Source organism: Cryobacterium algoritolerans (assembly GCF_004402785.1).
Classification (GTDB): Bacteria; Actinomycetota; Actinomycetes; order Actinomycetales; family Microbacteriaceae; genus Cryobacterium; species Cryobacterium algoritolerans.
Map to the genome: position 1 here is coordinate 1 of NZ_SOFP01000062.1, position 43,259 is coordinate 43,259.

The 43,259-nt window shown below is 67.6% G+C and carries 39 protein-coding genes and 2 tRNA genes; 19 read left to right on the forward strand and 22 right to left on the reverse strand.

Annotated features, from left to right (window positions below; all coding sequences use genetic code 11):
• Positions 1-712 precede the first annotated feature (712 nt).
• Positions 713-1,699, reverse strand: a complete 987-nt coding sequence (locus E3O19_RS13055) for an aldo/keto reductase (RefSeq protein WP_134568265.1) — start codon at positions 1,697-1,699, stop codon at positions 713-715.
• Between the two features lie 35 nt (positions 1,700-1,734).
• On the reverse strand, positions 1,735-2,628 hold the full coding sequence (locus E3O19_RS13060; RefSeq protein WP_134568267.1) for an alpha/beta fold hydrolase: 894 nt from the start codon (positions 2,626-2,628) through the stop codon (positions 1,735-1,737).
• A 114-nt stretch (positions 2,629-2,742) separates the two neighbouring features.
• Between E3O19_RS13060 and E3O19_RS13065 the strand changes: the two genes are divergently transcribed.
• Genes E3O19_RS13065 through E3O19_RS13075 form a run of 3 tightly spaced genes read left to right on the forward strand, consistent with a single transcriptional unit; the run spans position 2,743 to position 6,131 of the window.
• Positions 2,743-3,615, forward strand: coding sequence for a DUF4349 domain-containing protein (locus E3O19_RS13065; RefSeq protein WP_134568269.1), 873 nt, complete (start codon positions 2,743-2,745; stop codon positions 3,613-3,615).
• A 10-nt stretch (positions 3,616-3,625) separates the two neighbouring features.
• A complete protein-coding gene (locus E3O19_RS13070; RefSeq protein ID WP_174776940.1) occupies positions 3,626-4,792 on the forward strand; it encodes an acyl-CoA dehydrogenase family protein in 1,167 nt (388 codons plus the stop codon).
• Positions 4,785-6,131, forward strand: coding sequence for a threonine/serine exporter family protein (locus tag E3O19_RS13075; protein WP_134568273.1), 1,347 nt, complete (start codon positions 4,785-4,787; stop codon positions 6,129-6,131). The genes E3O19_RS13070 and E3O19_RS13075 overlap by 8 nt, the downstream gene beginning before the upstream one ends.
• Before the next feature lie 55 nt (positions 6,132-6,186).
• Here E3O19_RS13075 and E3O19_RS13080 read toward each other — a convergent pair whose 3' ends face one another.
• Positions 6,187-6,429: a hypothetical protein gene (locus E3O19_RS13080; protein WP_134568275.1), complete on the reverse strand. Its 243-nt coding sequence runs from the start codon at positions 6,427-6,429 to the stop codon at positions 6,187-6,189.
• 189 nt (positions 6,430-6,618) lie between these two features.
• Between E3O19_RS13080 and E3O19_RS18620 the strand changes: the two genes are divergently transcribed.
• Both E3O19_RS18620 and E3O19_RS13085 read left to right on the forward strand, forming a co-directional pair.
• A complete protein-coding gene (locus tag E3O19_RS18620) occupies positions 6,619-6,741 on the forward strand; it encodes a hypothetical protein (protein WP_255453709.1) in 123 nt (40 codons plus the stop codon).
• Between the two features lie 117 nt (positions 6,742-6,858).
• Positions 6,859-7,728 (forward strand): alanyl-tRNA editing protein, encoded by an 870-nt coding sequence (locus E3O19_RS13085; protein WP_134568277.1) that lies wholly within the window; start codon positions 6,859-6,861, stop codon positions 7,726-7,728.
• Positions 7,729-7,768: 40 nt separating this feature from the next.
• Here the strand turns inward: E3O19_RS13085 and E3O19_RS13090 are convergent, their stop codons facing one another.
• The 3 genes from E3O19_RS13090 to E3O19_RS13100 form a co-directional block, all read right to left on the reverse strand.
• A complete protein-coding gene (locus tag E3O19_RS13090) occupies positions 7,769-8,962 on the reverse strand; it encodes an acetyl-CoA acetyltransferase (RefSeq protein WP_134568279.1) in 1,194 nt (397 codons plus the stop codon).
• On the reverse strand, positions 8,959-9,612 hold the full coding sequence (locus E3O19_RS13095) for a CoA transferase subunit B (RefSeq protein WP_134568280.1): 654 nt from the start codon (positions 9,610-9,612) through the stop codon (positions 8,959-8,961). Before E3O19_RS13095 ends, E3O19_RS13090 begins: the two co-directional genes overlap by 4 nt.
• 77 nt (positions 9,613-9,689) lie before the next feature.
• A complete protein-coding gene (locus E3O19_RS13100) occupies positions 9,690-10,406 on the reverse strand; it encodes a CoA transferase subunit A (RefSeq protein ID WP_134568282.1) in 717 nt (238 codons plus the stop codon).
• A gap of 177 nt (positions 10,407-10,583) precedes the next feature.
• Between E3O19_RS13100 and E3O19_RS13105 the strand changes: the two genes are divergently transcribed.
• Positions 10,584-11,387 (forward strand): IclR family transcriptional regulator, encoded by an 804-nt coding sequence (locus tag E3O19_RS13105; protein ID WP_241981366.1) that lies wholly within the window; start codon positions 10,584-10,586, stop codon positions 11,385-11,387.
• A gap of 29 nt (positions 11,388-11,416) precedes the next feature.
• Here the strand turns inward: E3O19_RS13105 and E3O19_RS13110 are convergent, their stop codons facing one another.
• The 5 genes from E3O19_RS13110 to galU form a co-directional block, all read right to left on the reverse strand.
• A complete protein-coding gene (locus E3O19_RS13110) occupies positions 11,417-12,022 on the reverse strand; it encodes a TetR/AcrR family transcriptional regulator (protein ID WP_194087921.1) in 606 nt (201 codons plus the stop codon).
• 494 nt (positions 12,023-12,516) lie between these two features.
• Positions 12,517-12,589 (reverse strand) — tRNA-Ala (locus E3O19_RS13115).
• Positions 12,590-12,810: 221 nt separating this feature from the next.
• Positions 12,811-13,839, reverse strand: a complete 1,029-nt coding sequence (locus E3O19_RS13120) for a hypothetical protein (protein ID WP_134568286.1) — start codon at positions 13,837-13,839, stop codon at positions 12,811-12,813.
• A 72-nt stretch (positions 13,840-13,911) separates the two neighbouring features.
• The gene (locus E3O19_RS13125) at positions 13,912-14,571 is read right to left on the reverse strand and encodes a GNAT family N-acetyltransferase (protein WP_134568288.1); all 660 of its coding nucleotides are present in this window, start codon (positions 14,569-14,571) and stop codon (positions 13,912-13,914) included.
• 68 nt (positions 14,572-14,639) lie between these two features.
• Positions 14,640-15,533 carry a UTP--glucose-1-phosphate uridylyltransferase GalU gene (galU, locus tag E3O19_RS13130; RefSeq protein WP_134568290.1) on the reverse strand — a complete coding sequence of 298 codons (894 nt, stop codon included), beginning with the start codon at positions 15,531-15,533 and terminating at the stop codon, positions 14,640-14,642.
• A 34-nt stretch (positions 15,534-15,567) separates the two neighbouring features.
• On the opposite strand from galU, the gene E3O19_RS13135 reads away from it, so the two are divergent.
• The 3 genes from E3O19_RS13135 to mscL all read left to right on the forward strand — a co-directional run bounded on the left by E3O19_RS13135 (position 15,568) and on the right by mscL (position 17,068).
• A complete protein-coding gene (locus E3O19_RS13135) occupies positions 15,568-16,146 on the forward strand; it encodes a 5-formyltetrahydrofolate cyclo-ligase (RefSeq protein WP_134568292.1) in 579 nt (192 codons plus the stop codon).
• 71 nt (positions 16,147-16,217) lie between these two features.
• A complete protein-coding gene (locus E3O19_RS13140) occupies positions 16,218-16,580 on the forward strand; it encodes an FmdB family zinc ribbon protein (protein WP_134568294.1) in 363 nt (120 codons plus the stop codon).
• Between the two features lie 50 nt (positions 16,581-16,630).
• The gene (gene mscL / locus E3O19_RS13145; protein ID WP_134568296.1) at positions 16,631-17,068 is read left to right on the forward strand and encodes a large conductance mechanosensitive channel protein MscL; all 438 of its coding nucleotides are present in this window, start codon (positions 16,631-16,633) and stop codon (positions 17,066-17,068) included.
• A gap of 365 nt (positions 17,069-17,433) precedes the next feature.
• Here mscL and E3O19_RS13150 read toward each other — a convergent pair whose 3' ends face one another.
• The gene (locus E3O19_RS13150; protein ID WP_420898617.1) at positions 17,434-21,162 is read right to left on the reverse strand and encodes an AAA family ATPase; all 3,729 of its coding nucleotides are present in this window, start codon (positions 21,160-21,162) and stop codon (positions 17,434-17,436) included.
• Positions 21,163-21,300: 138 nt separating this feature from the next.
• Here E3O19_RS13150 and E3O19_RS13155 point away from each other — a divergent pair, with 138 nt between their 5' ends.
• A complete protein-coding gene (locus E3O19_RS13155) occupies positions 21,301-22,293 on the forward strand; it encodes an adenosine deaminase (RefSeq protein WP_134568298.1) in 993 nt (330 codons plus the stop codon).
• Positions 22,294-22,318: 25 nt separating this feature from the next.
• Here the strand turns inward: E3O19_RS13155 and E3O19_RS13160 are convergent, their stop codons facing one another.
• The gene (locus E3O19_RS13160) at positions 22,319-23,335 is read right to left on the reverse strand and encodes a magnesium and cobalt transport protein CorA (protein ID WP_134568300.1); all 1,017 of its coding nucleotides are present in this window, start codon (positions 23,333-23,335) and stop codon (positions 22,319-22,321) included.
• An 86-nt stretch (positions 23,336-23,421) separates the two neighbouring features.
• On the opposite strand from E3O19_RS13160, the gene E3O19_RS13165 reads away from it, so the two are divergent.
• On the forward strand, positions 23,422-24,171 hold the full coding sequence (locus tag E3O19_RS13165; RefSeq protein ID WP_134568302.1) for a 4'-phosphopantetheinyl transferase family protein: 750 nt from the start codon (positions 23,422-23,424) through the stop codon (positions 24,169-24,171).
• 18 nt (positions 24,172-24,189) lie between these two features.
• Here E3O19_RS13165 and E3O19_RS13170 read toward each other — a convergent pair whose 3' ends face one another.
• Positions 24,190-25,518, reverse strand: a complete 1,329-nt coding sequence (locus tag E3O19_RS13170; RefSeq protein WP_134568304.1) for a M1 family metallopeptidase — start codon at positions 25,516-25,518, stop codon at positions 24,190-24,192.
• Positions 25,519-25,526: 8 nt separating this feature from the next.
• Positions 25,527-29,456, reverse strand: a complete 3,930-nt coding sequence (locus E3O19_RS13175; RefSeq protein WP_241981367.1) for a Pls/PosA family non-ribosomal peptide synthetase — start codon at positions 29,454-29,456, stop codon at positions 25,527-25,529.
• Positions 29,457-29,734: 278 nt separating this feature from the next.
• Here E3O19_RS13175 and E3O19_RS13180 point away from each other — a divergent pair, with 278 nt between their 5' ends.
• The 3 genes from E3O19_RS13180 to E3O19_RS13190 all read left to right on the forward strand — a co-directional run bounded on the left by E3O19_RS13180 (position 29,735) and on the right by E3O19_RS13190 (position 33,198).
• Entirely contained in the window at positions 29,735-32,191 is a 2,457-nt protein-coding gene (locus E3O19_RS13180; protein WP_134568306.1) for a winged helix-turn-helix domain-containing protein, read from the forward strand.
• Positions 32,192-32,257: 66 nt separating this feature from the next.
• Positions 32,258-32,509, forward strand: coding sequence for a hypothetical protein (locus tag E3O19_RS13185; protein WP_198413909.1), 252 nt, complete (start codon positions 32,258-32,260; stop codon positions 32,507-32,509).
• Positions 32,506-33,198 carry a DUF2306 domain-containing protein gene (locus tag E3O19_RS13190; RefSeq protein ID WP_134568307.1) on the forward strand — a complete coding sequence of 231 codons (693 nt, stop codon included), beginning with the start codon at positions 32,506-32,508 and terminating at the stop codon, positions 33,196-33,198. Before E3O19_RS13185 ends, E3O19_RS13190 begins: the two co-directional genes overlap by 4 nt.
• Before the next feature lie 299 nt (positions 33,199-33,497).
• On the opposite strand, the gene E3O19_RS13195 is transcribed toward E3O19_RS13190, so the two are convergent.
• Positions 33,498-34,172 carry a TetR/AcrR family transcriptional regulator gene (locus tag E3O19_RS13195; RefSeq protein ID WP_134568309.1) on the reverse strand — a complete coding sequence of 225 codons (675 nt, stop codon included), beginning with the start codon at positions 34,170-34,172 and terminating at the stop codon, positions 33,498-33,500.
• 61 nt (positions 34,173-34,233) lie between these two features.
• On the opposite strand from E3O19_RS13195, the gene E3O19_RS13200 reads away from it, so the two are divergent.
• Complete coding sequence (locus E3O19_RS13200; protein WP_134568311.1) at positions 34,234-34,680, forward strand: nuclear transport factor 2 family protein; 447 nt, start codon at positions 34,234-34,236, stop codon at positions 34,678-34,680.
• Complete coding sequence (locus tag E3O19_RS13205; RefSeq protein WP_166804570.1) at positions 34,677-35,534, forward strand: SDR family oxidoreductase; 858 nt, start codon at positions 34,677-34,679, stop codon at positions 35,532-35,534. Before E3O19_RS13200 ends, E3O19_RS13205 begins: the two co-directional genes overlap by 4 nt.
• Before the next feature lie 195 nt (positions 35,535-35,729).
• Here the strand turns inward: E3O19_RS13205 and E3O19_RS13210 are convergent, their stop codons facing one another.
• Complete coding sequence (locus E3O19_RS13210) at positions 35,730-37,397, reverse strand: alkaline phosphatase family protein (protein ID WP_134568315.1); 1,668 nt, start codon at positions 37,395-37,397, stop codon at positions 35,730-35,732.
• 288 nt (positions 37,398-37,685) lie between these two features.
• Positions 37,686-38,543, reverse strand: a complete 858-nt coding sequence (locus E3O19_RS13215) for a Cof-type HAD-IIB family hydrolase (protein WP_134568316.1) — start codon at positions 38,541-38,543, stop codon at positions 37,686-37,688.
• A gap of 234 nt (positions 38,544-38,777) precedes the next feature.
• Between E3O19_RS13215 and E3O19_RS13220 the strand changes: the two genes are divergently transcribed.
• The 3 genes from E3O19_RS13220 (at position 38,778) to E3O19_RS13235 (ending at position 41,280) form a co-directional block, all read left to right on the forward strand.
• Entirely contained in the window at positions 38,778-39,563 is a 786-nt protein-coding gene (locus E3O19_RS13220) for an acetoin reductase (protein WP_134568318.1), read from the forward strand.
• A 273-nt stretch (positions 39,564-39,836) separates the two neighbouring features.
• Complete coding sequence (locus tag E3O19_RS18435; protein WP_241981368.1) at positions 39,837-40,019, forward strand: hypothetical protein; 183 nt, start codon at positions 39,837-39,839, stop codon at positions 40,017-40,019.
• 637 nt (positions 40,020-40,656) lie between these two features.
• A complete protein-coding gene (locus tag E3O19_RS13235) occupies positions 40,657-41,280 on the forward strand; it encodes a homocysteine S-methyltransferase family protein (RefSeq protein WP_241981369.1) in 624 nt (207 codons plus the stop codon).
• Between the two features lie 107 nt (positions 41,281-41,387).
• Here the strand turns inward: E3O19_RS13235 and E3O19_RS13240 are convergent, their stop codons facing one another.
• The 4 genes from E3O19_RS13240 to E3O19_RS13255 all read right to left on the reverse strand — a co-directional run.
• Positions 41,388-41,591 carry a hypothetical protein gene (locus E3O19_RS13240; RefSeq protein ID WP_134568320.1) on the reverse strand — a complete coding sequence of 68 codons (204 nt, stop codon included), beginning with the start codon at positions 41,589-41,591 and terminating at the stop codon, positions 41,388-41,390.
• Positions 41,592-41,837: 246 nt separating this feature from the next.
• Positions 41,838-42,026 carry a hypothetical protein gene (locus tag E3O19_RS13245; RefSeq protein WP_134568322.1) on the reverse strand — a complete coding sequence of 63 codons (189 nt, stop codon included), beginning with the start codon at positions 42,024-42,026 and terminating at the stop codon, positions 41,838-41,840.
• 291 nt (positions 42,027-42,317) lie between these two features.
• Positions 42,318-42,392, reverse strand: a tRNA-Arg gene (locus E3O19_RS13250).
• 34 nt (positions 42,393-42,426) lie between these two features.
• Positions 42,427-43,259: CHAP domain-containing protein (locus E3O19_RS13255; protein WP_134568324.1), on the reverse strand; the 833-nt coding region annotated here is incomplete at its 5' end.

A 43,259-nucleotide genomic window follows, 5' to 3' on the forward strand; every position in this document is an offset into this window, starting at 1 on the left:
TCCCGCCCCGATCTCCCTCGCCACCATCGAACGACAACTCCGCGACACCGCGCGCGGGATCCTCTCCAACGACACCGGACAAGCACTCGACGTCGGACGAGAACAACGACTCTTCACCGAAAAACAACGCACCACCATGGGCGCACGTGACGGCGGCTGCCTCTGGCCCGACTGCGACCGACTGCGACCGACTGCGACCGACTGCGACCGACTGCGACCGACTGCGACCGACCACCATCCTGGACCAAAGCCCACCACCTCAAAAAATGGCTACTCGAACACGGACTCACCGACCTCGCCGACGGAATCTGCCTCTGCCACCCCCACCACCTACTCCTCCACAACACACACTGGGAAATCCTCCGCAACGCCAACACCTACCGCCTCAAACCACCCACGACACTCGACCCGGAACAAACCCTCATCCCACTCCCCAGCAAGACCCACCTCAAGCTCCGCCAGAACAAGCCAGCCGTAAAGCGCGGGGCGAGTCAGCAACCACCCGACTGAGCCAGGTCTCCACTGGCTCAACCACCGCGGTGGGCCGAAAACTCGACGTGACCGGCTGGGCGGCTCGACCGCCGCGGGTGAGCCAGGTTTCGGCGAGCTCGACCGCCGCGGGTGAGCCAGGTTTCGGCGAGCTCGACCGCCGCGGGTGAGCCAGGTTTCGGCGAGCTCGACCGCCGCGGGTGAGCCTGGGCGCTGTGGGCGGCTACCAGCGCGGGTGGATCTGGCCGCGCAGCATCCGGTCGTAGATGTCCTGCACGCCTTCATTGAACTCGAGACTGAGCTGCGGGAGGGAGCCGGCCGCGGCGTTGCCCTCGGTCTGGCCCACCGACCGGGCGCCGGGGATGACCGAGCTCACGCCGTCGATCTGAGCGGCCCAGGCCAGTGCCGCTTGGGCAGGGGTGAGGCCGTCCGGCACGATGGCCGCGAATTCCGCCGCGGCCTTGAGCCCGGTCTCGTAGTCGACTCCGGAGAAGGTCTCCCCCACGTCGAAGGCGCTGCCGTCACGGTTGTAGTTGCGGTGGTCGTTCGCCGCGAATGACGTGTCGCGCGTGTACTTGCCGGTCAGCAGTCCGCTCGCGAGCGGAACCCGGGCAATGATGCCGACGCCGGCGGCGCGTGCGGACGGCAGCACTTCTTCGAGCGGCTTGAGCCGGAACGCGTTGAGGATGATCTGCACGGTGGCAAGGCCCGGCCGCGTGATCGCGGTGAGGGCCTGGTCGCAAGTCTCCACGCTGACGCCGTAGCTGGCGATCGCGCCTTCGGCCACCAGAGTGTCGAGCGCGTCGTAGACCTCATCCGACTCGACGACTGCGCTGGGCGGGCAGTGCAGCTGCACGAGGTGCAGGGTATCCATGCCGAGGTTGGTGCGCGACCGTTCGGTCCAGGCCCGGAAGTTCGCGAGCACGTAGTTCTCGGCGAGCTGGTCAACCCGGCGGCCCATCTTCGTTGCCACGGTGATGCCGTCGCCGGCCGGGTTGCCCGCGAGGAAACGGCCAATGATCTGCTCGCTGCGGCCATCACCATAGACGTCGGCGGTGTCGAAGAAGGTGACTCCGGCGTCGACGGATGCCGCGAGCACGGTCGTCGCCTCAGCCTCCGTCACGTCGCCCCAGTCCGCTCCGAGCTGCCAGGTGCCGAGGCCGATCACGGAAACGGTGCGGCCGGTCTTGCCCAGTGTGCGAGTGTCCATGCTTCCAGCCTAACCACCGCTGGCCGATCGCAAGGTCAGCGGTCCACGGCCTGCTCCCCGCTCGCTTCCCCGGCCGGCACTGCGGCCGTCGATGCCGAGGTCTCCGCCGTGGTGTGCGCGTCGATGACTCCCACGAGCGCCCTCGCCAGGCGCGGTCGGATCAGGTGGTCGTTGGCATCGACCCGATGCATGGTGACGTGGCGCATCCGTTCGATCACCGTCATGCTGCCCAGCGCGATGAACGCGTCAAGGGTGCCGTAGACCACGTCGACCGGTACCGTGAGGCTGGCAATGTCGCTTACCACCGTCTGGGACTCGATGCAGTGCTCGAGGGACTTCACGAACGGGGTCCAGTTGCGCTCGGATATCTCGAAGATCCCCTTGGGCAGAAGCCGGGAGATGATGGCCGCGTTGCTGATCGTGAAGTCCTTGTTCAGGCGCAGGAAATCGTAGGCGCGCAGGTAGGCGCTCACTCTCGCCCGCACCCAGCGGTCGCCGATGTCGGAGGGAGAGAGATAGACCGGCGGCCCGACCAGCACCACCCGGGAGACCTCGTTGCGCCTGGACATCCAGGTGCGCGGCAGTGACGCGAACCTGGCCACGATCAGACTGCCGAGCGAGTGACCGACCAGAATGATCGGTTCCCGCAGTTTCAGGGACCGGATCGTGGCGTCGAGCGAATCGACATGGTCTTCAAGTCGGTATTCGCAGCCCTCGGGAGCCGGCGACTCGCCGAAGCCGAGGATGTCCACCGCGATCACCCGGTGCCCAGGCACGAGCAGGGGCACGACCTCTCGGAAGGTCACCGACGACGACGCAATCCCGTGGACCAGGATCACGACCGGCCCGGTGCCCTCGTCCGTGGCGATATGCAGGAGGGGTGGGCGTCGCCGACGGAGCCGTTCGATCAGAACCGTCCACCAGGTCATGGTTCCAGTATCCCCGCCCGGGCCGGTTCCGTTCAGGCGACCGAGACGCGATTGTGATTCGACTCCCAGAGAGCATCCAGACAGTGACATCCGCCCTGACCCTAAGGTGAGGCCATGAAGCGAATACCCATTGCCGCATTGGCCGTCGCCGTTCTGCTTCTGGCCGGTTGCTCCGCGCAGGGTTCGTCGACGTCGGGGTCCAATCCCGGCGGCACCACGGGTTCCGACTCGTCCGGCGGCGTCGTCGGCGCCCCCCAGCCTGGCGCTCCCGACTCTGCCGTCAAAGACGGCACCACGGGAGAGGTCAAGTCCTCCAACCGCGACGTGATCACGACCGGTTCGGTGTCGATCACCGTCGCTGACCCGATCCGGTCCGCCCAGGATGCCGTCACGATCACCGAGCAAGCAGGCGGACGAATCGACAGCCGCACCGAGAACCCCGCCACCCCGAACCAGCCGGCGAGCGCCAACCTGACCCTGCGCATTCCCTCCAACGAACTAGATCGCACCATCGCCGAGCTGAAGAAACTCGGCACCGTTAATTTCGTTTCACTCAACGCATCGGATATCACCCAGCAGACCACCGACCTCGACGCCCGGATCACGTCGTTGAAAACTTCGGTCGACCGTCTGCTCACCCTGATGCGGCAGGCAGGCAACACCACCGACCTGATCGCCATCGAAAGCGCGCTGTCCGCCAGGCAGAGCGAGCTCGAAGGGCTCCAGTCCCAGCGCAATTATCTTTCCGATCAGGTTGATTTCTCAACGATCAGACTCGACCTCTACTCCACTGGCACGGTCGCTCCCGGCTCCCCCGACAGCTTCTGGACCGGAATCGTCGCCGGTTGGAACGCTCTCGTCGCGGCCCTGGGCGGCGCGCTGATCGGAATCGGGTTCGTTCTGCCCTGGCTGCTCTCGCTCGGCGCGGTCACGGCAATCGTGCTGCTGATCGTCTGGCTGTCGACGAGGAAGCGCAAGGCTGCCTAGGCTGGAGTCTGTGACGACGTCCGACAGCCTCTCCCCACTCGGCGACGACCTGCTCGAACGGATCCGCTCGCGTGCCCCCGGCCACGACCAGGCCAATACCTTCCCGGCGGCGGACCTCTCCGATCTCGCCGCCTGCGGTTACCTCCGCGCCCTCGTGCCGGTCCAGTTCGGCGGCCTCGGCCGGAGCCTCTGCGACGTCGCCCGCGACCAGGTGCGCCTCGCCGCCCACGCCCCGGCAACGGCCCTCGCGGTCAACATGCACCTGGTCTGGACCGGTGTCGCCCGCACCCTGCAGGACCGCGGCGACACGTCGCTTTCCTTCCTCCTGCACGAGGCCGGCACCGGCGAGATCTTCGGTTTCGGCGTGAGCGAGCCGGGCAACGACCTGGTCCTGACCGGTTCGAACACGGATGCCCGCCCGCTGCCCGACGGCGGCTATCGGCTCACCGGCACCAAGATCTTCACCACCCTCTCTCCCGCCTGGACCAGGCTCGGCACCATGGGGCTGGACACGACCTCTCCGGACGCGCCGAAGATCGTCTGGACGTTCCTCGACCGCAGCGACCCCGGCATCAGCTGCACGGACGACTGGGACACCCTCGGCATGCGCGCCAGCCAGAGCCAGACCACCGTGCTCGAGGGCGCCCGCGCCCGGGCCGACCGGGTGTTCCGAAGGCTCGACCCCGGGCCCAGCCGCGATCCCCTGATCTTCGCGATCTTCGCCAACTTCGAGATCCTCCTCGCCGCCGTATACACCGGGATCGGCCGCCGCGCCGTGGAGCTCGCCGTCGACGCAGCCGAACGACGCACCTCCCTGCGGCACGAGGGCCGCAGCCTCGCCCAAGACCCGGACATCCGCTGGCGCGTCGCGGAGGCCGCCATTCTGATGGACGGCATCTACCCGCAGATCGACGCCCTCGCCGCCGATGTCGACACCCTCGTCGACCATGGTCCCCAGTGGTTCGCCCTACTCTCCGGGCTCAAGCACCGTGCGACCGAGACCGCGAGGCTCGCCGTGGACCAGGCAATTCGCGTGACCGGGGGAAGCAGCTATCACGCAGGCAACGAGCTCGGACGGCTCTACCGAGACGTGCTCGCCGGCCTGTTCCACCCGTCCGACGCCGCATCCGCACACGCCACGGTCGCGGCAGCCTGGCTGGGACCGCTCGATGTCTGATCCGACGACCAGCATCGGCGTCTTCGACAACGCCGCCTACACTCGCTCGGTGCTCGACCTCACGATGCGCCTGGCCGAGGTCATCTTCGCCGCCGGCGCCGGCGCCGAGGACGCGACGGCCGCGATGGAGGCCATCACCCGGGCCTACGGGCTGAAGGGCACCGAGGCCAACATCACCCACACGATCATCACGCTCACCCACGAAGACCCTGCCACGCACGAGTCGATCACCCGCAGCCGCAACGTGAAATACCGTTCGCTCAACTACGGCAAGCTGACCGCCACCTCCGAGTTGATCGTGGACCTGCTCGACCAGCCGATGGATGTCTCGGACGCCCGCAAGGCGCTGGCCACCATCGTGAGCTCAAAGCCCCAGGTCCCGGCGCTCTACCGTCGCCTGGGCTGGAGCCTCGTCGGGGCCGGGGCCGCCGTGCTCATCGGCGGCGGGCCGATCGTGCTCGCGGCGGCGTTCGTCGCCACCTTCTTCATCGACATGATCACGACCGCCCTCGACCGGCGCCAGGCCCCCCTGTTCTACCAGAACGTCGTCGGCGGGGCGATCGGTCCGATCGTGGCCGCGATCGTGGCGCTGATCGATCCGACGGCCAACCCTTCCCTCGTCGTCATCGCGACCATCATCATGCTCCTCGCCGGGGTGACCACCTTCGGTGCGGTACACGACACCCTCTCCGGGTTCTACCTGACCGGCACGGCGCGGCTGATGGAGGCGCTGTTGATCACCGGCGGGCTGGTCACCGGCGTCGCCGGTGCGTCTTTACTGCTCGCCCGGTTCGGCCTCCAGCTGCGGGTGGACGCCAACCTGACACCGACCCTGGCCAACCTGCCGGCGCTGCTGCTGGCAGCCGTGGTCATCGTGATCGGTTTCGGTCTGGCCGTGCAGGTACCCTGGCGCGCGTTCTGGGTGGTCTGCATGCTCGGCGCCGTCGCCGAGTTCCTCTACCTGGCGGCGGCCTCCGCCGGGTTCGGGCTGGTCTGGTCCTCTGGCGCAAGCGCGATCGGCGTCGGCCTGGCCGCGGCAGTCGCTGCCCGAATTGTGCGCACTCCCCCACTGGTCATCGTCGTCACCTCGCTCGTGCCGCTCGTGCCTGGCCTGATCCTGTTCCGCGGACTGCTGCAACTCTCCGACGGCGACATCAACGGTCTGCTCAGCCTGCTGACGGCGGGCGCGGTGGCGGTCGCCCTCGCGGCCGGGGCCATCCTCTCCCAATACGTCGTTCAGTTCGTCTGGGGCCCGGCCAGGCGCCTGCAGCGTCGGTTCGTCGGCCCACTGATGGCCCTGCCGGTGCGGCTCAGCCGCAGCCCGGGCAAGCGGATCTAGCAGTCCGGGCCTCGTCCGGGATTGCCGACCGCCGACGCTCTCCTGCCGACACGCCCTAGTTGGGCACGTCCGCTTCGCCCGCGGTGTCATGCAGATCTTCGACGTAGCGGTAGGAGATCGGTTCCTCGGTCACATGCCCGATCTTGAATACGCGGCGGAGGATGGCATCGCCCTCTGTCACCTCGAGCGTAACGGTCTGCTGGTAGCCGCCGTCGACGTATTCCAGATCCCGCTCTGTGCCGGCCGCGATCGGGTTGGCGCCGTAGAAGATTGCTCGGTAGGTGGTCTTCTCGTTCATGATCTCCCAATCTGTGTCGGTCAGGTTGTGCCGGTCAAAATCGCTCTGCCACGGTTCTTCGGCTCGCTGCAGACAGACTACGACGGAGACGCACTGTTGCACAGGGCGAAACCGGAAGATGCCGATTCCTGCGAACCCGCGTAGGGTCAAAGGCACGGTGCCGCTGGGGCTCGGATCGAAGGAGTACACATGGCTGACAAATCGCCCAAAAAAGACGCAACCAAGAAGGTCGCGGGAAAGTCCTTGAAGGAAAAGCGCGCCGACAAGCACGCCAAGTCCAACGAAACGGCTGAAAAGGCTCGCAAGGCCTAGCGCCTCCATCATCATTACCGAGGGTGCCGCCACGTGTATGCGCGACGGCACTCTTCTTGGTTTCCGCTCCGCTGCGTCCGCGCCGGCCGTGAGCGGCCCGTTCGAAAGGATCCGCTCGTGACCTTGCCCCTCGAGGACACCCTGGTCGGGTACCCCTCCGGTGAGACCGTGAACTCCGCCACCGTCCTGCACTCCGAGCACCTGCCCGACGGTCGCCTCGCAGTGCTCCTTGAACGCACCTGCGTGCACCCTGTCGACGCCGGCTGGCCCGACCAGGGTGCCGACCGTGCTGTGTTCCGCGTTGCCGGAGCCGAACTGTCCGTACTGGACTGCATCGTCGGGGCGACGGATGGGCGCACGCTGCACCTCGGCCGGGAGATCCCGGTCGGCAAGGGCACGGAGGGCTGGGCGTTCGTCGTCGTGCACGTCCTGGCCGGCGCGGCCGTCATCGCCGAAGGCGACCGGGCGGAAGTGACCGTCGATCCCGGTCACCGCGCCCGGACCTCCGCGGGACACACCGGATGCCACCTGGCCTCGCTCGCGCTGAACCGCGCTCTCGCTGACCGGTGGAAGAAGGACACCCGGCCCGACGGCCTCGGCAACCCCGACTTCGATGGCGTAGCCATCGATGTGTCCCTGATCGGCGAGAACACATCGACCGACACCTACCGGCTCGGCAAGTCCCTGCGTCGGAAGGGCTTCATGACCGACGGCGTCACCGACGGCCTCGCCGAGGTGGAGGACCAGGTCAACGCAAGCCTGGCCGACTGGGTGGCCTCGGGCGCGGCCGTGCGCATCGACCGAGACGGCGACCGCCTCACCGACCGCCGGTACTGGGTACTCGAGCTGCCCGGGCGCACCGTACGGATTCCGTGTGGTGGCACGCATGCGTCGTCGCTTGCCGACCTCGGATCGGTGAGGGTCGAGCTGTCCACCGCCGACGTCGGCGGCACTATCGTGCTGACCATGGGCACGTTCATCGGCTGACCGCCGGGAACTCCGGAAAAACCGCCGTCAGGGGCTGCTCTCAGAGCGCCTCGAGCACGCTGACGTAGTTCGCGACGCCGACGCCGCCCATGTTCTGCACGACCGCGCGGCGCGGTGCCGGCAACTGCATGTCGCCGGCCGTGCCGGTGAGCTGCATGGCGGAGACCACATGCTGGGAGACGCCGGTCGCTCCGACCGGGTGGCCCTTGGCCTTGAGCCCGCCGGAGACGTTGACCGGTAGCTTGCCGTCTCGGTAGACCCAGCCCTCCTCGACCGCCCGGCGCCCCTCACCGGGGGCGGTCAGCCCCATCACCTCGTACATGATCAACTCGGCGATGGTGAAGCAGTCGTGCACCTCCGCAAAGTCGAGGTCGTCGAGCCCGACCCCCGCCATCCGCAGGGCACGTTCGAAGGAGACCCGGGTGGCCGCGAACTCCGTCGGGTCGCGGCGCGCGGCCGGCAGGAAGTCGTTGGCGTGGCCGAACCCGGCCAGGCGCACCGGGTCGGTGGCGGCGCCGGCGGAGCGGGCCGTATCCGTCGAGAGCACGAGCGCCGCGGCCCCGTCGGAGACCGGGGAGCAGTCGGTGCGGCGGAGCATTCCGGCCACGATCGGGTTCTTGTCCGAGACGGTGCGGCAGAAATCCTCGCCGAGGTCCCGCCGCAACTGGGCGAACGGGTTGTCGACCCCGTTCCGGTGATTCTTCGCGGCGATCGAGCCGAGCACATCGCCGATGGCGCCGTACCGGTCCTCGTAGGCGCCGGCCACGACGGCGAAGAGCCCGGCGAAGCCCGAGGTGGACGGTTGCCCGGCCAGGTCGTAGTCCGCGCCGAGGAGGGCCGCACCGACCAGCTCCGGCGACGCATCCGTCATTTTCTCCGCGCCGATCACCAGGACGGTGCGTGCGGTTCCGGCGAGGATCGCCTTCACGCCCTGCTGGAACGCGGCCGAGCCGGACGCGCAGGCGTTCTCGACCCGGGTGGCCGGCACGTTGGCGAGCGCCGGGTCGGTCTGCAGCGCCAGAGACGACGGGAATCCAAGCGGAACCAGTCCTGAATTGAACTGGCCCAGGTAGATCTCATCGATCTGGGCGGCATCGACGCCGGAATTCCCGATCGCCTCAGCGGCCACTCGCACGATCAGCGATTCGAGGGTGTCGTCGGTGAGCTTGCCGAACCGGCTGTGGCCCCAGCCGGTGAGGAGCACGTCCGTGCCGAATTGTTCCTTGAGACTCATTCGCCCACCACTTCCAATAATGCGACGCTGAACGCCGACTCGGTCTTGTTGCGGATCTCTTCGACGGACACGCCGGGCGCCAGGCGGCGCAGCACGAGGCCGACCTCGGTGACGTCGAACACGGCCAGGTCGGAGATGATCCGGTCCACCACGCCGACCCCGGTCAGAGGCAGAGTGCAGTTCTCGACAATCTTCGGGGAGCCGTCCCTGGCCACGTGTTCGGTCAGCACGACGACCCGAGGTGTCCCCGCGACCAGGTCCATCGCCCCTCCCATGCCTTTGACCATCTTCCCGGGGATGGTCCAGTTCGCGAGGTCGCCGGTGCCGGAGACCTGCATGGCGCCGAGGATGGCGACCTTCACGTGCCCGCCGCGGATCATGCCGAATGAGGTTGCGGAGTCGAAGATCGATGCCCCAGGCAGCACGGTCACGGTCTGCTTGCCGGCGTTGATCAGGTCGGCGTCCTCGTCCCCGTCATAGGGGAAGGGCCCCATGCCCAGGAGGCCATTCTCGCTCTGCAGCGTGACGCGAATGCCGGACGGCAGGTTGTTGGCCACGAGGGTCGGGATGCCGATGCCCAGGTTGACGTAGTCGCCGTCGCTCAATTCTTCGGCCGCGATCGCGGCCATCTCGTCTCTGGTCCAGGTCATGCTCGTGTGCTCCTTGGTCGAGGTGGGACAGGATTCCGGTGGGACGGGGATCCCGATGGGTCCGAGATGTGGGCCGGTCAGGCCGGTAAGGCGACGGGCCGGGGCCGCACGGTGCGCTGCTCGATATCCTTCGTGCGCGCGATCGCCTTCACCAGGCGCTGCACATAGACACCGGGGGTCACGACGTGGTTCGGGTCGATGTCACCCGGCTCCACGATGTGCTCGGCCTCGGCGACGGTGATACGGCCGGCCGTAGCCACGATCGGGTTGAAGTTGCGGGCCGTGTAGCGGTAGACGAGGTTACCCTCGGTGTCGGCGAGATGCGCGTGCACGAGCGCGACGTCCGCGACGATCGCGCGTTCCTGCAAGTAGGTGACGCCATCGAATTCGGCGAGAGGCTTGCCCTCGGCGATCAGGGTACCGACCCCGGTCTTCGTATAGAACGCCGGGATGCCGGCACCGCCCGCTCGCAGGCGCTCCGCGAGCGTCCCCTGGGGGCTGAACTCCACCTCGAGCTGCCCGGCGAGCAGCTGCTCGGCGAAGAGCTTGTTCTCGCCCACGTAGGAGGCGATCACCTTCCGCACCTGGCCGGTCTCGAGCAGGCGGCCGAGACCGATACCGTCGACGCCCATGTTGTTGGAGACGATGGTCAGACCGGTCACCCCGGATGCCCGGACCGCGTCGATCAGGTCGGCCGGGATCCCGCTGAGTCCGAATCCGCCGACGGCCAGCACCATCCCGTCACGCAACACATCATCGAGAGCGGCGGCGGCGCTTCCCAAAACCTTGGACATGGAATTCTCCTCATCGAGCAATTCTGCGTATCCACTTTGTGGACACGTCGTCTGACGGCCATGCTAGGCGGCGAAATGGGACCCTGTCAATTCATCTCAATTGAATCATTTAGCAACCATCCACCCCGTGAACAGTAGGCTTTGTCGTATCCACATTATGGACACATTGGAGAAATTGTGACCGAGAACCAGGGAATTCCAGTACGGGGCGCGCAGGTGGTGGGCCGGTTGGCTCTCCTCCTCAGACTGGTAGGACGCCACCCCGCCGGCACTCCTCTCGCCGAGATCGTCCGTGACTCAGGCCTGACCAGACCCACCGTGCACCGCCTGCTCAGTTCGCTGGCGGCAGAAGGCATCCTCGACCACGACCCCGCCACCCACACCTGGCACTACGGGCCGGAGATCTTCGTGATGGGGGCTGTCGCCGCCCAGCGCTTTCCGATCGAGGAAGTGGCCCGGCCCAGCCTCCAACACCTGGCCGAGGAAACCGGGGAGAGCGCCTTCCTCTCCATCCGGCGCGGCGCTGAGACCGTCTGCCTCCTGCGGGAAGAGGGTAGCTTCCCGATCCGCTCCTTCGTGCTGCACGAGGGCGTACGGTTCCCCCTCGGCGTCGCGTCGGCCGGGATTGCCATCCTGGCCTTCCTCCCCGAGGCGGAGGCCGAGCAAGTCCTCGTGCAGGACGAGGCCTTCGTCGCCCGGTGGGGCGAGCAACATTCGCCCGGGGCCATCCGGGCCAACCTCGCCCGGACCAGGGTGACCGGGTATTCGGTGAACCCCGGACTCATCTTCGAGGGCAGTTGGGGCATGGGCGCCGCGATCTTCGACCGTGCCAACCGGCCGGCCTGGGCGCTCTCCCTCACCGGGATCGAGCCGCGGTTCCGGCCTGAGAGGCAGCGCGCGCTCGGCCAACTGCTGCTCGACGAGGCCAACCGGATCACCCGGCTCCTACAGAAACCGGGGCTCCCCGGGCCTCAAGTCTGACTCGACCGCGCCACGCTCAGCTCGAGGCCTCAGAGATACCGTTCCGGCGTGGTGGCCCCCAGCGTCACGAGGGCGCGGGCCAACATCTCTTCAATTCGCTCAGGGAGGTCTTCGCGTGCGGCGAGGCGATTGGAGATCTCTTGAACGCCGTAGAAATAACCCACGAGGTGCCAGGCCTCCCGCTCCGAATCGAGCCCCTGGCGAATCTCTCCGGCAGCCTCGGCCTCCCGCAGCAGCGCGCCGATGCGCGCAATCCACCCCACGTAGGGCGTCGGCAGGGTTGCGGGAATCAGGTGATACTCCCGCATGAGCCGGACTGCGGCCCGCACCCGCACATTGTCGCGGAACGCGTCCGCGACACTACGGATCGACGCGACCACTGCCTCGAGCCCGTGAACCGAATCGACGCCGAGCACATTGGCGAATGGTGCCTGGGAGAATGCGGAACCTACAATCGCCAGCGCGATGTCGGATTTCGCCTTGAAATGGTACTGGACCAGCCCCTTCCCGGTCGCCGACTTCTCGGCGATGAGAGCAATCGACGTGCCGGCGTAGCCGCGGTCGGCGAACTCGATTGCGGCAGCGGCGAGGATTCGCTCGCGGCTTTCCGCGGAGCGAGCATCGCTTGGAACCACCTGAACCTCCCGAGAATCGTCACAACCGCAAGCAGCGCGCGCGGGGCGAACAGCCTGTCTCGAAGCCTCTCCCCGGGGGGGGGGGGGATGCGTCAGACAGTCTCCACCAGGGTCGGTGCGCTCCAAGCGTAGCCATCATGGCCGTGGACCGTGACGCAGACATGTTGTACGATCGTACTAGTTCCGTGGTGAGATTCGATACTCGAATGACCGTGGGGGATACAGGGGCCCGGGACGAGGCCACCCCGGTCAGGCTCCGGCCTGGCTGGGGCAGCCGTCCTCCCCTTCTCCCGATCACCAGCCGGGCCCGCGCGCCGTGGGCCCCGCACCGTCCGTCGCCGCGTCTGCACGCTCCGGATCGCGATGCTCGGCCAGCCGACCAGCCGGGCGGAGAAATCTGCACGCGGCCGGCGCGCAACCCCGCGTGTCGCGAGCCCGAGAGCCCGAGATGAAGAAAGCCCCCGGTCTCCCGGGGGCTTTCGCGCTGTACTCGGTGGAGCTAAGGAGATTCGAACTCCTGACCTTCTCATTGCGAACGAGACGCGCTACCAACTGCGCCATAGCCCCTTACCGCATATGCAGAATATCACGGGCAGGGACCCCGTTTGAGCAAAACCGGCCCGGACGGCGCGAATCCGGCGGCCCCGGGTCCGGAAGTGCCGTCCGCTTCGCGTGCCTCGGGCACTCGAGCGGCAACGGACCGGCGAACGAAACGCCCGGCCGGGCGACTGATCGGGCGGGCGAAACGCCCGGCGGGGCAAGTGATCAGGCGGGCGAACGGGTGAGGGTCAGCCGACGGCGCGGCGGCGGCGCAGCACGGCGTCGAGGTCGGTCATCCCCGGTGCGGTCTCCCCGACCACGCCCATCGACGCGAACCGGTTCGATGCGGCAGAGACCGCGGGGGCGCCGTTCGGCACGGCAGCCGGCGCTCCCGGGCGCCCTCCGGTTTCGCGCCTCAGCGGCGTCACAGCCATCGCGAGCTGGGCGGCACGCCTGGCCACCTCCGCCTCCGCGGCCGCCTTACGGAGTCCGGCTGCGGCATCCGCCGATGCCATGGCCGTCTGGGCGATCGTGCCAGGGGCCAGGTGAAGGGGAAGCGGGAGCGCCTGGGGCGTCCAGGTCGGCGTGGCCACGGTGACCTCGTCGAACTGCACGGGTTCGAACCGCTGCCCGGTCCTGATCGGCGCGGCCGCGCGTTCGCTGCCGGAGCGGCCGCTCCGGAGCAGAGCACTGTGCCGGGCCGTGCGGGCCAGCCGTGAGAGGGAACCGAACGCGAGGGCAGCCGTGGCCGCGCCGAGCGCGGCCAGTGTCCAGGGGCCGCCTGCCACGATGGACAGGGCACCGCTGACCAGCAGCACGACACCGACCAGCAGGACCAGCGTTGACAGCGCCCGAACGCGACGAAGTCGCCGGGAGCGCAGGAGGTGAGCTGAAATGGGAGGTCCTCGCCTTTCCGAGCGTGTGGCTGCGGCCAGTGCCGCGGTGGTGCGACGCTCGGCGGCTACGGCATCCGCCACCGCACGTCGCTCGGCCGTCGCGGCGCCCGCCACGGCGCGCGCTTCCGCCCTGGCGTCGTCTTCGGCCTGGGCCAGCAGTTTGCGCTGGGTGACCACGGTGCGGGCGTTCGCTTCGAGGCGGACCTGCTGGGGCACCTCCGAGGTCTCGGCCAGAATGCGCAGCGTCTGTTGCAGCCGCACGGCGTTTCTCTCGGTGCTGACATACTGCCGTCGCCTGGCCCAGGTGGGCATGAGATAGGTGACCCAGAGGGCAGCGGCGACGGCCACCATCACTCCCCCACCCAGGACCTCGCTACTCATGCTGTCTACGCTAGGAGCGCAGCACCCATCCGGAGCTGATTACCGGGGGTGTGTCACCGAGATTGACCGAATTCATCGGTCGCTGATCGACAACGGATGTGCCGCCGCGGCCCGGTCCAGCACACTCACCATGGCGGCTTCCGGGGAGACGGCGCCCTCGCGCCAGCGTCGCAGCACTCCCTGCCGAACCTCTTCGGCGACGAGGGCGAAGCAGTAGTGGTCTCGCCAGTCACCGTTGATGTGGATGTACCGGCGTCGCAGGCCCTCGTACCGGAAGCCGAGCTTCTCGACCACCCGCAGCGACGGGGCGTTTTCCGGCCGAATGCAGATCTCCATCCGGTGCAGGCCGAGCTGCCCGAAACAATAGTCAGTGGCCAGGGCAACGGCGATCGGCGTGATTGCTTTGCCGGCAAACCGTTCTCCCACCCAATAGCCGATGGTCGCCGACGACAGGGAACCCCAGGTGATCGATGACACGTTCAGCTGGCCGGCGAGTTCGCCCTGGTATTCGATCAGGAACGGCAGGCCCTGCCCGCTACGCGAGTGCGAGAGCAGGCTGCGGATGCTGGACCTCGTGTCGAAGGACATCGGCGCGTACGGGCTGGTGGCCTCCCACTTTCGCAGCCAGCTGCGGTTCTCCATCAGCGCCTGCTCGAGCGCCTTGTCGTCGCGCAGCCGCACGGGGCGCAACGTCACTTCACCTTCGTGAAGCGTCGGAATCGCGATCGCCACTGCCTGCCCGTCTCCTCATGCCCCATGGTGTGTCACAAATGTAGCCGCCCCGCCGGGCCGGTCGCGCCTCAGCCGAGGGTGGCGACGAAGTCGTGCAGCCAGGGCCGGAGGTCGGGGCCGAGGTCGTCGCGGTCCACGGCAAGTTGCACGATGGCCTTGATGTAGTCGAGGCGGTCGCCGGTATCGTACCGTCGGCCGCGGAAGATGACGCCGTAGACGCCGCCGGTGGCCTCCGGGGTGCCGGCCATCTCCTGCAGGGCGTCGGTGAGCTGGATCTCGTTGCCCTTGCCCGGCTGGGTGTGCTCGAGCACCGCGAACACCTCGGGGCGGAGCACGTACCGGCCGATGATGGCCAGGTTCGACGGGGCATCCGCCGCGGCGGGCTTCTCGACCAGGCCCGTCACCCGGACCACGTCGGGGTCGTCGGTCGGCTCGACCGCGGCCGCACCGTAGAGGTGGATCTGCGATGGGTCGACCTCCATCAGCGCCACGATGCTCGCGTTCCGCTTGCCCTGTTCGGTGAGCATCTTGGACAGCAACGGGTCGCGGGCGTCGATGATGTCGTCGCCGAGCAGCACCGCGAACGGCTGGTCGCCGACGTGCATTTTGGCTCGGAGCACCGCATGGCCCAGGCCCAGCGGGTCACCCTGGCGCACGTAATGCATGTCAGCGAGGGTCGTGGCGTGGTTGACCTTCTCCAGGCGGCTCTGGTCGCCCTTCTTCTCCAGGATCGCCTCGAGTTCGGTCATCCGGTCGAAGTGGTTCTCCAGGGCGTTCTTGTTGCGCCCGGTGATCATCAAGACGTCGTGGAGGCCCGCGGCGACGGCCTCCTCGACCACGTACTGGATCGCCGGTTTGTCGACGACGGGGAGCATCTCCTTCGGCATCGCCTTGGTCGCCGGCAGGAACCGGGTGCCGAGTCCTGCAGCGGGAATGACGGCCTTCGTGATTGGTGTACCCATGGCCCCTACGTTATCGGCATCTAGGATGACCTGTATGGACTCCGACATCGCTCACCGAAAGCGGGCGCTCCGCGCCGAGTTGCGGGAGCGCCGCCAGAATATGACGTCCGCGGAACGGGATGCCGCCACCGCCGGGTTCACGGAGAACCTGCAGAACACCGTTCTCGATCTCTCCGCGCGGTCGATATCCTGCTACCTCTCGGCCCGCAACGAGCCAAACACCCGCCCGTTTGTGAACTGGGCCGAGGCCCAGGGCATCAAGGTACTGTTTCCGGTCTCCCGTGATGACGGACTGCTCGACTGGACTGTCGGGGAGGACGAGACCGAGGTCGAGGGCCTCGCCGGCGTTCCGGAAGCGGCCGGCGAGCTGCTGGGGCCGATCGCGATCAACGACGTCGACCTCATCATCGTGCCGGCGGCCGCCGTCGACCGCACCGGACTACGGATGGGCTGGGGCCGCGGCTACTACGACAAGACCCTCGGGTCGATGGAGAAGTGCCCCCCGGTCTACGCCGTCGTCTTCGATGGCGAGTACCTCGACGAGGTGCCCCGCGAAGTGCACGACCAGCCCGTCGACGGCCTGGTCACCCCCACGCGAATCATCGCGTTCTAACCCTCGAACCATTCTCATAATCGGAGACCACGGTCCGCGTTCGCGGCCCGGGTCCCACAGCCGGAGTTACAGTGCCTACCTATTCCTACCGTTGCACCGAGTGCGACACCGCGTTCGACATCCAGCAAGCCTTCACCGATGACACGCTGACCGACTGCCCCAGCTGCGGCGGCAAGCTCCGCAAGGTGTTCTCATCGATCGGCGTGACCTTCAGCGGGTCCGGTTTCTACAGCAATGACGCCCGGTCGGATGCGAAGCGTTCTCTTGAGCGCTCGGCGAAGACCACCGATAACAAGTCCGAGACGAAATCGGGCGAGAAATCCGACACGAAGTCGGCCGAGAAATCGTCGCCGGCCCCTGCCATGGCGAGCGCAGCCCCCGCGAAGATTTCGGGCGGCACGAGCGCGACCGCCCCCGCGGCGAAGTCCTCCTAGTTCACCCCACCAGCCGCCTCCCGGGCGCCGAAATCACAGCGGAGTAAAACATGATCAACGGTTTCAAAGAATTCATCATGCGCGGCAACGTCATCGACCTCGCGGTCGCTGTGGTCATTGGCGCCGCGTTCACCGCGGTCGTCAACGCGATCGTCACGGGCATCTTCAACCCGATGATCGCCGCGATCTTCAGTTCGAAAAGCCTCGCGAAAGCGATGGTGATCGGACTTCCTGGCGGCGCGGAACTGTCCTTCGGACTCGTCCTGGCGGCCATCATCAATTTCCTGTTGGTCGCATCCGTGGTGTACTTCGTCTTCGTTGTGCCGCTCAACCACCTCAAGCAGGCGCAGGAGCGCCGCCGTGCCGCCGGGGCTCCCGCCGCGACCGCTGCCGCCGCGCCCACCACCGAACTCGACCTCCTGACGGAGATCCGCGATCTGCTGGCCGCCGACGCGACGCTCGACCAAAACCAGAAACGCCGCCTTTAGGGAACGCGCTGTCGACACCGACCGGCCGCCTGTTCGCGTGGTCAGCCGCGGCTTTCGCTACCAGTGTGGCGGACGGTCCTGACGGAGCCGGGCATCATTCTCGCTCCGGGCTCCCCGGGCGTCCCCGCTCGTCGGCGCGACACCGCCCTCTTCCCGGAGCACGGGCGGGTGCGGGTTGGGATCGGTGTCCGGCGCGGGCATCAGCTTCGCGCGCCGCGACCGTCCCGGCTGCCTGACGATGGCCTGCCGCGGCGTACCGGCGGCCGAACCAGCCCGTTCACCGGTACCTGTGCCGGCACCGGGATCGGCGTCGACTACCGCGCCCGTCTCGGCGCCTGCCTCGGCACGGCCCGGAACGTCCCCGTTCACTGGGTCGGGGATCGCTTGACCCCGGCCAGGGCGGCCACCCGCGCGGCGACCGCATCGGGATTGCTGAACAGTTCGAAGCTGTGCACACGCAGATAGTGCCAACCCAGACGCCGCAGCACCTCGGGGCGAAGCCTCAGAGATTCGCGAAGGCTCGACCGGCCGACCACGGCATCCGTCTCGACGACGACGGCACGGCCGGAGTGCGAACCGGCCAGGGCCAGCTTCCCGCGGTGGCCCAGGGAGACGGTCAGGCCGAGGCGTTCGAGGCGGCGGGCCAGGTCCACGAGCATGGTCTCGCTCGCGTCGGGAACCTGCGCCTCGCCTCGGCGGGACTCGGTTTCGCTGAGCACCTGAGACAGGGCGAGGATGCCGTGGCGCTGGCGGTCTTCGTCGATGTCGGCCGGACGGAAGCACGAGACGATGTCCATCGCCCGCCTCGCCCGGGTCATCCCGATCGCCAGTAGCCGCTCGCCGCCCGGTTCACCGAGCGAGCCGAAGTTGGTGAGCAGGCGCCCGTGCGGGGTGCGGCCATAGCCGATCGAGAAGATGACCCGGTCGCGGCTCTGGGCCACAGCCTGCTCGAGGGTGAGCACGGTGAACGGCTCGGCGCGGTCTTTCAGGATGAAGTCGGACAGGTCGGTTCGCTTGGAGAACGCGGAGAGCACTGCCTGGTGGACCCGAACCGAGTGGCGGGCGCTGGCCGTGATGACCATGAGCGATTCCCTGGGCCGCTTGACGGCGTGGTCCATGACCAGTTCGACGACCTTGGCCACCTCGGCATCTACACTCTCGACGGCCCCGCTGTCGGCGTCCGGCATGCCATGCCCGCCGGCAACATAGTTGAGGGTGAGGCTGCCGTGGCCGAGGAAGCTGCCGGCCCAGGGCAGGGAGTCGATCCGGCCGCCGTAGAACCGGTGGTTGACGAGCTCGGCGAGGTCCTCGCCGCCGGCCCGGTAGCTGCGCGTGAGCGTGAGGGTGGGCAGCAGTTCGCCGAGGCGGGCGAGGGCGGAGTCGGCGTGAAGGGCGTCGACGTTGGTGTCCTCCCCTGACCTGTCGTCGCCTGACTCGCTGATCCCGGTCTCGAACGCGGACGGGGTTTGGGTCACCGGGTCGCCGAAGGCGACGATCTGCCTGCCGCGGCGGATGGCGCCCACGTTCTCGGCGAAGGTGGTCGCCCCCGCATCCACGAGCAGCACGGTGTCGAAGCCCATCACATCGTCGAGGGCGGCAACCTCGTAGGGCGAGGCGAGCCAGACCGGCGCGAGGACCCGGCCCAGGTGCGGCGCCGCCTTGTGCAGCCGGGACGGTGTCGCCCGGTCGGCACGGAGCAGGCGACGGAGGTTGTCGGCTTCCTCAGGCCAGTCGACGACGCCGATCTTCCAGGTCTCGGCGAGCAGCCAGGCCAGCAACTGGCCGGTTGCTGAGGCGTGGGCCTCGTCGACGAGTTTGAAATCGGCCTCGAGACGGTCGAGCACCTGGGTGTTCGCGTTCAAGAGGGCCTTGTCAGCGCTGAGCATGGTTTCGAGCACGGACTGCCACCAGGCGAGTTCGAGTTCGCCGGCGACGTCCTTCTCTGAAACGTGGCGTTGGGACAGGTCGGTCATCAGGGGGTCGAGGTTGTGTTCGCGCAGGGTCGCGAGCAGCGCCGTGCGTTCGTGCAGGTTGGCGAGCACCTCGCTCTCCGCGGCCAGCCCGGAGATCGTGTAGATGAGCTCCTTGATCGGCCGGGCGGACAACTGGCGGGTGGTGCCGGCGGTGCCGAGCGGGATGTCGAGGCTCGCCAGGTCTTCGGAGACGCGCTGGAAGGCGACGTGGACATCCGAGATCCCGACCGGGACCTCGGGGGTGACCCCGGCGACGACATAGCGCTGCCAGAGGGTGCGCTGCTGCTGGATTCGCCGCAGGCTCTCGTTCATGTCGCTGACGTGCACGCCGGGGCGGAGGTATTCCTCGGCGAGCTTACGCAGTCGGCGACGGCTCGACGAGGGCATCTCCGGGGATTCCCGACGTGACCCGGTCGCGGCGATCAGCTCGGTCAGCGGCCGGTCGAAGACGGCAGGCTGGAACTTGTCGAGGGTCTCCCGGATGTCCAGGAGCAGCCGCAGGTAGATCCCGAGCTCGGCGATCGTCTCGAACGGACGCAACCGCGTCTGGCCGACGAGGCCGGCCGCGCGCTCGAGCAGGCGCGGCAACTCGACCTGGTTGACCCGTTTGGCCAGCTGATGCGCCGCTGACGCGTCCGCGGTCGAGATGAATGACGCACCGTACCAGGGCGAATCCCCTGGCCCGTATCGAAACTCGCCGAGCGCGGCGGCCTTGATCAGCGTTGCTGCGGCGGCGGCTCGACCCTGGGCCAGGCGTTCGAGGGCGCGGCGGTCGAGGCGGGCGGTCGTCGAGGGCGGCGAGGGCAGCTGGGCGAGACGAGCCAGCTCACCGAGGGCGTCGAGCACCGAGACCCCGAGGGTGCTGTCCCGGCGGGTGAGGGCCGAGCGGTAGTCGAGGAGTACCTTGCGCAGGCGCACGAGGGCGTCGTCCACGTCGCCGACCATCGGCTGGGCGGCCTTCTCGTTGCGGGTGATCGACATGATCAGGTCGCGGCGCAGGGTCCGAGGCGTGACGGCGACGCCGGGCAGCCCCACCTGCACGAGGCGGTGGGCGATCCCGTCGAGGCTGGACCGCCTGGCGCTGACCACGAGCACGCGCTTGTGCTGGGAGATGAGCGAGCCGATCGCGTTCACGATGGTCTGCGTGCCGCCGGTGCCAGGCAGGGTCTTCACGACGAGGGAGTTGCCGGCCGCGATCTGAGCGACGACGTTCTCCTGCTCGGAGTCCGCGTCGAGAAGGAGGGTGTCGGTGGCCGGCGGGCGGGAGTCCTGGCCGATCGGCACAACCGGGTTGTATGCGGTCTCGATCGCGCGGCGCGCGTTCTGGTTGCCCGCGACGGCGTCCAGCAGCGGATGCTCGAGCCGGGCTGCGTCGGCGGCCAGTGCCCGCCCGACGTCGGCGAACGATGAGGCAACGAGGCGTGGGACCACATTGAACCAGGGCAGGTGCGAGGTGAGGCCGCGAAGCCGGTCAATCACGGGTTGCGGTTTGAAGGCGCCATTGGTGACCGCGAGTGCGACGAACGCGTCGGCATCCAGTGTGATCTGGAACTGGTCCTGCAGGGCGCGGGCCAGCTCGGGGTTGAGGTACGGCGCCCCCTTGAGTTTGAGTTCGAAGTCGCGGCCGTAGCGACGGATCGCGAGCGGGCGCAGCAGAACGGGGGCGGTGTAGTCGACATCCCCGTGGCGCCATTCGGCCAGGCCGATCGCGAGGTGCACCGACTCGATGCCGCGCATCGAGCGCAGTTCGATCCCCTTCTGGGTGATCTCCCCGGCCGCGAGTCGCGCGTTTCGGAGCGCGAGTTCGTCGCGGATCAGATTGGAGAGCAGGGTGGTCTTGCCGGTGATGAACTGCGGCAGCCCACCCGGGTGGGTGGCGCTGAGCTCGATCCGGGTGCGTGGCCCGTCGCTGAAGTGCAGCAGCGGCGAACGACCGCCGACCTCGGCGAGTTCGTCACGCCAGCGCTGCCAGACCGGGTCTGCCACATTGCCCACCGAGAGTGCCGGGTCGCCGAGGCTGACCGCGTGCGCCGAGGCAAGATTGTGCGGGTCGGCGGGGGAAGCATCCTGAATTTCCGACAGGATGCCGTCATCATCTAATTTTCTATCGGGACGCCACACATCGACACCCTAAGTCAGACTCGCCCGATTCCCGGTGAGGCGGCCCGGGTTTCGCAGGATTCCGCGGAAAATCGGCCCGAGAGCGCCACCGGGCGAGGGTGGGCGGCATCGGGCCCATCCGCTTGCGAGAATGGGGCAATGAAACTCCCTCTGGTCGAACTTCACCTGCACATCGAGGGCACCCTCGAACCCGAACTCATTTTCGACCTGGCCGCACGCAACCGTGTCACCCTGCCCTGGGCGTCCCTGCCCGAACTGCGCGGGCAGTACGAGTTCGACGACCTGCAGTCTTTCCTGAACCTGTACTACCGCAACCTCGACGTGCTGCGCGAGCGGGTCGACTACGGCGACCTGACCCGCGCCTACCTGGAACGGGCACGGACGGCCGGGGTGCGCCACGCGGAGATCTTCTTCGACCCGCAGGCCCACACCAGCCGGGGCATCCCGCTGCTCACCGCCCTCGGCGGGGTGCGCGACGCCCTGGACACGTCGGAGGCGGACTGGGGCATCAGCACGAAACTGATCGTGACCTTCCTCCGTGACCGGTCGGCCGCCGAGGCGCTGGCCATGCTCGAGGAGATCCTGGCGAGTGAGTTCCGGATAGACGGGATCGGGATCGACTCCGCAGAGGTCGGCTACCCGCCCGAGCTGTTCACCGAGGTCTTCGAACTGGCCCGCGCGAACGGGTTGCACCTCGTGGCGCACGCAGGCGAGGAGGGCCCACCCTCCTACGTCTGGCAGGCCCTGGACCTCCTCGGCGTTGAACGGATCGACCACGGCATCCGCAGCCTGGAGGACGAGGCGCTCCTGGACCGGCTGGTGACGGACCGGATTCCGCTGACCGTCTGCCCGTTTTCGAACGTGCGCCTGCGGGTCATCGACACGCTCGCCGACCACCCGATCGTGCGGATGCTCGACCGCGGGCTGCTCGCCTGCGTCAATTCCGACGACCCGGCCTACTTCGGCGGTTACATCGACGACAACCTGGCCGCGCTCGACCGTGAGTTCGGACTCGGCCCTGACCGGCTGGCCCTGCTCGCCCACAACGGGGTCGAGGCGTCGTTCCTGGACGCGGCCGAAAAGGCGTCGCTGAGCGCAGAGGTCGACGCCTGGCGAGCGGCGCAGGCGTAAGGCGGGCAAGCGGGCGCCGGCCCGCCTAGAGCCAGCCCTTCTTCTTGAACACCCCGTAGAGACCGAACCCCATGGCCACCATGAGCCCGAGCGCGAACGGATAGCCGAAGACCCATTTCAGCTCGGGCATATGGGTGAAGTTCATACCGTAGATCGTGCCGACCAGGGTGGGCGCGAACAGGATGGCCGCCCAGCTGGAGATCTTCTTGACCTCTTCGCTCTGGGCCAGGCTGGTCTCGGAGAGCCGCCGGGTCTCGTCATTTTGCCGCTGGGTGACGAGGGTGCTGTGCACGATCAGGGCGTTGTCGAGGAGCTGCCGGAACGCGTCGCCTCGCTCGGCGACGCGCAGGGTGTGGTCGAGCACATCCCGCAGGTGGTGGTGCAGTTCGACGTCGACGCTGTACTTGTCGAAGCCACGCTGGAGGGCTTCGAGCACGCCGACGAGCGGCTGGGTGGCGCGCTGGAACTCGATCACCTCGCGCGAGAGAGCGTAGATGCGCCGGGAAACCTCCTGGTCCCCGTCGAAAAGCTGGTCCTCGATCTCGTCGATGTCGTTTTCGAGGCCCGCGACGACGGGACCGTACTCGTCGACGACCTGGTCGAGGATGGCGTAGAGCACCGCCTCCGGGCCGAACGCCAGCAGCTCGGGGGTCGATTCCATCCGCGTGCGCACCTTCGCCAGGTTCGGGGATTCGGCGTGGCGGATGGTAACGACGAAGTCCGGTCCGACGAACACGTGCAACTCGCCGAATTCGACGCGTTCCTCGTCGTCGATGTAGCGGGCGGGACGCAGCACCACGAACAGGATGTCGTCGAAGCGCTCGAGCTTGGCGCGCTGGTGGCCCTTGAGTGCGTCCTCGACGGCCAGGTGGTGCAGGCTGAACTCCGCCGCGACGGAGCGCACCTCCCGCTCCAACGGCCGGTACATGCCGATCCAGGCGAAGCCGTTGTTCGCCTTCATGACCTCGTAGGTCTCGTCCAGCGTCTTCGGGGTGGCTGCCCGGCGGCCGTCCACGTAGATCGCATTGTCGATCAGTGCCATCGGTTCTCCTCGTGCGCAGGTTCCAGTGTCGCACCGGGGCGAACAGCAACCTGCAGGACACGACCCGGCTCCGCTAGCGTGGTGCCGTGACTGACGAGCGAACACCCGACGTCGTCGTCGTCCTGGGGCCGCGCGGCGAGACGGATGCCGCCGACCGTGCCTTCCTGCTGGCCGCCGCCGGTTGGGCCCTCGGTTCGGTCCCCGGGTCGCTGTCGCTCGGTCGGCACTGCCCGACCTGCGGCGGCGCCGACCACGGCAGGCCAATTCTTGGCCGGGCCGGTGGGGTGGCCGGCTCCGGAAACCGGCTCGACGTCAGCCTCAGCCGGGCCGGTTCCTCGGTCGCGGTCGCGCTCTCCTTCTCCGGGCCCGTCGGGATCGACATCGAGAGCGTCGACGCGGTGGTTCGCGCCGGATTCGACGACGTGGCCTTCAACCCGGTCGAGCTGGCCGCACTGGCCGAGTTGTCGGTGGTCGATGCCGGCCGGGCACGGACGGCGATCTGGACCGGCAAGGAGGCCGCCCTCAAGGCGATCGGGGTTGGCCTGCGAGCCGACCCGCGAACGCTCACCGTCCGCCTTCCGCGGCCGGGCGAGGACACCGACCCGGCGCTCAACGCGGAACCTCAAAACGCGCTCCCCCACCTCCTCCTCCCCCACCTTCTCCCGTGCCTCCTCCCCTGCCTCCTCCCCCGGCTCGCCGCCTTCGACGCCGGGCCCGGTCTGGTCGGCACAATCGCTGTGTTCACGGCCGCTGCGCCGGCCGTGCAGGTGCTCCCGGCCGGGAGCATCCGTGGCCTGCCGGTGCCCGTGACCGAGGTCACCGACCTGCCGCACTGATTGGCGGCCATGAACGGCTCAGAGCTTCGGCAGGGCGGTCCGGAACAGCCAGCGGTCGATGATGTGGTGAACCTCACCGCTGCCCGTGTGTACGGTGAAGAACTCGACGAAGTCGCCGGTCGACACCGAGCCATTCCGGCGTTCCCTGGTGTATGCCCGCACCGCTCCGAAGAAGGCGTCGTTGCCGAGCGAACGTCGCAGGGCGTGCAGGGCCAGGGCGCCGCGCTTGTAGACCCGGTCATCGAACATGTCGTGCGGTCCCGGGTCGCCGACGACGATGTCGCGCGGCAGCGCATCGACCTTGGCCCGGTGCCAGGCGGCGCTCTCGTCGGCCGTGCGTCCGCCACTGGCCTCGGCCCACAGCCACTCTGCGTAGCAGGCGAACCCCTCGTGCAGCCAGATGTCCTTCCACAGTGCCACGGTGAGGCTGTTGCCGAACCACTGGTGGGCCAGTTCGTGTGCGATCAGCCTGTCGCTCCCGTGCAGCCCGTCGACGTGGTTACGGCCGAAGACGGCGAGACCATGGGCCTCGAGCGGAATCTCGAGCTCGTCGTCCGTGACGACGACCGAGTACGCGTCGAACGGGTATGGACCGAACAAGCCGCTGAACAGGGAAATCATCTCGCTCAGCCGACCGAAGTCGATACCGACCTCGTGGGCGAGGTTGGCCGGGAAGAAGATCCGCTGGGCGACCGGGGCGGCGGACACATCGGTGCGGCGGTACCGGCCGATCAGCACGGAGGCCAGGTAGGTGGCCATCGGTTCCGCCACCACGAACGTCCACGAGGTACGCCCTGACCTGGACGACCGCGCAACCAGGTTGCCGTTGGCGACGACCGTGTACGGGTCCTCGCAGGCAACCCGGATCCGGAAGGACGCCTTGTTGCTCGGGTGGTCGTTGCAGGGGAACCAGGAGGCCGCGCCAGTGGGCTGGCCGGCCACGAGCACGCCATCGTCCAGTTCTTCCCAGCCGACCTCACCCCAGATGCTGCGCAGCGGATGCGGCGCCCCCCGGTACCGCACGGTCACCTCGAACCTCTGGCCGGCCTCGATCGTCGTCGCCGCCGTGATCGTGAGCTTCCGCGCCGACTGGGAGACTTTCCGCGGCCTGACACCGTCGACGGTGACCCGGTCGACGCTGAGCCCGTCGAAATCAAGGCTGAACCGGTCGAGCCGCATCGACGCCACGGCGATGATGGTCGCGATTCCCCGCAACTGGTTCGTGGCCACCCGGTAGTCGAGGTCGAGGTCATAGTGCACGGCAAGGTAGCCGCCGTTCCCGTTCGAGGGAAGGTAGGCGTCCCCGGCGGACGCCGAGCCGCAGGTCTGGCGCGGGGTTTGAGGCATGGTGGGAGTCAAGTCTGCCACGGCGGCCGGTGCCACGGCGAAATGGGGTTCCCCGCCCAGAGCGACCCGGCCGGCACGCGTTCGCCGCGCATCACCAGCGAGGCCGGCCCGACGGTGGCTCCCTGGTCCACTGCGGCGGCCGGAAGGATGACGCTGTGCGGGCCCAGCGTCGACCCGACATCGAGATGCACCCGGTCGAGCTGCATGATCCGGTCGTGGAAGAGATGGGTCTGCACCACGCAGCCCCGGTTGACGCTGACCCCATCACCGATGGTGACGAGGTCGGCCTCGGGCAGCCAGTAGGTTTCGCACCACACCCCGTGGCCGATCCGGGCGCCGAGGCTGCGCAGCCAGACTGACAGCACCGGGGTGCCGGCGGCCTTGGCCGCGAACCAGGGCCGAGCCACCATCTCCACGAAGCAGTCCGAGACCTCGTTGCGCCAGATGAACGACGACCAGAGCGGATGCTCGGTCGCGTCGATCCGTCCGACCAGGCTCCACTTGGCCACGGTCGTGATCCCGGCAGCGACCGCGCCCGCGGCGAGCATGACGATCCCCGACAGCGCGACCGTCCAGCCGAGACCGAGACCGATCCACAACCAGTCGAGAGCGGCCAGTACGCCAAGCCCGATCAGGGCCGTGACGATCACGGGCACGATCCGCAACACCTCCCAGAGGGCACGGGCGGTGCGCAGCCGGACGGGCGGCAGGAACGTGCGGGCCTCGTCGACGTCCGTCACCGTGCGACGCAGCCGCTCGGGCGGGTTGCCGAGCCAGGACGAGCCGCGCTTGGCCCTGCGGGGCGTGGAGGAGAGCACGGCGACGAGCCCATTGCGGGGAACGGTGCGCCCCGGGCCGGCGATGCCGCTGTTGCCGAGGAACGCCCGCCGCCCGACCTTCGCCCGGCCGATGCGCAACCAGCCGCCGCCGAGCTCATAGCAGGCCACCATGGTATCGTCCGCGAGGAAGGCGGCCGGGGCGATGGTGGTCAGCGACGGGATCAGCAGCACGGTCGAGGCCTCGACTCCGGCGCCCACTTTCGCTCCGAGCAGGCGCAGCCAGACCGGGGTGAGCAGGCTCGCATAGAGGGGAAAAAGTAGGGTGCGGGCGCCGTCGAGGATGCGTTCGGTCATCCAGACCTGCCAGCCGATTCGGCTGCGCACCGGATAATACCCCTCCCGCAGGCCCACCCCGACCAGCCGGACGGCGACGATGACCAGCGTCGCGTACACCAGGCCGGCAACCACGACGGCGAGCGGCGTGGCCAGTGCCGCCCGCCGGAGCGCGTCGGCGAGAGTGGCGGCGTCGCCGACTGCCGCGCCGACCACGAGCAGGCCCAGCGTCGCGGCCGCGGCGGGGATAGCGGTCATGCCGACCGCTCCCGTCGCGAACGCGATCAGCCAGCGGCGGGCCCGCGGCGGGCGCTCAGCCGGCCACGACCCACGGGCAGCCCCCACCCGGATGGCCGGCGATCCGGCCCACCGCTCGCCGTCCGGGACCTCGCTGGAGACGGCGGCCCCCGCTTCGATCACGGCGCCAGCACCGATCCTGGCGCCGCCGAGCAGGGTGCTGCGCGCACCGATTGTTGCCTCGGCGCCGATCTCCACCCGCCCGAGCCGGAGCACGTCTCCGTCGATCCAGTAGCCGGCCAGGTCGGTCTCCGGCTCGATCGCCGCACGGGCCCCGATGGTCAGCATCCCCGTCACCGGCGGGAGAGCATGGAGGTCGACGTCCTCGCCGACCCGCGCGCCGAGAGCCCGGGCGTAGTAGCTGATCCACGGCGCCCCCGCCAGGCTCGCCGCGTCGACGAGCAACGCCACCTGCTCGGCCAGCCACAGGCGCAGGTGAACGGATCCGCCTCGCGGGTAGTCCCCCGGTGTCACCCCGCGCAGCAGCAGTCTGGCGGCGAGGACGGAGATGGTCATCTTCCCCGGCGGGGTGACGAAGAGCACGAAACCAAGCCCGACCCACCACCAGGAGATCGTCGGTGCGAAGGTCGCCCCACCCCAGGTCGACAGAAGGTTGTTCGCCACCGAGAGGAAGACGAGCCAGCGCGCGCCGACGAGCACGTGCAGGGGGATGCCAAGCAGCGTCTGGGCGATCCGGCTGCGCGCGGGCACCGGGAGGACCTCCCGCACGATCGTCGGTGCCGGGGGCACGCGCGCGTCGAGCTCCTCGGCGAGCGCGCCGATCCGCGGATGGTCGTAAACGTCGGAGACGCGAGTGTCGGGGTAGCGCTCCCGGATCGCAGAGACGAATTGGGCGGCGGAGAGCGAGCCCCCGCCGTGGCCGAAGAAGTCCGCGTCTGGCCCGTCGACCGGCACGCCGAGGATCGAGGCCCAGTGCCTGGCCAGCCAGGCTGCGGTCGGCGTCAGTGTTGCCGCCTCCCGGTCGGCCGTGGCGGCGAGCGGCCAGGGCAGCGCAGCCTTGTCGACCTTGCCGGAGGTGCGCGTCGGCAGCTCGTCGACGAGGGCGAGCAGGGGCACCAGCGCGGCCGGGAGCTCCACGCGCAGCCGCTCGTTGGCCGCGGCACGGTCGAAGGCCGCTGCCCCGTCGTCGAGGGCGAGGTAGCCGACGAGAACCTGGTTGCCGGCCGGGGTCTTCCGCACGACCGCGGCCGCGCCGGCCACCTGGGGCAGCGAGCGCAGCGCCGCCTCGATCTCGCCCAGTTCGATCCGCCGGCCGCCGAGCTTCACCTGGTCGTCGGAACGCCCGACGAAGACCAGACCCTCCCGCTCAAACCGCACGAGGTCGCCGCTCCGGTACGCGCGGTCCCAGCCGAGCCCGGTGTGCGGGGCATACTTCTCCATATCCTTGGCCGGGTCGAGGTAGCGGGCCAGCCCGACGCCGCCGATGATGAGTTCGCCGGTGTCGCCGGGCGCCACCCGGGTGCCCGCGGCGTCCACGACGGCGAGGTCCCAGCCGTGCAGTGGCAGTCCGATCCGCACCGGGTCGGTGCCGTCCATCAGCGCCGCGCAGGCCACGACGGTCGCCTCGGTCGGACCGTAGGTGTTCCAGACCTCGCGTCCAGGGGCGACGAGACGCGCGGAGAGCTCGGGCGGGCAGGCCTCGCCGCCGAAGATGAGCAGCCGCACCTGTTCGAGGGCATCGTCCGGCCAGAGGGCGGCGAGGGTGGGCACCGTCGACACCACCGTCACGCCGTGGGCGATCAGCCACGGCCCGAGGTCAGCGCCGGACCGAACGAGCGAGCGGGGGGCGGTGACGAGGCAGGCACCGTTGCGCCAGGCCAGCCACATCTCCTCGCAGGATGCGTCGAAGGCCACGGACAGGCCCGCCAGCACCCGGTCGGTCGATCCGATCGGTTCGGAGCGGAGAAAGAGCCTGGCCTCGGCGTCGACGAAGGCCGCCGCCGACCGGTGGGTCACGGCGACGCCCTTGGGAACCCCGGTCGACCCGGAGGTGAAGATAACCCAGGCGTCGTCGTCCGGTGAGGGGATGATCCCGGGCGAGTGCACGAGGGCCAGGTCGTCCCCCGGCGGCAGCGGTCGTTCGGCAAGCGCCGCCTCGTCGACCGTGACGACGAGTTCGAAACGGCCGGCCCGTCCGACGACCCCGATGACCCGGGCCTCGCCGAAGACCAGCCGGGCGCGCTCTTCCGGGTCGTCGGCATCGACCGGCACATACGCGGCCCCGACGACGAGGGTGGCGAGGATGGAGACGTAGAGTTCGCGGGTCCCGGAGGGGATCCGGATGCCGACCTTGTCGCCCCGGCGAACCCCGGTCGCGCTGAGCTGCCCGGCCTGCTCGGAGACAAGGTGGATGAGCTCCCGGTAGCTGATGGCGCCGTCCTGGTCCTCGAGCGCGTGCGCACTCGGATGGGCGGCGGCCGTCTCGGCGAGGATGTCGACGAGGGTGCGCGCTGGCGCGGCTTTCGTTCCGGCCGCGAGCACGTCCTGGTCGGGCTGGATCTGGGTCACGCACGCTCCTCGTCCGCGGCGGAGAAGCAGTCTCTCGACGCGATGCCCCAGTTTAGAGCCCCCGGGCAACCGGCAGGGAAACTGTGTCGGCCGGTGTCCGAGCCCTCTCGAAGCAGGTTCGTGCCGCCCGCGGGGAGACGCCTCGAGCGTCCTCTCCGGCGAGGAGACACGGTCCTCCGGCGATCCAACGGGGAGGCCTTCCGACGAGGGTGCGGCCCTGTTCGGGCGAACCCGAAAACTCGACCTCTCCCCCTTCCGCCCGTCGCTAACATGGGCACATGACGATGCCGGCTCTTCTGGCTACGAAGCTCTTCGTGCCGCCACCGCGCTCCCAGGCCGTGGGCCGCCCGCGGCTTATCGAGCAACTGGATGCCGGCATCCGCTCGGGCCGGAAACTCACCCTGATTTCTGCTGCGGCCGGGTTCGGCAAGACCACCCTCCTCAGCGATTGGGTCGCCGAGATCCGGCAACAGGAACCACGGATGCGTGTGGCCTGGCTGTCACTCGAGGCCAGCGACAACGACCCGGTACGGTTTCTCGGCTACCTCGTGGCCGCCCTGCAACAGGCCGACACTGACATCGGGGCGGAAATCCCGGTCGGCCAGCAGCCGACCGAATCAACCCTCACCACGCTCGTCAACGACATCGCCAGAAGTGCCCATCAGATCCTTCTGGTTCTGGATGACTTCCAGCTGATCGAGGACAAGTCGATCCGCGACGCGGTCGTCTTCCTACTCGACCATCTGCCCTCTACTCTTCACCTGGCCATCGCGAGCCGTTCCGACCCGCTCCTGCCGGTCGCTCGACTGCGCGCGCGGGGCGAGCTCACCGAGCTGCGCGCTGCCGACCTGCGTTTCACCCCCGACGAGGCCGCCGCGTTCCTCGGCCCGGTCATGGGCCTGTCGCTCTCTCGCGAGGATGTTGCCAGCCTCGAGGCCCGTACTGAGGGCTGGATCGCGGGGCTGCAGCTGGCCGCGCTGTCGATGCGAGACCGCACGGACGCATCCGCCTTCATCGCCGCCTTCGCGGGCAGCAACCGTTTCGTCATCGATTACCTCATTGAGGAGGTGCTCGAGCGGGCGCCGCTGAACGTGCGCGAGTTCCTGTATCAGACCGCGATTCTCGACCGGCTCAGTGGTCCGCTCTGCGAAGCGGTGACCGGGCAGGCCGGCGGCGCCGAGATGCTCGAGACGCTGGAGCGCTCGAACCTGTTTGTCGTGCCGCTGGATGACCGGCGCGAGTGGTTTCGCTACCACCACCTGTTCGCGGACGTGTTACGGGTGCGGCTGCTCGCCCACGGTCCCGAACACGTCGCGGCTCTGAACGGGCTTGCCAGCGAGTGGTTCGAAAACAACCACCTGCCCGAGGAGAGCGTGCGGCACGCCCTGGCAGCGGCCGACTTCGCACGGGCGGCCAGGATGATCGAAGCGACGATTCCCAGCGTGCGCAAGAGCCGCCAGGATGCCACCCTGCTGGGATGGCTCGCCCTGCTGACGGACGACGCGATAAGTCGCCGTCCCGTGCTCGGCGTGTTCTCGGCGTGGGCGTCACTTCTCTCCGGCGACATCGCCGCCGTCGAGCCCAAGCTCGCGCGTGCGGAGCGCTCACTCGACGCAATCCACGAGTCGAAGCCCGGCCCGGAGCTGGACACGCTCCCCGTTACGATCGCGCTCTACCGCGCATCAGTAGCCTTGGCCACCGGGGACCTGGCTGGCATCAGGACGCATGCCAGCCGCGCGCTCGAGCTCACGAGTCCCGCCGATCATCTCGGGCGGGGTGCCGCCGGCGGTCTTCTCGGCCTGGGCGAGTGGGCAACCGGCGACCTCGAAGCGGGCGTGGCAGCATTCGCTGACGCTGCAGGAAACCTGCGTCTCGCGGGCAACCTGACCGACGCGCTCAGCACGACTATGGTGCTCGCCGACATGCTGATTCCGCTGGGTCGCCTCCAGGAGTCGCGTCGCGCATACGAGGCCGCGCTGCGGGAGGCGGCCGTGAAGCTCGGCGGCGGTCCACCCACCGCTGACCTCCACGGGGGGTTTGCCGAGGTGCTGATCGAGCTGGGTGACCTTGCCGCAGCGGAGGAGCATCTGGCTGCGGGCGAGACACTGGGTTGGGCCGCCTTTTCACACGAACACCAGTACCGGTGGTTCGTCTCGAAGGCGCTGTTGAGGCAGGCCCAAGGCGACCTCGACTCGGCGATCGACCTGCTCGAGCAGGCGAAACAACGCTACCGTCGCGGGTTCTTCGCCGAGGCGCGTCCGATCGAGGCGATGAGGGCGCGCATCCTGATCCTCCAGGGACGTCTGCCCGAGGCCCAGGCATGGGCGGATGCTCACGGGCTGACCCCCCGGGGCGACCTCAGCTACCTGCTCGAGTACGCCCACATCACGCTGGCGCGGTTGTTGATCGCGCAGCGCGACCCCGCGGCGGACGAGTTGCTCGAGAATCTCCGTGGAGCCGCGGAAGCGGCGGGGCGGGAGGGAGTTGTTGGCGAACTGCGATCGCTGGTCGGTCGTCCGACGGTCGAGGCCATCGCACATCGCGAAGGATTGAGCGAACGTGAGCTGCAGGTGCTGCGGCTACTCGCAACCGAGCTCACCGGTCCGGAGATCGCGCGCGAACTCTTCGTCTCGATCAACACGCTGCGCACCCACACCCGCCACGTCTTCGAGAAGCTCGAGGTGAACGGCCGCCCGGCCGCCATCCGGCGGGCACGCGAAATGGGCATCATCTAACAATCACCACTCACGTCACCACATGTTGTGATGCCGGGTCATCAGGTGTCTTCGTAGATTACCCCTGTGAACATCGCATCATCCACTGTGACTCGCGCCGCCGCTGTGACCGCCGCTGTGGCCGCCGCGCCCGGAGGGCGGCTCGACCAACGGTGGAGTGACCGGTTCGCGGGATTCATGCTCGCCATTCAGAGCAACGGAACAATCACCGTCCCGGTCATCGATCGGGCTGCCCTGCACGGACCGCTGAGACGGGTCGGAGATCTCGGCGTGACATTGATTTCAGTCAACGATCCGCACGAGGAGAACGAGCAATGACCACAACCATCAACGCCGGCAGGGCCACCCGCCCACAGTGGTTCGCCCCCACAGGGCTGATCCTGCTCAGCCTCATCCCGATCCTGGCGGGCGCCGCTCGCCTCACCGAGTTGACCGGAGGGGCAATCGCGACGCCGCAGAACGCGCGGTTCCTCGACTCGCCCATCCCGGTCGTGACACACATCGTGAGCGTGAGCATCTTCAGCCTGCTTGGAGCGTTCCAGTTCGTTCCCGCGCTGCGACGCCGCCGGGGTGGCTGGCATCGCATCGCCGGGCTCATCGTGATCCCCGCCGGTGTGCTCTCGGCGCTTTCGGGGATGTGGATGGCAGTCTTCTCTGCGCATCCGGCCGGTGACGGCGACTTCCTGCTCGTACTTCGACTCATCTTCGGCTCCGCAATGGTGGCGAGCATCGTGCTCGGGATCCGCGCGATCATGCGACGCAACTTCGTCGTGCACAGCGATTGGATGACCCGGGCCTACGCCATCGGCCTCGGAGCCGGCACGCAGGCGATCGTCCTGATCCCCGAGTCGATCATCTTCGGTTCCGGCAGTCAACTGCCGCGCGCACTGTTCATGGGGGCCGCCTGGCTGATCAACCTCGCGGTAGCCGAGTGGGTCATCCGTCGCCGCGTCGCCCTGCGCGGGGGCACTCACCGTGGGGTCGCTCTTCGCGGGGCGACCCGATGAGGACCGCGGTGTACCGCCGATTCGGCGGGCCGAAGGTCGTGCAGCGCGAAGACGTGCCCCGACCGCAGCCCCGAGAGACCGAAGTCCTCATCCGAGTACGGGCGACCAGCGTGAGCGCCGCCGACCATCGCGCAAGCCGCAAGGATGTGCCGGCCGGGCTGTCGATCCCGCCACACCGGGACCGAGTGTGCTTTAGGCGTCCGCCCTCCGACCTCCCCCGTTCAGCGACGAACAGAGCTGGAAGCACCCGTGAGCGTCAGCGACGTGGAACGCCGTGCACCAGTGGCGGATCCGCTTCGTCAAAGCTCCGCTGACGACCATGTGGGCTCACTCTTCTCGGGCAAGTCGAGCAGGGCCGCAGCGAGGGCGTCTCCGAGAAACCGGCCATATCGGGCCGAGTCCCATCCGCAGTGCATCACCAGGAGTTCATAGAGTTCGGGCGAACTGTATGTCCAGAGCACGTCAGTGGCGCTTTCCACGGTGACGCCCTGTCGCAGGTGACCGCGGTCTGCCAGGGTGCGCGCGTTGTGGCGCATTCGCTCGCGCCGTTCCTGCTGGCTGTCGGCGAGCAGGGCAGCCATGTCGGGATCGACGGCAGCGGCTTCTCGAATGAGCAGGTAGATCGGCGCGACCAGCGGCGCGACTTCGGTGCTGAACATGCCCCAGGCCTGCACGACGGCTCGGGGGTCACGTTCGATATTCTGCATGTCGTCGGAGCGTTGTGGCGCAGAGATCATGCCTGCACCGGCGAGCCCTCGTTCGAAGATCGCACGGGCCAGCCCGACCTTTCCCCCGAACGCCTTGTGGACGGTATCGACGGCGACTCCAGCGTCAGCCGCTATTGACACCATTGTTGTCGCGGCGTACCCGTTGGCCAGGAACTGCTTTCTGGCGATGTCCAGGGTCGCGTCCCGGCTGCGGTCGGCCTGAGCCTGACGGCCCCGGGAATCATAGGCGCGAGAGTGTTTTGTCAAGGTATTCGAATTCCGTTCTGTGCTATTGTATTGAATCTATTCTACTAGTACAGAGTGAGGAATGGCGATGGACGGCTCAACTGACCCGCTGGCCATGGTGCAGCGACTACTCGATGCGACAAACGCTCATGACATCGACTCGCTCGTCTCGTGTTTCAGCGATGACTATGTCAACGAGACTCCGGTTCACCCCGCGCGCGGCTTCCATGGCACTGAACAGGTCCGTCGCAATTGGACGCAGCTATTTGACGGCATACCGAATCTGAGAGCCTCCCTGCTGGCGCGTGCGACCAACGGTGATACGGCCTGGACTGAGTGGGAGATTTCCGGGGTGCGCCGCGACGGAGCAGTCCACATCATGCGTGGCGTGATCGTCTTCGGTGTCACGCACGGAAAGGCCCAATGGGCAAAGTTTTACCTGGAACAGGTAGACCAATCCGGCGGGGATGTCAACGATGCCGTCGCGCGGGCCAGCGGGCCAAGACCACCCAGCAGTGCAGCGCGATGATCCTCGTCGCCGGCGGTACCGGCACTCTGGGCACGAAGGTGGTGTCGCTGCTCCTCGCACGTGGCGACGGCGTGCGTGTACTCACCCGCGACGCGCTGCGAGCGGATGACCTGCGCGGCAGGGGTGCCGACGCGATTGTCGGCGATATTCGCGACTCGGCGACGATCGAGGCCGCGGTCAGCGGCTGCACGACGGTGATCTCTGCGTTGCACGGCTTCATCGGCGGACGCGGAGCCGGCCCGGCCGCCATCGACCGCGACGGCAACCGCAGCCTCATCCGCGCTGCCGTGGCTGGCAACGTCGACCATGCGATCCTCATGTCAGCGCACGGCGCAGCACCAGACAGCCCGATGAGCCTGCACCGGATGAAATACGCCGCGGAACAGACGCTCGTCGGGAGCGGTCTCGATTGGACGATCATCCGATCCGTCCCGTTTCTGGACACCTGGATCGGAGTTATCGGTGCTCATATCGCCGATCAAGGCAGGGCCCTGGTGCCTGGCCGAGGCGACAACCCCATCAACTTCGTGTCGGTGAACGAGGTTGCGACGGTCATCGACCGGTCGGTACACGACCGCGCATTTCGCGGGCGCATCGTCGACGTCACCGGCCCTGACAATCTGACCTTCACGGCTCTCGCAAGGCAACTCATCGAAGCGAGCGGCAAACCAGGCCAGATAGCCCATATTCCGCTCACCGCGCTGCGGGTCATGTCAGTGCTGGCAAGGCCCGTCGCACCAGCCTTTGCGCGCAAGGCGCACGCAGCCGTAGTCATGAACACCACGGATATGACGGTCAACGACCGCGCCAGTGCACTCCCCCCAACCTCCAACTCGTCGCCGCGCCAACCATGATGACAGATCGCGGCGTGCGGAACGGATTCGCGGGGAGCGCTACCAAGACAAACCACTCACGGCCGGTGAGCTGCGACTGTTGGGACTGGCCCGGCGCCACGCTGTCCAGGCCGATTCACGTGCCCATGCACCGTAGGGTCGCCGGACGGGGCACCCCACCGATGGTCGGCCTGCGGGGGTTCCCCGTTCTGGGGATCAGCGTTCGGGCAGAACCTTTGTTCCTTCGATCTGCACGGCCTGAAGAGCGTTCGGGTCCAGCCCGAGCAGCTTCAGGATCGTCGGCGCGATCTGCGTCGTTCCGACGGGTGCGGTGACCGTCTCGGGGTGCTCGGTGCGGAATCCGGCAACGACCAGCGGCACATCACGGTCTTCGGCGCTCGCTCCACCGTGTTCGGCGATCTTGCTCTTTCCCCCGGTGTAGACCACCCCGGTCTGGGCGATACCGAGGATGTCGGGGTAGCGCGGGTCAGCAGCGGTCGCGCCGAAGTACGTGGCGACAGCCGTACCCGCGTAGATCGTGCTTAGTCCGGATCCCGTTGCGGTCTTTGCCGCTCCGGCACTGTCGTTCCCGACTGTGGAGTGGGAGGCCAGGTAGTTCTTGGCGAACTCTGCGGCCGCCTGGGAGTGGTCGGACAACCACAACTGCATGATGTCATCGTCGGTTGCCAACGCGACGAGGTCCGCGCTCGTTGGATGCGTGGCCTTCCACGCCGAGTTCAGGCCATCGATAATGGGGCCGTCCGGGACGCGAGTGAGCGCCGCAGGGTCCATCGGCGACTGGCCATGTTTGGCCGACAGGATGATCGTGGTCGTCTTGGAGAGGCCATCCGCGGCAATCGCCGCATCCAGCTTGCCCACGGCAGAATTTACGAAGTCAAGGGCCTTGCTCAGGAGCGGGCCGGGAACACTGCCACCTGGAAGGTACCCGCCGGTCAGGCCGTCGGAGGCCGGCAGCTTCTGCGCGGTCGATACGGACTGGAAGTTCATGCCAAAAATGGCCGGCACAGCCTGAGGCGTGGTTCCGGAATGATCCCTGCCGCCGATCTCGTTCAACACGGCCTGCACCTTGTAGCCGTCGTACTGCTGCGTGGCGGCGTTGTCCTTGCTCCAATTCCCCGCACTGTGCGGCGCAGCCGCCTGGCTGTCGATCTCCGGGGTGAACAGGTCATCGACGCCCTTGCCGGATGGACCGTTGAGAATCTCATAGGCCGGATGCTTGTCCGACCAGGCTGTCGTCAGGCCCGCGCTCTTGGCGACTTCGAAGACGGTATTCACCTTCAAGTACTGGTGCGGATAGATCGGCTTGCACGTGGTCGGGTTGACGGGCAACGTGGCCGGGTCGAGGAGACTCTGCGGCTGGCCGGTCAGGGAAAGGATGCTGCCCGGCAATCCGCTCAGGCCCGCGCCGGCATCGAGGGCGTCCGGATTCTTGTCGGCCGCCTCAGTGTAGGCAACTTCCGCCCCGGGTTTCGCTGTCGCGCAATTCGTGGTGCCCGCGGGGAGCACCTCACGATTGTAGGTGTCGTCATAGTAGATGCCCGTGGTGCCGGGATTTCCTCCGGTGACTTGTCCGATGAGGCCGGGAAACGAATCGGACGGCACCGGAGTCTGAGCATGCGTGTAACTGGTCCCTCGGTCCACGAGCGCGGCCAGTGCCGAGGTCGGATGCGCGCGAAGATACCATTCGACGTCCTTCCGGTGCAGCCCATCCACCGAGAGCAACAGGACGTGTTTGGAGGGCCTCACGCTGTGATCACCGCTGCCGCCATCATCAGCGATGGCCGGGGAAGCCACTGCTGATGCCAGTAGCGCGACGCTGATAATCGCCGCCGTTGCGTGCGCGATTTTTTGTGTTGACTTCATGGGGTCAGACCTTTCGGTTCCGTTGCCATTGCGCGAGCTCCCACGCGTGGGCGGGTGTGCCTCCCGATTGAGGGGCTGAACCATTCGCTAGGTGGTACCGCCGCCCACGTTAGGCAAACGATAAGACTTACCAGCCAAGGGGTGACATAGGAAAGATGAACGCGACGTTACCGTCGGGTAAACCGGACCGCCAATCGGGGCAGCGCCACCCCGGCTCCTCGTCCGGGTTGAGGGCCAGCCACCGCGAGCCACCAAGCAAGACCCCGCAGGTAACGGGCAGGCGTCCGTTCAGATCAAACCATGGCGGCGGAAGGCGTTCCAGACGCCGTCATCGAGCACGGAAGTGGTGACCTCGTCGGCGTGGGCTTTGACGGCATCCGTGGCGTTGCCCATGGCGATGCCGACTCCGCAGACCTGCAGCATCTCGATGTCGTTGCTGCTATCGCCGATGCCGATGGCGGATTCCGGGTCCAGGCCGAGCTGGTCGAGGAGCTGCAGGATCGTGGAGCCCTTGTTCACGCCGCTCAGCGTCACCTCGCCGCTCCCGCGACCCATGTGCGGGATGGTGCCGGTGATGACATGGAAGTCTCCGCTGAGTGCTTCCGAAACGCGGTCGTACGCCCTGAGGTCGCCGGCGAGGAACACCGACTTGGCGATGCCGGTGAAACTGTACCGGCGCACATTGGCGAAGGCCTTCAGCGCCGGGTGTTCGTCGGCAGGGGTGACGGGTTTCGGACCAGCCCCCGTTGCCACCGACCGCACGCTGTCAGCAGCGTAGTAAGCCGCGAAGCGATCGCGCACGCCGGGGCTCGGGTAGAGCTCGTCGTAGGACTGCAGGTAGAAGTCGTACCCGGACTCCTCATAGAAGCCGACCATCCGCGCCACCGCGTCTTCGGGCATGGTGCGCTCGATCACGAGTTCGTCGCCGATTTCCGCGAACCCGCCGCCGGCGCTGATGGCACCGTCGAATCCGATGTCGCGGATCGCCGGGTAGATCTCGACCGACGCCCGTCCGGTGCTGAGGTACACCAGGTGCCCTTTGTGCCTGGCGGTGCGCACCGCGTCAATGGTCGACGCTGCGATCTCCGAGCCGGTTTCGATGAGGGTGCCGTCGACATCAACGAACGCGATGCGGGGGGAAATCATGAAGTGCTCCAGACAAAGTGGTCTCTGAGACGTTTCATCATTCCGGAGACGACCGGAGTGCTGAGCGTCTACATCGACGCTATCGGCCGAAGCCCGCACCGTTTAATCGGAGGACCTCAGATGTTTGGCTTACCCTGAAGGAATGCGGACGGTTGTCTGAGCGACATCGTCCGGGCTGCGGGTCAACGGCACCAGACGGCGCTCACCATGCCCGAACCAGAAATGAGAACAACCATGATCGTTTCACGCAAAGTCGCACTCGTAACCGGAGCCGGACAGGGAATCGGACGCGGCATCGCACTCCGGCTCGCCCAGGATGGTTTCGACATCGCTGTCGCCGACCTCGACTTCCAGGCCGAAAAGGGTGCCGGTGTCGTCGCCGAGATCGAGGCGCTCGGACGCAGGGCCGTCTTCGTCACCGCCGACGTCTCCAACCGCGACGACGTGTTCGCCGCTGTCAACACCGCGGCCGAGAAGCTCGGCGGGTTCGACGTGATCGTCAACAACGCCGGCATTGCCCAGGTCACGCCCATGCTCGAGATCACAGCAGAAGACCTGGAGAAGATCTTTTGCATCAACGTGAACAGTGTCGTCTGGGGAATCCAGGCCGCGGTCGCGAAATTCGACGAGCTCGGCCACGCCGGCAAGATCATCAGCGCCGCCTCCATCGCCGCCATCCAGGGCTTCCCCATCCTCGGTGCGTACTCGGCTTCGAAGTTCGCCGTTCGCGGCATCACCCAGGCAGCCGCCCAGGAGCTCGCGCCACGTGGCATCACCGTCAACGCCTACGCCCCGGGCATCGTCGGCACCGGCATGTGGGACCTGATCGACGAAAAGCTCAGCGCCATCAACGGCAAGCCGCGCGGTCAGAACCTCAAGGAAAATGTCGACGGCATCGCGCTCGGTCGGATCGAGACCCCGGAGGATGTCGCCAAGATCGTCTCGTTCTTCGCCGGCCCAGACTCCGACTATGTGACCGGCCAGGTCCTGCTCGTCGACGGCGGGATGCTCTACAACTAGCGCCCGGAGTGCCCTGGGAAACGACGCTTAGGGAAAACGGATGGCGAGGTGGGGAGCAATCCGGACCTCGCCATCGTGTGCGCGTATGCCCCTGGAGGGATTCGAACAGCTCACCGCCCAGCGCTTCGACGTACTTACGGAGCGTGTCTACCTGCACGCGTTCAGTGTCACCATGTTCAATTCGAGACACGCGGATCTGACTGACGTTCGGCCGCGCGGCCAACTCAACCTGATGAAGTCCCTTGTCTCGCGCAACTCACGGAGGCGGTAGGCGTGCACCTCCTCCAGCATCCGCTTCTTGTGCGCGGCAACGGCATCACGGTCGACCGGGCGCTTGGGGCGCGATTCCCTCATGTGCTTGTGCCGCGAGTCTGTCACCGAATCATCGAGCGGTTGCCCCAGCTGCGGACCGCGTTCCTCCAACAGCTCGAAGGCAGCAACGACCTGCTCATATGAGTCCTGGTCGAGAGCGTCCAGCCCGGACTCGACCATTTCAAGGTTGATCTCCCACATCCAGCATCGTCGGTGTTCGAGGTCGGGACACGTTCTCCTCCCGGGATGAGTGGCTGACTCTGGATCCCGTTGTGTTGCTCGCCGTCCGTGCAACGTCGCGGGTGTTGTTCGGGTTGGAGGAGTGGATCAGCATCCAGCGACCGAAACGAGACCCCGGCCAGAGCTGAGCGCACGTGACGAATGGAGAAGGGAATCCAGCAACCGCCGGACCGTGCAGTGGCGATGGACGATGACGCGTCGCAATATCCGCCAACACGCGCCTTGACGCCACGCGCCGGAGTGGACAATATCTTCCCTGACGAGAAGGGATCTAGATGGCGACATCCGACATGGCGATGACTGACGGTGGCATCGAGACTGTGCTGCTGTTTCACGAAGGATTCGAGTTGCCCGACTTCGCTGCGTTCCCGCTTCTCTACGAGGCGACGGGGCGCGATGCAATGCGCCGGTACTTCGAGAGCTTCTTGCGGATCGCGCATGAGCGTTCCCTCCCGTTTGTCCTCGGAACCCCGCAAGCCGGGATTGGGGTGAGCGTCTTGGATTTACCACGGTTGCACTGGCGCGGGCGAACGCGGACGCTGTGGCGTTCGTCCGTGAGGTTGCTGCGAGCCGACCCGCCCTTGCGATCATCGTCGAAGGAGTGCTGGGACCACGCGGGGACGGCTACGTGGTCACTGCTCGCATGACCGTTGCTGAGGCCGAGTCCTATCACTCCGAACAGATCGCCTCGCTGGTCGACGCGGGTGTCGATCGAATCGCGGCACTGACGCTGACCTACCCTGAGGAAGCAATCGGAGTGGTTCGTGCCGCCCGTGCGCTGGGAGTCCCGGTCGTGCCATCATTCACGGTGGAGACTGACGGGCGCCTGCCCGACGGGACAAGTCTTGGTGAGGCGATTGAGAGAGTCGATGCCGCCACCGGCGCGGCGGCCGCGTACTTCATGGTCAACTGTGCACACCCGACCCACATCAGCAACGCTCTCGGGAATCCGACGACGGCGGATCGGATCGGGGGCCTGAGGGTGAACGCATCGAAACAGTCGCATGCGGAGCTCGATGACGCAGAGGAGCTCGACGAGGGTGACCCCGTGGTGCTGGGCCTCGACAACGCAGCGCTGAGGACCAAGTTTCCGCGAGTTCAGGTGCTCGGGGGATGCTGCGGCACCGACGCTCGACACGTCGCCGAGATCATCGCCGCTTGGTGAGTGGCAGAGACGGAAACCGGGGAGACCCGAATTCAGTCGGTGACGACGGCCAGGCCGGCAGGCATCGACCTCGGAACCCTGGCCGGGGTCAAATTCGCCTGTCCGGTTTACGGCGCGCTCATCGGGTTTGCGGCGGGTGTCCTGCTGGCGGAGCGGGCCGAGGTGCCGACACTTTCTGCTGCCCGTTCCTGAGACTCAGTCAGCCGGTCGGTCGCCGTAGTTCGTTCAAATCCCTGCGCGATATCGATGAGTGCCTTGTCGTTGATGCGTCCCAACTCCAGGTCGATGGCGGGAAGACGCACCTTCACCACGCCAAAACGTGGTGAAGACCTATGTCCGTTACCCGCGGCAGACGCTGACCCTGTACACACATAGAACGTGCACCACAAGAATGCCCGGGGGACCGGTCAACGAGCTGACCTCACCATCCGACGCGACACAACAACCGCAAGCCCAGATCCCGACTCATGGCAATCCGGGCCCGGTTGCTGGCTGGGCGAATCGTGAAGCCGATCAAGAGCTCCAGAACCACGGTGCTTCCGGTCCTTGGAGGCATGTCAGAGACGGGTCGACTGCGTCTCGATCCAGTTCACGACAGCCGGGTGCTCTGTCTGGTGGTCCGCGACGGAGCGCACAAACGCGTCGCCGGCCACGCGGTCTGCGGCAAGGTGACGCCCGTCGAGGGCGAGGAAACCCTCCAACGCGATGAGGTCCTCAACGTCGGCGGGTTCCAGGCGCTCCGTCACGTGGCGAGGTCGTCGAGCAGTTCACCGTCCTCGCGCATGATGCGCTCAAAGAGCGCGCGGGTACGAGCACTCTTATCCGCCTTAGCGGCGCGCTCCTCAATGGCCATCTTCACGACTTCGGTCTTCGAGCGAGCTGAACAGCACTGCCAAAATTGCGCCAGGTCGTGTCCATTCACATCCGCGGTTCCACTGGCAAGCCGCTACCGAAACGGCGGGCGCTGGCTGCCGATTCGGTAGCGGCGGCGAGAAGATGCTCAGTGCCGGAACCGAAAGCAAACCGAACGCGTGAAGTGGTGCCCCTGGAGGGATTCGAACCCCCAACCGTTTCCTTAGGACGGAACTGCTCTTCCGTTGAGCTACAGAGGCTGGCTTGAAAAGTTTAGCTGGTCCAGGCCGCAGGTCAGTTCGGCGGGTAGAGGAAAAGTGGGACCTCGCTGGCCGCAATCGTGCGCTTATGGTACGCATGGGTACGCATCCAGTTGTATTCCTCCAGCACCACGGAACCGTCCCCACCCACCGATTGCACATAGGCCACGTGATTGTACGTGAACCAGGCGACCGCGCCCACGACGGGCGTCTTGCTGGTCGCCCAGCCATGGCTCGACCACGCATTGGCCCAGCTGCTCGCGTTTCCGCCGCCCGGCGTGAGTGTGCTCCAGGTCCACTTGAACGGTGCGCTCGTCGATCCGGCGTCGCGGTTGAGCCGCCACGCGACGAAGTCGACGCATTCGCGGTAGTAGTAGCTGAGCGGGGAGAGCCCGCCGCCCTGGGATTCGGTGCCCCGGTCGAACCAGGGGTAGTCGTCGCCCTCGGCGCGCACGCCGTAGACGGCGAAAGATGCGGCGGTCGCCCGGGCACTTGCAGCGGCCTTCTGCGCCGCGAGGGCGCGCTTGGCATCGGCTTCCTTCTGGGCGAGTTCTTCCTTGCTCGTGGCGGTGAAGCCATCTCTGGCCACGGTCACCGCCGAGGCGCCGGCCGCCACGGTCACGCCCTGGGCGCCGGCCTCGGCCAGCGAACGGGTGGATGCTGCGCCATGGTTCGCGCCGGCACCGGGAGAGAAGGCGTAGGCGGGAAGACCCGCGGTGAGGAACAGCCCGGGAATCGCCAGAAGTGTCACGGCGATCTTCAGTGGGCTGCGTCGGTTGGTGACCCGGGCGGGCCGAGGAGCGGGGCGCGCGGCCGGCGTGCGGGGCGCAATGGCGCGGCGGCCGGCGTGGGGCGCGCTGGCGGGGC

Coding starts and splice junctions, on each gene's coding strand:
- E3O19_RS13055 (WP_134568265.1), bottom strand. CDS start 1,699: ATGGACACTCGCACACTGGGCAAGACCGGCCGCACCGTTTCCGTGATC.
- E3O19_RS13060 (WP_134568267.1), bottom strand. CDS start 2,628: ATGACCTGGTGGACGGTTCTGATCGAACGGCTCCGTCGGCGACGCCCA.
- E3O19_RS13065 (WP_134568269.1), top strand. CDS start 2,743: ATGAAGCGAATACCCATTGCCGCATTGGCCGTCGCCGTTCTGCTTCTG.
- E3O19_RS13075 (WP_134568273.1), top strand. CDS start 4,785: ATGTCTGATCCGACGACCAGCATCGGCGTCTTCGACAACGCCGCCTAC.
- E3O19_RS13080 (WP_134568275.1), bottom strand. CDS start 6,429: ATGAACGAGAAGACCACCTACCGAGCAATCTTCTACGGCGCCAACCCG.
- E3O19_RS18620 (WP_255453709.1), top strand. CDS start 6,619: ATGGCTGACAAATCGCCCAAAAAAGACGCAACCAAGAAGGTCGCGGGA.
- E3O19_RS13090 (WP_134568279.1), bottom strand. CDS start 8,962: ATGAGTCTCAAGGAACAATTCGGCACGGACGTGCTCCTCACCGGCTGG.
- E3O19_RS13095 (WP_134568280.1), bottom strand. CDS start 9,612: ATGACCTGGACCAGAGACGAGATGGCCGCGATCGCGGCCGAAGAATTG.
- E3O19_RS13100 (WP_134568282.1), bottom strand. CDS start 10,406: ATGTCCAAGGTTTTGGGAAGCGCCGCCGCCGCTCTCGATGATGTGTTG.
- E3O19_RS13120 (WP_134568286.1), bottom strand. CDS start 13,839: ATGAGTAGCGAGGTCCTGGGTGGGGGAGTGATGGTGGCCGTCGCCGCT.
- galU (WP_134568290.1), bottom strand. CDS start 15,533: ATGGGTACACCAATCACGAAGGCCGTCATTCCCGCTGCAGGACTCGGC.
- E3O19_RS13135 (WP_134568292.1), top strand. CDS start 15,568: ATGGACTCCGACATCGCTCACCGAAAGCGGGCGCTCCGCGCCGAGTTG.
- mscL (WP_134568296.1), top strand. CDS start 16,631: ATGATCAACGGTTTCAAAGAATTCATCATGCGCGGCAACGTCATCGAC.
- E3O19_RS13155 (WP_134568298.1), top strand. CDS start 21,301: ATGAAACTCCCTCTGGTCGAACTTCACCTGCACATCGAGGGCACCCTC.
- E3O19_RS13160 (WP_134568300.1), bottom strand. CDS start 23,335: ATGGCACTGATCGACAATGCGATCTACGTGGACGGCCGCCGGGCAGCC.
- E3O19_RS13170 (WP_134568304.1), bottom strand. CDS start 25,518: ATGCCTCAAACCCCGCGCCAGACCTGCGGCTCGGCGTCCGCCGGGGAC.
- E3O19_RS13180 (WP_134568306.1), top strand. CDS start 29,735: ATGACGATGCCGGCTCTTCTGGCTACGAAGCTCTTCGTGCCGCCACCG.
- E3O19_RS13190 (WP_134568307.1), top strand. CDS start 32,506: ATGACCACAACCATCAACGCCGGCAGGGCCACCCGCCCACAGTGGTTC.
- E3O19_RS13200 (WP_134568311.1), top strand. CDS start 34,234: ATGGCGATGGACGGCTCAACTGACCCGCTGGCCATGGTGCAGCGACTA.
- E3O19_RS13205 (WP_166804570.1), top strand. CDS start 34,677: ATGATCCTCGTCGCCGGCGGTACCGGCACTCTGGGCACGAAGGTGGTG.
- E3O19_RS13210 (WP_134568315.1), bottom strand. CDS start 37,397: ATGAAGTCAACACAAAAAATCGCGCACGCAACGGCGGCGATTATCAGC.
- E3O19_RS13215 (WP_134568316.1), bottom strand. CDS start 38,543: ATGATTTCCCCCCGCATCGCGTTCGTTGATGTCGACGGCACCCTCATC.
- E3O19_RS13220 (WP_134568318.1), top strand. CDS start 38,778: ATGATCGTTTCACGCAAAGTCGCACTCGTAACCGGAGCCGGACAGGGA.